At 37.2% G+C, this 45,096-nt stretch carries 47 protein-coding genes, 1 tRNA gene and 2 other annotated features (1 of these 50 only partly in view); of the genes, 43 read left to right on the top strand and 5 right to left on the bottom strand.

The window, feature by feature from the left end:
* The first annotated feature begins 195 nt into the window (after positions 1-195).
* The 10 genes from dnaX (at position 196) to dinB (ending at position 8,283) form a co-directional block, all read left to right on the top strand.
* Positions 196-1,947 (top strand): DNA polymerase III subunit gamma/tau, encoded by a 1,752-nt coding sequence (dnaX, locus tag JOD14_RS01830; RefSeq protein WP_204652985.1) that lies wholly within the window; start codon positions 196-198, stop codon positions 1,945-1,947.
* 24 nt (positions 1,948-1,971) lie between these two features.
* On the top strand, positions 1,972-2,286 hold the full coding sequence (locus JOD14_RS01825) for a YbaB/EbfC family nucleoid-associated protein (RefSeq protein WP_204652984.1): 315 nt from the start codon (positions 1,972-1,974) through the stop codon (positions 2,284-2,286).
* Positions 2,287-2,309: 23 nt separating this feature from the next.
* Positions 2,310-2,906, top strand: a complete 597-nt coding sequence (gene recR / locus JOD14_RS01820; protein ID WP_204652983.1) for a recombination mediator RecR — start codon at positions 2,310-2,312, stop codon at positions 2,904-2,906.
* Positions 2,907-2,944: 38 nt separating this feature from the next.
* Positions 2,945-3,601 (top strand): dTMP kinase, encoded by a 657-nt coding sequence (gene tmk, locus JOD14_RS01815; RefSeq protein ID WP_204652982.1) that lies wholly within the window; start codon positions 2,945-2,947, stop codon positions 3,599-3,601.
* The gene (locus JOD14_RS01810) at positions 3,598-3,927 is read left to right on the top strand and encodes a cyclic-di-AMP receptor (protein WP_204652981.1); all 330 of its coding nucleotides are present in this window, start codon (positions 3,598-3,600) and stop codon (positions 3,925-3,927) included. Before tmk ends, JOD14_RS01810 begins: the two co-directional genes overlap by 4 nt.
* Positions 3,928-3,942: 15 nt before the next feature.
* Entirely contained in the window at positions 3,943-4,878 is a 936-nt protein-coding gene (holB, locus tag JOD14_RS01805; protein WP_204652980.1) for a DNA polymerase III subunit delta', read from the top strand.
* Between the two features lie 19 nt (positions 4,879-4,897).
* Positions 4,898-5,728: a PSP1 domain-containing protein gene (locus JOD14_RS01800; RefSeq protein ID WP_204652979.1), complete on the top strand. Its 831-nt coding sequence runs from the start codon at positions 4,898-4,900 to the stop codon at positions 5,726-5,728.
* Positions 5,721-6,074, top strand: a complete 354-nt coding sequence (locus JOD14_RS01795) for a DNA replication initiation control protein YabA (protein ID WP_204652978.1) — start codon at positions 5,721-5,723, stop codon at positions 6,072-6,074. The genes JOD14_RS01800 and JOD14_RS01795 overlap by 8 nt, the downstream gene beginning before the upstream one ends.
* A gap of 89 nt (positions 6,075-6,163) precedes the next feature.
* On the top strand, positions 6,164-7,042 hold the full coding sequence (rsmI, locus tag JOD14_RS01790) for a 16S rRNA (cytidine(1402)-2'-O)-methyltransferase (protein WP_204652977.1): 879 nt from the start codon (positions 6,164-6,166) through the stop codon (positions 7,040-7,042).
* Positions 7,043-7,167: 125 nt separating this feature from the next.
* The gene (gene dinB, locus JOD14_RS01785; RefSeq protein WP_204652976.1) at positions 7,168-8,283 is read left to right on the top strand and encodes a DNA polymerase IV; all 1,116 of its coding nucleotides are present in this window, start codon (positions 7,168-7,170) and stop codon (positions 8,281-8,283) included.
* 55 nt (positions 8,284-8,338) lie between these two features.
* On the opposite strand, the gene nrdG is transcribed toward dinB, so the two are convergent.
* A complete protein-coding gene (nrdG, locus tag JOD14_RS01780) occupies positions 8,339-8,941 on the bottom strand; it encodes an anaerobic ribonucleoside-triphosphate reductase activating protein (RefSeq protein WP_204652975.1) in 603 nt (200 codons plus the stop codon).
* 27 nt (positions 8,942-8,968) lie between these two features.
* Entirely contained in the window at positions 8,969-11,161 is a 2,193-nt protein-coding gene (gene nrdD / locus JOD14_RS01775) for an anaerobic ribonucleoside-triphosphate reductase (protein WP_204652974.1), read from the bottom strand.
* 334 nt (positions 11,162-11,495) lie between these two features.
* Here nrdD and JOD14_RS01770 point away from each other — a divergent pair, with 334 nt between their 5' ends.
* From JOD14_RS01770 to JOD14_RS01760, 3 genes are all read left to right on the top strand, one after another.
* Positions 11,496-12,581: a M42 family metallopeptidase gene (locus JOD14_RS01770; RefSeq protein WP_204652973.1), complete on the top strand. Its 1,086-nt coding sequence runs from the start codon at positions 11,496-11,498 to the stop codon at positions 12,579-12,581.
* A gap of 154 nt (positions 12,582-12,735) precedes the next feature.
* Positions 12,736-13,476, top strand: coding sequence for an MBL fold metallo-hydrolase (locus JOD14_RS01765; protein WP_204652972.1), 741 nt, complete (start codon positions 12,736-12,738; stop codon positions 13,474-13,476).
* A 12-nt stretch (positions 13,477-13,488) separates the two neighbouring features.
* Entirely contained in the window at positions 13,489-14,493 is a 1,005-nt protein-coding gene (locus tag JOD14_RS01760; RefSeq protein ID WP_204652971.1) for a lipoate--protein ligase, read from the top strand.
* A gap of 45 nt (positions 14,494-14,538) precedes the next feature.
* Here JOD14_RS01760 and proS read toward each other — a convergent pair whose 3' ends face one another.
* A complete protein-coding gene (proS, locus tag JOD14_RS01755) occupies positions 14,539-15,975 on the bottom strand; it encodes a proline--tRNA ligase (RefSeq protein ID WP_204652970.1) in 1,437 nt (478 codons plus the stop codon).
* A gap of 52 nt (positions 15,976-16,027) precedes the next feature.
* Positions 16,028-16,247, bottom strand: a binding site (T-box leader).
* Positions 16,248-16,350: 103 nt separating this feature from the next.
* Here proS and JOD14_RS01750 point away from each other — a divergent pair.
* The 27 genes from JOD14_RS01750 (at position 16,351) to recN (ending at position 42,491) form a co-directional block, all read left to right on the top strand.
* The gene (locus tag JOD14_RS01750) at positions 16,351-17,046 is read left to right on the top strand and encodes an O-methyltransferase (RefSeq protein ID WP_204652969.1); all 696 of its coding nucleotides are present in this window, start codon (positions 16,351-16,353) and stop codon (positions 17,044-17,046) included.
* Positions 17,047-17,119: 73 nt separating this feature from the next.
* Positions 17,120-17,193: transfer RNA gene (locus tag JOD14_RS01745), tRNA-Arg, on the top strand.
* Positions 17,194-17,582: 389 nt separating this feature from the next.
* Complete coding sequence (locus JOD14_RS01740) at positions 17,583-18,749, top strand: hypothetical protein (RefSeq protein WP_204652968.1); 1,167 nt, start codon at positions 17,583-17,585, stop codon at positions 18,747-18,749.
* A gap of 850 nt (positions 18,750-19,599) precedes the next feature.
* Positions 19,600-20,511 (top strand): phosphogluconate dehydrogenase (NAD(+)-dependent, decarboxylating), encoded by a 912-nt coding sequence (gene gnd / locus JOD14_RS01735; protein WP_204652967.1) that lies wholly within the window; start codon positions 19,600-19,602, stop codon positions 20,509-20,511.
* 420 nt (positions 20,512-20,931) lie between these two features.
* A complete protein-coding gene (locus JOD14_RS01730) occupies positions 20,932-22,455 on the top strand; it encodes a 2-isopropylmalate synthase (protein WP_204652966.1) in 1,524 nt (507 codons plus the stop codon).
* Positions 22,452-23,516, top strand: a complete 1,065-nt coding sequence (gene leuB, locus JOD14_RS01725; RefSeq protein ID WP_204652965.1) for a 3-isopropylmalate dehydrogenase — start codon at positions 22,452-22,454, stop codon at positions 23,514-23,516. The genes JOD14_RS01730 and leuB overlap by 4 nt, the downstream gene beginning before the upstream one ends.
* Positions 23,509-24,891 (top strand): 3-isopropylmalate dehydratase large subunit, encoded by a 1,383-nt coding sequence (leuC, locus tag JOD14_RS01720; protein WP_204652964.1) that lies wholly within the window; start codon positions 23,509-23,511, stop codon positions 24,889-24,891. The genes leuB and leuC overlap by 8 nt, the downstream gene beginning before the upstream one ends.
* Positions 24,892-25,479, top strand: coding sequence for a 3-isopropylmalate dehydratase small subunit (gene leuD / locus JOD14_RS01715; protein WP_204652963.1), 588 nt, complete (start codon positions 24,892-24,894; stop codon positions 25,477-25,479). It abuts the gene before it with no gap.
* A 220-nt stretch (positions 25,480-25,699) separates the two neighbouring features.
* Positions 25,700-25,771, top strand: a sequence feature (ribosomal protein L21 leader region).
* 21 nt (positions 25,772-25,792) lie between these two features.
* Positions 25,793-26,101, top strand: coding sequence for a 50S ribosomal protein L21 (rplU, locus tag JOD14_RS01710; RefSeq protein WP_204652962.1), 309 nt, complete (start codon positions 25,793-25,795; stop codon positions 26,099-26,101).
* A gap of 22 nt (positions 26,102-26,123) precedes the next feature.
* Positions 26,124-26,468 (top strand): ribosomal-processing cysteine protease Prp, encoded by a 345-nt coding sequence (locus tag JOD14_RS01705; RefSeq protein WP_204652988.1) that lies wholly within the window; start codon positions 26,124-26,126, stop codon positions 26,466-26,468.
* A gap of 12 nt (positions 26,469-26,480) precedes the next feature.
* On the top strand, positions 26,481-26,774 hold the full coding sequence (rpmA, locus tag JOD14_RS01700) for a 50S ribosomal protein L27 (protein ID WP_204652961.1): 294 nt from the start codon (positions 26,481-26,483) through the stop codon (positions 26,772-26,774).
* 359 nt (positions 26,775-27,133) lie between these two features.
* Positions 27,134-29,935, top strand: a complete 2,802-nt coding sequence (locus tag JOD14_RS01695) for a sigma-54-dependent transcriptional regulator (protein WP_204652987.1) — start codon at positions 27,134-27,136, stop codon at positions 29,933-29,935.
* Between the two features lie 119 nt (positions 29,936-30,054).
* Positions 30,055-30,561: a mannose/fructose/sorbose PTS transporter subunit IIB gene (locus JOD14_RS01690; RefSeq protein ID WP_204652960.1), complete on the top strand. Its 507-nt coding sequence runs from the start codon at positions 30,055-30,057 to the stop codon at positions 30,559-30,561.
* 25 nt (positions 30,562-30,586) lie between these two features.
* Positions 30,587-31,570 carry a PTS sugar transporter subunit IIB gene (locus JOD14_RS01685; protein WP_204652959.1) on the top strand — a complete coding sequence of 328 codons (984 nt, stop codon included), beginning with the start codon at positions 30,587-30,589 and terminating at the stop codon, positions 31,568-31,570.
* An 18-nt stretch (positions 31,571-31,588) separates the two neighbouring features.
* Positions 31,589-32,398 carry a PTS mannose/fructose/sorbose transporter subunit IIC gene (locus JOD14_RS01680; RefSeq protein ID WP_204652958.1) on the top strand — a complete coding sequence of 270 codons (810 nt, stop codon included), beginning with the start codon at positions 31,589-31,591 and terminating at the stop codon, positions 32,396-32,398.
* Positions 32,399-32,421: 23 nt separating this feature from the next.
* Positions 32,422-33,336, top strand: coding sequence for a PTS system mannose/fructose/sorbose family transporter subunit IID (locus JOD14_RS01675; RefSeq protein ID WP_204652957.1), 915 nt, complete (start codon positions 32,422-32,424; stop codon positions 33,334-33,336).
* A 21-nt stretch (positions 33,337-33,357) separates the two neighbouring features.
* Complete coding sequence (locus tag JOD14_RS01670) at positions 33,358-33,735, top strand: DUF956 family protein (protein ID WP_204652956.1); 378 nt, start codon at positions 33,358-33,360, stop codon at positions 33,733-33,735.
* A 102-nt stretch (positions 33,736-33,837) separates the two neighbouring features.
* Positions 33,838-34,902, top strand: coding sequence for a M24 family metallopeptidase (locus tag JOD14_RS01665; protein WP_204652955.1), 1,065 nt, complete (start codon positions 33,838-33,840; stop codon positions 34,900-34,902).
* Between the two features lie 113 nt (positions 34,903-35,015).
* Positions 35,016-35,444: an Asp23/Gls24 family envelope stress response protein gene (locus tag JOD14_RS01660; protein ID WP_204652954.1), complete on the top strand. Its 429-nt coding sequence runs from the start codon at positions 35,016-35,018 to the stop codon at positions 35,442-35,444.
* Positions 35,437-35,886 (top strand): transcription antitermination factor NusB, encoded by a 450-nt coding sequence (gene nusB, locus JOD14_RS01655; protein WP_204652953.1) that lies wholly within the window; start codon positions 35,437-35,439, stop codon positions 35,884-35,886. The genes JOD14_RS01660 and nusB overlap by 8 nt, the downstream gene beginning before the upstream one ends.
* Positions 35,887-35,962: 76 nt before the next feature.
* Positions 35,963-36,817 (top strand): bifunctional methylenetetrahydrofolate dehydrogenase/methenyltetrahydrofolate cyclohydrolase, encoded by an 855-nt coding sequence (locus JOD14_RS01650; RefSeq protein ID WP_204652952.1) that lies wholly within the window; start codon positions 35,963-35,965, stop codon positions 36,815-36,817.
* A complete protein-coding gene (gene xseA, locus JOD14_RS01645) occupies positions 36,818-38,161 on the top strand; it encodes an exodeoxyribonuclease VII large subunit (RefSeq protein ID WP_204652951.1) in 1,344 nt (447 codons plus the stop codon).
* Complete coding sequence (locus tag JOD14_RS01640) at positions 38,154-38,372, top strand: exodeoxyribonuclease VII small subunit (RefSeq protein WP_204652950.1); 219 nt, start codon at positions 38,154-38,156, stop codon at positions 38,370-38,372. Before xseA ends, JOD14_RS01640 begins: the two co-directional genes overlap by 8 nt.
* Positions 38,372-39,265, top strand: coding sequence for a polyprenyl synthetase family protein (locus JOD14_RS01635; RefSeq protein WP_204652949.1), 894 nt, complete (start codon positions 38,372-38,374; stop codon positions 39,263-39,265). The genes JOD14_RS01640 and JOD14_RS01635 overlap by 1 nt, the downstream gene beginning before the upstream one ends.
* Position 39,266: 1 nt before the next feature.
* Positions 39,267-40,082, top strand: coding sequence for a TlyA family RNA methyltransferase (locus JOD14_RS01630; protein WP_204652948.1), 816 nt, complete (start codon positions 39,267-39,269; stop codon positions 40,080-40,082).
* 249 nt (positions 40,083-40,331) lie between these two features.
* Positions 40,332-40,784: an arginine repressor gene (locus JOD14_RS01625; RefSeq protein WP_204652947.1), complete on the top strand. Its 453-nt coding sequence runs from the start codon at positions 40,332-40,334 to the stop codon at positions 40,782-40,784.
* A gap of 12 nt (positions 40,785-40,796) precedes the next feature.
* Positions 40,797-42,491 carry a DNA repair protein RecN gene (recN, locus tag JOD14_RS01620; RefSeq protein WP_204652946.1) on the top strand — a complete coding sequence of 565 codons (1,695 nt, stop codon included), beginning with the start codon at positions 40,797-40,799 and terminating at the stop codon, positions 42,489-42,491.
* An 83-nt stretch (positions 42,492-42,574) separates the two neighbouring features.
* Here the strand turns inward: recN and JOD14_RS01615 are convergent, their stop codons facing one another.
* Together JOD14_RS01615 and JOD14_RS01610 are read right to left on the bottom strand one after the other, a co-directional pair.
* Positions 42,575-42,691, bottom strand: coding sequence for a DUF4044 domain-containing protein (locus JOD14_RS01615; protein WP_204652945.1), 117 nt, complete (start codon positions 42,689-42,691; stop codon positions 42,575-42,577).
* A 76-nt stretch (positions 42,692-42,767) separates the two neighbouring features.
* Entirely contained in the window at positions 42,768-43,724 is a 957-nt protein-coding gene (locus JOD14_RS01610; protein ID WP_204652944.1) for a magnesium transporter CorA family protein, read from the bottom strand.
* 138 nt (positions 43,725-43,862) lie between these two features.
* On the opposite strand from JOD14_RS01610, the gene JOD14_RS01605 reads away from it, so the two are divergent.
* The 3 genes from JOD14_RS01605 to rsmH all read left to right on the top strand — a co-directional run.
* Positions 43,863-44,237 carry a DUF3397 domain-containing protein gene (locus JOD14_RS01605; protein ID WP_204652943.1) on the top strand — a complete coding sequence of 125 codons (375 nt, stop codon included), beginning with the start codon at positions 43,863-43,865 and terminating at the stop codon, positions 44,235-44,237.
* Positions 44,238-44,386: 149 nt separating this feature from the next.
* Positions 44,387-44,818 (top strand): division/cell wall cluster transcriptional repressor MraZ, encoded by a 432-nt coding sequence (gene mraZ, locus JOD14_RS01600; RefSeq protein ID WP_204652942.1) that lies wholly within the window; start codon positions 44,387-44,389, stop codon positions 44,816-44,818.
* 25 nt (positions 44,819-44,843) lie between these two features.
* A protein-coding gene (gene rsmH, locus JOD14_RS01595) for a 16S rRNA (cytosine(1402)-N(4))-methyltransferase RsmH (RefSeq protein WP_204652941.1) crosses the window boundary here: on the top strand, positions 44,844-45,096 show its 5' end (the start). Its footprint extends 698 nt past the window's final position; only the first 253 of its 951 coding nucleotides appear in the window; the start codon lies at positions 44,844-44,846; its stop codon lies beyond the right edge, outside the window.

Below are 45,096 nucleotides of genomic sequence, written 5' to 3'. Positions count from 1 at the left end.
TCCTCTTTTTGTTATTGGCCGCTAAACCTAACATTAAGAATAATGGTCTTCTTTCTTTTTTTCTAGTCCTACCGCAATATATTTTACACTTAGCGAAAGTTGTAACTTCCTTTTAAAACCTTCAGGGAAATTGTAGTTTTTTTATGTCAAATTGCGTATAATAATAGATAGTGACTAAAAAGAAGGGGGATTTTTATGGTCTACCAAGCCCTATATCGCGTTTGGCGTTCACAGCGCTTTGACGAAATTGTTGGCCAAAAAGCAGTGACACAGACATTAAAAAATGCCATCATTCAAGAACAGATTTCTCACGCGTATTTGTTTACCGGACCACGTGGGACGGGTAAGACGAGTGCAGCGAAAATCTTCGCTAAAGCAATTAACTGCCCGAATCGTCAAGACGGTGAACCGTGTAATGAATGCGCGATTTGTACGGCGATTACAGCAGGTAATTTAGACGATGTTGTCGAAATTGATGCTGCAAGCAATAACGGTGTGGACGAAATTCGCTTCATTCGAGAACGGGCGAATTATGCCCCAACGCAAGCAAAATATAAAATTTATATTATTGATGAAGTCCATATGCTTTCAACCGGTGCGTTTAATGCGTTACTAAAAACGTTAGAGGAGCCAAAGCAAAAGGTCATCTTTATTTTAGCTACGACGGAACCGCACAAAATTCCAGCAACAATTATTTCTAGAACACAGCGTTTTGATTTTAAAAGAATCCAAACAGCAGACATTGTTGCGCACTTAACGCATATTTTACAGACGAATGACCTTTTATTTGAAGCGGGGACACTTGAAATTATTGCCCAAGCAGCTGAAGGTGGGATGCGGGATGCACTCAGTATTTTAGACCAGGCGATTTCTTATAGTGAAGGGCAATTAAAGATTGTCGATGCACTAGAAGTTACCGGAGGACTAACGGCTGAAAAGATGGATTCGTTAGTAGAAGCTTGGCAGAAACAACAAACGGCACTCGCCTTAGAACAACTAAATGAAGTTTTAGCAGATGGAAAAGAAGCACGCCGCTTACTTGAAAACCTGTTAACTTATTGTCGTGATCTATTAATTTACCAGCAAGCACCCCAAATGTTGGTTGAAAAAAGTGTGACTTTAACAGATGATTTTAAACAACTTGCGCAAGTAGTCACTCCGAGTCAAGTTTATGAATGGATTCAGATTTTAAATGATACTCAAAATGAAGTTCGTTTAACGACGAATCCTAAAATCTATTTAGAAGTCGCGATGGTTAAATTAACAAGTTCGACACCGCAAGGAGCAAGTGTGCAAAATGCGCCGCTTACTTCTGCTCAAATACCTGAATTTGAGCAGTTAAAAGTTACGATCCAACAGTTACAAAAAGAAATTCAAGCTTTAAAAGCGCAACAATCAACACAGACACCCGTTGCCAAAGAAACACCAACTACTCGAAAAGCGAAAACAACAGGGATTAGCTATCGATTACCAAAAGAAAAAGTTTATCGCGTATTAAAAGGTGCAACCAAAAACCATTTAGTTCAAGTTCGACAAGTTTGGGAAGAATTACTCACTTATTTTACGCCAACGCATCGAGCAATGCTAAAATCAAGTGAGGTGAAAGCAGCTAGTCCGGATGGGATTGTGATAGCCTTTGAATACGAGATTATTTGCCAAAGAGCTGCCAATGATGAAGAATTAAAGTTAATGGTGCACAATCAGTTTAGTCGTTTAATTACCGACTATGCCCCGGAAGTTGTTTTTATACCTAAAGAAAATTGGGGACAATTACGTCAAGAATATTTAGAAAGTTACCATACGACCAGTGATGAATCGGCCCCGGCTGAATTAGATGGCTTAGAAGAACAACAAGCGCCAATTGATACGAAAAAAACGGACTTAGTTGTCGAAAAAGCCCAAGAATTATTTGGAGAACTAGCAACAATTATTGAAAATGAAGAATAATATTAGAAATGGAGCGATTTTTAAATGATGCGTGGAATGGGAAATATGCAAGGTATGATGAAACAAGTACAAAAAATGCAAAAAGAAATGGTAGCGGCGCAAGCGTCACTAAATGAAAAAGAATTTATGGGTGAAGCAACCAATGGCTATGTCAAAGTTGTTGCTACTGGAGATAGAAAAATTAAAGAAATTACAATTGATCCAGCGATTATTGATCCAGAAGATGCCGAAATGTTACAAGACTTAACAGCAATGGCAATGAATGATGTTTTAGCAAAAATTGAAAAAGAAACAGAAGCTGTCATGGGTAAATATACGAAAGGTTTACCAGGCTTCTAAGTTTCATTAAGGAGCGTTTATTAGTGCAATATCCAGAACCAATCGCAAGATTAATTGCAAGTTATATGAATTTACCCGGGATTGGCCAAAAGACGGCCACTCGTTTAGCTTTTTATACAATTGAAATGAAAGATGAAGTGGTTAGTGAATTTGCCAAGTCTTTACTTAGTGCCAAACGTGATTTGAGGTATTGTCATATTTGTGGTAATTTAACAGAAGAAGATCCTTGCGAAATTTGCCAAGATCCGACGCGTGATAAAAGCACGATTTTAGTTGTTGAAGAGTCAAAAGATGTGATGTCTTTAGAGAAAGTTCGAGAATATCGTGGTTTGTATCATGTTTTACATGGGGTATTGTCGCCAATGGAAGGGACAGGACCAGAAGATATTAACTTAGGTAGCTTGATTAGTCGGCTTCATAATGAAGAAGTAAAAGAAGTAATTATTGCGACCAATGCAACGACCGAAGGCGAAGCGACGGCGATGTATTTGTCACGTTTGATTAAACCAGCAGGAATCAAAGTGACGCGTTTGGCACATGGTTTATCTGTTGGCAGCGACATTGAGTATGCGGATGAAGTAACGTTATTAAAAGCAGTCGAAGGTCGACGTGAATTATAAAAATGAGTGAAGTGTAAAAGATAGATGGAGGAATCATAGTGAGCGGAATTTTCATTACAATTGAAGGTCCAGATGGGGCAGGAAAAACGAGCGTCATTCAAGAGTTGTATCCAAGACTTCAAATGATTGCCAAAAAAGGAATCATTAAAACAAGAGAACCAGGCGGCGTAAAGATTTCTGAAAAAATTCGTCAAATTATTTTAGATCCAAGAAACAAAGAGATGGACGAACGTACAGAAGCTTTACTTTATGCGGCAGCTAGAAGACAACACTTAGTTGAAGTAATTTTGCCTGCTTTAAATGAAGGGAAAATTGTTATCTGTGATCGATTTGTGGATAGTTCGCTTGCTTATCAAGGGGCAGGGCGTCGAATTGGTTTATCTGAAATTGAAAAAATTAACGAATTTGCAACAGAGGGGACAAAACCTTCTTTTACTCTTTATCTAGATGTAGATTCTGATACGGGGTTACGTCGGATTCAACAAAATCGAACGCACCAAATTGACCGCTTGGATTCTGAAGGGTTAGAATTTCACCAACGAGTTCGACATGCGTATTTAAAATTAGCAGAAAATAACCCACAGCGTATTCATCGAATCGATGCGCGCATGGGCTTGCAACAAGTGGTTGATGCGAGTTTTACTGCAATTGTGAATCATTACCCGGAATATTTTAAAGGAGATGAAGGAAAATGAAATTAGTCATGGCAATCGTCCAAGATAAAGATAGTAATCGTTTAGCGAATGAGTTTATTGATGCCAATATTCGTGCAACTAAACTTTCTTCAACCGGTGGTTTTTTAAAAGCTGGGAATAGCACATTTATTATTGGTGTGGAAGAAGAGCGCGTACAAGAAACCTTAGAGTTAATTAAACAAACGTGTCAATCAAGAAAGCAATACCTCTCCAGTTCGATGTCTTTGGATGTTACTTTAGATGGCCAAGTTCCTTATCCCGTTGAGGTTGAAGTAGGGGGCGCAACCGTCTTCGTATTGCCAATTGAAGGATTTCATCAGTACTAATTGAGGGAGGCGCCTATGAGTGAGCAAGATTTTTTAAGCAATCACCAGCCCCTCGTTTTCTCTCAAATGAAAAAAAATGTGGAGCATGGGCGAATCGCTCATGCTTATCTTTTTGAAGGGGAGCAAGGAACGGGCAAGCATCAACTGAGTTTGTGGTTAGCTAAGCGTTTGTTTTGTCAACAAGTTCGTGAGAATAATCCTTGCGAAAAATGTGCCAATTGTCGTCGAATTGCAGAAGGTGAACACCCTAACATTCGAGTGATTCGCCCTGATGGTCAAAGTATTAAAGTCGATCAGATTCGCCAATTACAGCAAGAATTTACCAAAAAAGGGTTTGAAAAAGGGCGACAAATTTTTGTTTTACAAGAGGCAGAAAAATTAAATACGAGTGCGGCGAATAGTTTATTGAAATTTTTAGAAGAACCCGATGGCGATGTCTTATTTATTTTAGAGACACAAAATTTAGGTAAAATTATTCCAACCATTCAATCGCGTTGCCAAATTATTCATTTTTATCCTTTAAGTTCAGAAAAGATCAAACAACAATTAGAAGAAAATGGTTTTTCAAAAGAAAACGCCAAACTCTTGGTCAGCTTGACAAATAGTTATCAAAAAGCAGTTGAAATCTCACAAGATGAATGGTTTAATTGTGCTAAGGATGTTGTTTTAAAGTGGTTTAACTATTTAAATAAAAAAGATTCCCAAGCTTTTGTTTATGTTCAAAAAAATCTTTTAGCGATTGGAAAAGAAAAAGAACAGCAACAAAGAATATTACTGTTCTTACTGACTTTATTCCAAGAACGAAGAGACGAACAGTTACAAGCGCAATTAAGTGTTTTATCATCAAATCAAGCGATGGAACTTATTTTGCAAGCACAAAAGAAATTAGCTGCAAATGTTTCGTTTCAAAATGTTGTCGAACAATTAAGTTTACGCATCCTTTTTGACTAATGATATAGGAGGGAATTCAATGGTCGAAGTAATCGGAGTACGCTATCGTCAAGCGGGACACATTTATTATTTTTCTCCTGGCAAGCACCAATTTTCATATAATGATTACGTTTTAGTTGAATCTCAACAAGCGAAGTATATGGCAAAAGTAGCCATTGCCAATAAAGAAATGTCTGCAGAGGATTTACCAGGTGAGTTGCAACCTATTTTACACGCTGCTTCTGAAAAAGAAATCGCCCGTCACGAAGAGAATCTTTTAGCTGCAAAAGAAGCGGTAGCGATTGGCAAACAAAAAATCCGCGAACATGGCTTAAAAATGAAGCTTGTCGATGTGGAGTATACCTTTGATCGTTCCAAAATGGTTTTTCAATTTACTGCCGATGGACGGATTGATTTTCGTGAGCTCGTGAAAGATCTAGCTGCTATTTTTAAAACACGCATCGAGCTTCGTCAAATTGGTGTGCGCGATGAAGCGAAGATTTTAGGTGGTATTGGCCCTTGTGGTCGCCAGCTTTGTTGTTCAACTTTCTTAGGGGATTTCGTTCCTGTTTCAATAAAAATGGCCAAAGACCAAGGATTATCATTAAACCCGATAAAAATTTCAGGGTTATGTGGTCGGTTAATGTGTTGTCTAAAATACGAAAATGATGAATACGAGTTAGCTAAAAAAGAATTACCAGATTATGGTAGTGAAGTTCTAACCCCGGATGGACCAGGGAAAGTCGTCGGTTTGAATTTATTAAGTCGAATCGTAAAAGTTCGCCTTTATGGCAAAGAAGTTCCTGTCGAATACGACGATGAGGAAATTAAAAAAGTAGCAAAAGCAGGTGGGAAAAATGTCAATGGATAAGCGTTCTTTGTATGATGGACTAGATGATTTTGAATTAGAATTACAAGGACTAATCAAAAAACTAGCAAATATGAAGACTTCTTTACAAGAGCTAGTTGAAAAGAATACGACTTTAGAGCTAGAAAATCAACGTTTACGCGCGCATATCCGTGAAATTGACCAGCACCCTCTTGATGCTTCCAGCGATAAAAATAAACAAGGCTTATCCAAATCACGTTTAAATTTAGAAAAAATCTATGAAGAAGGCTTTCATGTTTGTTATGATTTATATGGTTCTCGTCGTGAAAATGATGAACCATGTGCTTTTTGTTTAGAAGTCATTTATCGTGAAAGTGGTTTGTCCTAAAAAATAAAAGAAATAAATAATACCAATACGCCTTGTGAAATGATAAAATTTCGTAAATAAGCGTATTGGTATTTTTACGAGGTGAAAAAATGCAAGTTCAAATGAGTTTTAAAGGAGAACCAAGCGGTATCTTATATTTAGTTCCAACCCCAATTGGAAATTTAGAAGATATGACATTTCGCAGCATTCAAATTTTAAAAGAAGTCCAATTCATTGCCAGTGAAGATACTCGGAACACCCAAAAATTATTAAATCACTTTGAAATTTCCACACCACAAAAAAGTTTTCACGAACATAACTATCGTGAGCGGATTCCTCAGATGATTGAACGATTAGAAAAAGGAGAATCGATTGCTCAAGTCAGTGATGCAGGAATGCCATCAATTAGTGACCCTGGCCATGAATTAGTTTCGGCTTGTATCGAAGCAGGAATAAAAGTGGTTTCTTTACCAGGACCTACAGCAGGATTGACCGCTTTAATTGCTTCTGGTTTAATGCCGCAACCCCATTATTTTCATGGTTTTTTACCCCGTAAGAAAAAAGAACAACAAGCTGCTTTAGAAAGTCTAAAAAATCAAGCGGCGACCTTAATTTTTTATGAATCGCCTTTTCGCATTCATAAAACAATTCAAATGATGAGTACCGTATTCGGAAGTGAGCGTCAAGCGGTGATTTGTCGCGAGTTAACTAAAATTCATGAAGAATATTTGCGTGGGACACTTCAAGAACTAGCGGCGTATTTGGCCGAGCAACCGATTAAAGGGGAATGTTGCTTAATGGTTGCTGGGGCAAGTGAGATAGAAGAAGTGGCGGAAGTTGATGCGGGGAGTTTAAAAGAGCAAGTCGAAGAATTAATCAAAGCCGGAAAAAAACCGAGTGAAGCAATTAAAGAAATAGCCAAACGTCATCAACTAAAAAAACAAGTTGTCTATAATCAATACCATGAGATCGAAACAATCGGAGAATAAAATTTTTTTGGCAGTCGCTAGTGATAAAAAACAGGCGATTGCTTTTTTTGTCTATAATTTGAAATTCGTTTAAACATTTGCTTTCGAACGCACGTTTGCCTTATAATGAGATAGGGGTGAGCGATTTGTCTGAGTTAGTTTTTCCATTAAAAAATGATTTATCACGTAAAATTATTCATATTGATATGGATGCTTTTTTTGCAGCAGTCGAAGAGCGCGACCAGCCAGCGTTAGCGAGTCAGCCACTGGTGATTGCTCGCCATCCGAATGAAACAAAGGGAAAAGGCGTTGTGACAACCGCGAATTATATTGCTCGAAAATACGGGATTCACTCCGCAATGAGTGCCCAAAAAGCTTATGAATTATGCCCGAATGCTGTTTTTATTCCAGGAAATTATGAAAAATACCGCACTGTTTCGCAACAAGTTCGCCAAATTTTTCATCGTTATACAGATATCGTGGAGCCTGTATCTATTGATGAAGCCTATCTAGATGTGACCGAAAATAAAATTGGTAGTAAGTCAGCCATCAAAATTGCCAAACTTATTCAATATGATATTTGGCAAGAGTTACATTTAACTTGTTCAGCAGGGGTTTCTTATAATAAATTTTTAGCTAAATTAGCGTCTGATTTTCAAAAACCACGTGGATTGACGGTTGTGACACCAGAAAATGCTCAAACTTTTTTGCATCAATTGCCAATTGAAAAGTTCCATGGTGTCGGGAAGAAAACGACACCAAAAATGCATGAAATCGGTATTTTTACGGGTGCAGATTTAGCTGAAAGGTCAGAGATGGAATTAATTCAACGCTTCGGTAAAATGGGCTATTCTCTTTACCGAAAGGTGCGCGGGGTTCATAATGCGCCAGTTTGCGTGACCCGCGAACGCAAATCAATTGGTAAAGAACAAACGTATCGCACGCCTTTAATGACAGAAACAGAAGTCTTACGTCATTTACGACAACTTGCTGAAGAAGTGAGTATGGCCTTAGCTAAGCACCAAAAACATGGCCAAACGATTGTCCTAAAAGTTCGTTATGAAGATTTTACGACATTTACAAGACGAATGACTTTGTTAGAATACATTAAAGAAAAAGAAGCTATTTTTTCTCAAGCAAGTTTGATTTGGGAGGAAACGGTGGGGATTGAAAAAGGCATCCGTTTACTGGGCATTACTTTGACGAATTTAGTTCCATTAAGTTATGAAAATATTGTCTTACCTTTATGGGAGAAAAAATAACGAACACAAAAGCCACCCGATTGGGGGTTCTTTGTGTTCGTTATTTTTTTAACGCTTAAATTAAAGCACTTTTATTTATTTGTTCATAAGACTGAGTTGCATCGAGGCATTTTTCCCAAATCACCGCAGAATTTGCAGCTAAAGATTTCGGGACATCTAAAATGCGTTGGTTACTACTACCGCGAAATTGTAAATTTAAGTCTTTTTTAGTTAATTCAAAACGGCCGTCGACAAGTACATCTAAAGAAGCGAGCAATTCTAATTTATCTGGCGTTTCTAGTAATAACTCTTCAAAAGTATAGCCTGACCAACTCCAAATATCTTTTGTATGGCCATAAACTTCGCGTACGCGGCGAACAACGGCTAAACAAACTTGTGTATTTAAGAAAGGTTCGCCTCCTAGTAAAGTTAAACCTTGGACATAAGAAGGGGCTAGGTCTGCAATGATTTGATCTTCCAATTCTTTTGTAAAAGGGGTACCGTAACGAAAGTTTTGTACGGCTTTGTTAAAACAACCCTCACAAGCAAAGAGGCAACCACTGACATACAGACTATTGCGAACGCCCTCACCATCGACAAAATTATATGTTTTGTAATCGGCGATATATTGTTGACTTAGTTCTTGCGCCAACCATTCTTGTGGTTTTGGATTTCTCACAAAAATTAGACTCCTTCCTATTTAGTATTATTTCATATGTTTTACGCGAGCAGAAATTTCTTTGTGGCGACCATGGACCATTGGACGTGCTTGGGGATTCCCTAAGTAGCCACAAGTTCTTTTTACAACGTCACAAGTTTTTGGATCTCGGTTACCACATTGCGGGCATTCAAAGCCGCGTTCAGTTGGATGAAAGTCACCTTCATAACCACATTCATAGCAGTGATCAATTGGGGTATTTGTCCCTAAATAACCAATACGATCGTAAGAGTAGTCCCAGACCGCTTCTAAAGCTTTCGGATTTTGTTGTAAAACAGGGTATTCACAGTAATGAATAAATCCGCCACCTGTATATTGGGGGTAATCTTTTTCGAAATCAAGTTTCTCAAACGGTGAAGGATTTTTACGTACATCGTAATGGAAACTATTTGTATAGTAGTCTTTGTCAGTGATATTTTCTACTTCACCAAATTTTTCGGTGTCTAAACGGCAAAAACGATCGGTTAAGCTTTCACTTGGTGTCGAATAAACGCTAAAGTGGTAGCCATATTCATTTGCCCAGTCATCGGCATGCGCTTTTAATGTTTTTAAGATGGCTAAAGTAAAGTCTTTGGCTGTTTGATCGTTTTCCCAAGCCCCACCATAAAAGGCGGCAGCCACTTCATAAAGGCCGATATAACCTAAAGAAACAGTAGCGCGGCGATTTTTAAACAAGGCATCGACGGATTCGTTTCGTTTTAGACGGTTACCAAAAGCGCCATACATATATAAAATCGGAGCGTTCGCTGGGGAAGCTTCTTTACAACGATTAATTCGGAAAACGAGCGCATCTTTCATAATGCCTAAACGTTCTTCTAAAATACTCCAAAACTTATCAAAGTCACCATTTGCTTCTAGAGCAATTCTTGGTAGGTTTAAAGTTACAACGCCTAAGTTCATTCGTCCAACGTTAACTTCTTCGCCATTTTCATCTTTCCAACCTTGTAAGAAAGAGCGACAACCCATTGGTACTTTAAAGCTACCAGTGATTTCAACCGTTTTATCGTAGTTCAAAATATCTGGATACATCCGTTTCGTGGCACATTCTAATGCTAGTTGTTTGATGTCGTAGTTTGGATCTTCTGGATTGGCATTGACACCGCGTTTCATTGAGAAAATCAGTTTAGGGAAAATCGCTGTCCGGCCTTCTTTACCTAACCCTTTAATGCGATTTTTTAAAATGGCCCGTTGAATTTCTCGCTCAAACCAATTTGTACCTAAACCAAAACCTAAAGAAGTAAATGGGGTTTGGCCATTTGAAGTAAAGAGTGTATTGATTTCATATTCTAAGCTTTGCATCGCATCATAAATATCTTTTTGTGTTTTCATTTTTGCGTAAGCTTCTTGGCGGTCTTCCCCGTCAATCCATTCTTTGGCATCTTCTAAATGTTTTTCATAATTTAATTTGGCAAAAGGAGCTAATAATTCATCAATCCGATCAGCCGAGCAACCGCCATATTGACTAGAAGCAACGTTTGCGATAATCTGTGAAATTTGAGCAGTTGCTGTTTGAATCGATTTTGGTGACTCGACTTCAGCGTTCCCAATCTTAAAGCCATGGTTTAACATGCTATTAAAATCAATCAAGCAGCAATTCGTCATTGGCGCATAAGGATGGTAATCCAAGTCGTGGTAGTGGATATCACCTTTTTGATGCGCGTTGGCAACGTGTGGTGGTAATAATTTTAAACCAATTGATTTTCCGACAATCCCTGCCGTTAAATCGCGCTGTGTGTTAAAAACATCACTGTCTTTATTGGCGTTCTCGTTAATCACTTGTTGGTCTTTGTTCATTAATTTATTAATGGTAAAGTTAATATCGGTCGCTTTACTACGTTCAAAATCGCGACGAGTCCGATAGTTAATGTATTGTTCAGCAAGTGCATACTCACTGTTTTCTAGTAAAATATGTTCGACAATATTTTGAATCTCGTAAATTTTAATATTGCTATGGAAGCGTTCGGCAATTTCTGAATCAACTTTTTCAACAATATTTAAAATATGTTCGTGATCAAGGGGAGAAAGTTCGCCACTGACTTGTTTTTTAGCTTTCACTAAAGCGTCATAGATCTTTTGATCATCAAAATCGACTAAACGACCATCACGTTTGATAATTTTCATACTTTCTAAACTAGGTTGTAGAGAAACGAACTGTTCACCTTTTCTCTTAACATACATCATTTCGATCACTCCTTTAATTTCTACTTCTATATCATAATAGAAAATAAGATGGGATTCAACCTATATATTGTGTTTGTAATCAAAATATAATTGTTTGAAACACTATATGTAGTGTTTATTCATTTTGTGAAAAACGAAGAAAACAAGTGGAATAAAGGTTTATCCTTTGTTTTAAGGTGCACAAGTTGCATAAAAAATATTTTTTTGTATATATATTTTTTTATATCGTTTGTTTTTTGGTCGAGGATTGAAATAGATTTCAAAAAAGCATTCTAATTAAGATTAGTCATGTTATAATTAAAACGGATTCAAAAACTAAAGGAGTGTAAACGATATGTTAGATAAAAAAGAAGAACAACTTCTCATCGACTTAACTTCAGCTCGAGGCGTTCCAGGAAATGAAGAAGAAGTTCGTGAAGTTTTTAAAAATTATGCCAAAGAATACGCCGAAGATATTTTCTTTGATGGCTTAGGTAGTGTCATTGCCAAACATTCAGGTTCAGGTGGCGGACCTAAAATCTTTATTTGTGGGCACATGGATGAAGTGGGCTTTATGGTCACTAAAATTACTGAAAAAGGCTTTATTGAATTTCAAACTTTAGGCGGCTGGTGGGGCCAAGTGATGTTAGCTCAACAAGTTGAAATTAAAACGCAAGCGGGTAAAATCATTCATGGTGTGATTGGTTCAAAACCACCCCATGTTTTAACCCAAGAAGCACGTAATAAACCTTATGATGTGAAAGAGATGTTTATTGATATTGGTGCGACAAGTGAAGAAGAAGCAAAAGGCTGGGGCATTCGTCCAGGCGATATGATCACGCCTTATATTGAATACAAACGCATGAATGATAGCAAATTCCTTTTAGCGAAAGCTTGGGATAACCGTGTCGGGACTGCTGTTTCTTTACGTGTCTTAGAAAACTTAGCCAAAGAAGGCCATGATAACTGTTTATTTGCTGGTAGTGATGTGATGGAAGAAGTTGGCTTACGTGGGGCAAGAACAAGCACGCACTTAGTGAATCCTGATATCGCGATTGCTTTAGATACGGGTACTGCTGGCGATACACCAGGCATGACACCTAAAGAAGCAGATTCTGTTTTAGGCAAAGGGCCACAAGTTTTAATTTTTGATGCGTCAATGATTCCACACAAAAAATTATTAAATTTTGTCACAAATGTCGCCGAAGAATTAGAAATTCCTTTCCAATACACCGTTATCGCAGGTGGTGGGACGGATGCAGGGATGATGCACTTAACTCGTAATGGAGTGCCTTCAATTGCCATTACGGTGCCTGTTCGCTATTTACACTCTCATACGTCAGTGATTCATGAAGATGACTATTTGAATACCGTAAAATTAGTAACAGAAGTCGTTCGTCGTTTAGATGCAGAGGCGGTAAAAGAGTTACTGAGCTACTAATTTTAATTTGCGCATACTTTTACTTGCACCTGTTTTACTCTTATAGTAAAACAGGTGCTTTTTTTATTCTGTTTTTTATCTGGATAACAGGGGTTTTATATACGCATATTTTCAAAAATATGATACCATTAAAAACAGATGAGGAGGATAACAGATGAAAATTACAACTTTAGGCTGTCTTGGGGCGTATCCTTATAAAGGCCAAGGGACCACGAGTTTTTTAATTGAAGCACAAGGGTTTCACTTATTATTAGATGCCGGCAGTGCGACTTTGATTCAACTTGAAAAAGTTCTAGACCCGCTTGCTTTAGATGCGGTAATCATTAGTCATTACCATCATGACCATATTGCCGACTTGGGTGTGTTGCAATATTATTGGCAATTATATCCTAAAACGCAGGAACGAAATATTTTGCCGATTTATGGCCACGGGCAAGACCAAGCAGCGTTTGCGAAATTAACCTTGCCGAATGTTTCACAGGGGTATGACTACTTGACAGAAGAAACGCTTGAAATCGGCCCGTTTTCGATATCGTTTATGAAAACAATTCATCCTGTTATTTGTTATGCGATGCGTTTTGTGGAAAAGTCGACGGGGAAAGTTTTTGTTTTTACGGGAGATTCGGGTTATTTAGCTGATTTTAAAACTTTTGCCAAAGAGGCAGATTTGTTTTTAGCAGACACCTATTTATTTGCGGGCAATGAACGCCATTTTGCTCACTTTACTTCAAAAGAAGCAGGCGAACTAGCAAAAGAAGCACAAGTGAAACATTTAGTCTTGACCCACTTGCCACAACAAGGGAGTTTAGCTCAATTACAAGAAGAAGCACAACTTGCAGCAGGGGAGCAGATTAAAGTCAGTTTAGCGCAAGTTGGCAAAGAATTTATCGTTTAGGGGGAAAATTAGATGTTGTATGTAGCAAATGAAATGAATGATCCACGAATGAACTTAGCATTAGAAACTTTTTTATTGCAAGAATTAAAAGTCGAAGAACCGATTTTACTTTTTTATATTAACGAACCGTCGATTATTATTGGGCGCAATCAAAATACGATTGAAGAAATTAATCAAGAGTATGTAGACAAAAATAAAATTCACGTTGTTCGCCGTTTAAGCGGGGGTGGCGCCGTTTATCATGATTTTGGCAATTTAAATTTTAGTTTTATTATGCCAGATGATGGTAATTCCTTCCGTGATTTTGCCCGTTTTACACAACCAGTTATTCAAGCACTCCATGAGCTTGGGGCAACCGGAGCAACCTTAAAAGGGCGCAATGACTTAGTGATTGACGACAAGAAATTTTCTGGTAATGCGATGTATGCGACGAATGGACGAATGTTTGCTCATGGTACGATTTTATTTGATTCAAAAATGGATGAAGTCGTGAACGCTTTAAAAGTTCGAGCGGATAAAATTGAGTCAAAGGGAATTAAGTCGATTCGCTCACGCGTAACGAATATCAAACCTTACTTAGCACCAGATTATCAAGCAATGGATACAAAAGCTTTCCGTGAAGCCATTTTGTTAAAAATTGCCAATGTTGCAAATGTTGCGGATATTCGCACCTATGAATTAAGTGATACCGATTGGCAAAAAGTCAAAGAAATTTCAGCTAAAACTTACGGCAACTGGGATTGGAATTATGGCAAATCACCCAAATTTGCTTTAGAACGTCGTAAACGTTTCCCAATCGGTTCAATTGAAATGAAATTAAATGTAGAAGATGGCCTGATTACGGACTTGAAAATTTTCGGTGATTTCTTTGGTTTAGGGGAAATCAAAGTAGTAGAAGATCAATTAATTGGGGTGCGTTATGAAAAAGAAAGTATTCGCAAAGTTGTTGAGCAACTTGATTTGAAGAAATATTTTGGGAATATTACAGTGGAAGATTTCTTAGAATTGATTGAATAAAGAAAAATCGGTTGAAACAAACGCGTTTCAACCGATTTTTTAATTTTAATAAGCACGAGCGATCCATAAAGTATGTTTAGCTGGTTTACCGCTAACTAGGTCAGTGGCTTTTTCCATCGGTACTTCAAAAGGAATATTCCGCGTTGTGAAACCTGTTTCTTCCTTGATTTTACTTTCGGTTTCTTCGGTACCATCCCAACCGATTAAAACGAAGCCCGTTGGTTTGTTTTCTGCTTTACATGTTTCAATATGTGCTTTTAATTCGTCCAGTGTATTGATGTCGAAGTGCTCATTTTCTTTATTGCGAGCTTTAGCAGAAGCAAGTAAGCGTGGTGTCATTTCGGCTAATTGTTCTTCAATATAAGCAACCAGGCCTTCAAAATCAACTTTTTCTTTTTCAGCTAAATCACGCACTTTGACCATTGCATGACCATTTTCTAAATCACGGGGGCCACACTCGACGCGGACACAGGCGCCTTTTAATTCCCATTCATTAAATTTATAGCCTGGTGAATTATCTGAATCATCGAGACGCACGCGGATGTTACGCGCTTTTAATTCCGCAAAAATTTCTTCTAATTTTTCTAAAATTGCAGGGTTCTTTTTCCAAGGACCAACCGGCATTAAGACCACTTGGGTCGCTGCAACAGTTGGTGGTAATACAAGTCCTTGTTCATCGCCGTGGGTCATAATTAATGAACCAAGCAGACGAGTAGAGACACCCCAAGAAGTGGTGTGAACCAAAGTGTGTTTGTTTTCTTTGTTTAAGTAAGTAATATCAAAAGCTTCCGCAAATTTAGTCCCCATATAATGAGAAGTTCCTGCTTGAACGGCCTTTCCATCTTTCATCATCGCTTCGATTGAATACGTATCAACCGCCCCAGCAAAACGTTCAGAAGGTGTTTTTTGTCCTTTGTAGACAGGAATTGCTAAAAACTCTTCACAAAGACGTGCATATTCATCTAAAACACGCATGGTGCGCTGGCGAGCGTCGGTTTCATCGGCATGTGCGGTATGACCTTCTTGCCATAAAAATTCAGAGGTACGTAAAAACGGTAAAGTTTTCTTTTCCCAACGAAACACGTTTGCCCATTGGTTAATTTCATACGGTAAGTCACGGTACGAATTGATCCAATCAGAAAAAGCGGCCCCAATCATCGTTTCAGAAGTTGGACGTAAAGCTAAAGGTTCTTCTAATTTTTCATTCCCAACTTCAGTAACCCAAGGAAGTTCAGGCGCAAAACCTTCAATATGATCGGCTTCTTTCATAAAGAAGTGTTGAGGAATTAACATTGGAAAATACGCATTACGAATGCCTTCGCTACGTAAAAATTTGTTGAATTCTTCTTGAATGTGCTCCCATAACTCAAAGCCATCGGGTCTGAAAATGATTGAGCCACGAACTGGGGAATAAGACATTAATTCCGCTTGTTGGACTGTTTGCAAATACCACTGGGTAAAATCGTTTGTTTGTTCACTCATTTTATAAAAATCCTCCTTTAAAAAATAAAAAAACATTTCATCCTTTTACTGAAAAAAGGACGAAATGTTTGAATTTCGCGGTACCACCTTGTTTGAGTGCGCACTGTTTTTGGCGGCACACTCCACTTGAAAAGCGCTAAGGGCCTTCACCCGATTGTTTTTGACAATCATTACCATTGGTAGGTTCACAAAAAAAGAGGTTATTAAACTTGCAGCCAAGGTTTAACTTTCTGGAAACATTTTTTTGTTACTAGTCCAAATCCTTCTTTAATAGTAATCACAATCGAGTAAAAAAGCAAGTAGAAGTTTTTGATTGCATGAAACAAATGGTTTAACGTATAATAACAAGCAGTGAAGATAAGTGGAGGGAACAAATTGCGTAACGAAATGATGCATCGCCCGATTGTGAAACAAGAAATCGTGGATTACTTAAGAACGAGTCAAAAACAAATTCCAGGAGAGCTAGGAAAAATCCAAAAAGAAGCCAATGAAAAAGGCGTGCCAATTATTCCGCATGAAACGGTGGTTTTTTTACAATTTTTAATGGGGCAATTGAAACCAAAACAAATTTTAGAAATTGGGACCGCCATTGGTTTTTCTTCAAGCTTGATGGCGAAATATGCGGGGCAAGACGCACACGTGACAACCATTGACCGTTTTGACGTGATGATTCGTCAAGCGAAAGAAACGTACCAACGATTAGGGAATGAAGAGCAAGTCACTTTATTGGAAGGACAAGCAGCCGATATTTTTCCAACATTGACCGGCCCTTACGATTTTATCTTTATGGATAGTGCGAAATCAAAATATATTGAATTTTTACCAGAATGTCTACGTTTGCTAAGAAAAGGCGGCGTTTTAATGGTCGATGATATTTTTCAAGCCGGAACCGTCTTAGATCCAATCGAGACAATCCCACGAAGCCAACGAACGATTCATCGAAAATTAAAGTTATTTTTAGATACGATTAATACGCATCCAGACTTAACAACGAGCTTACTACCATTAGGTGACGGGGTCGCTTTAATTACGAAAGAGGCTGACGTTATTACATTTGCACCCAGGGATTAATTTTTAAGAAAAAGCCCAAAAACAATTGACAACAAGAATGAAATTGCTTATAATAATTTTTGTTGTTAAATTTGTACCAGTAGCTCAGCTGGATAGAGCATTCGCCTTCTAAGCGAACGGTCGGGGGTTCGAATCCCTCCTGGTACGTGAATAACCCCATTGGAACATTGGTTTCAATGGGGTTTTTGTGCCGAAATTGTGCCAAATTACCTTGTATCTTGTATTAAGGGAAGTCTAAATTATTATCTACTGAAATAATTGACAAATATTCATAACGTGCCCAATTTTCGAATATTGACTTAAAGTGATTAAAAATAAAAAAATATACATCCTATTAAATAACCACTACTTAAAAACTGTCTCAAATATTGACATTGGTCCATTTCTATGCAAACAATGGATTTGATAGAATCTTTACCGTCATTGGAAATACGTGACTAAGTCAGAATTCTTCTATACAATAAAATTTTTTGGTTAAACTTTTTATTGTATAGAAGAATATAGAGGTTTTATTAACATTAAAATAGGAGGAACTTATGAACGGATTGTTTGGAAATAATATATTTTTTCTGTTTTTATTTGCATGTATTACAATAATGAATTATTCAAGAATGGTTGAGAGTCAAAAAATAATTTTGTTTTATTTGCTGACTTTTGGACTGGCAATTTTAAAAGTAATTAGTGTTATGGATAGTATATTGTATTTAACCATTGTATCATTCTTTTATTTAGAGTTTCTGACAGAGGATGTAATGAAAATAAAATTTGTTAAAAAATTGAAGTACAAAATTACAGATTTTATATTTTTAATGATTGTACAATATAAATTTTTTCTTTTCTTAATAACTTTAATTTTAACAAGTACAAGGGTTCAAACAGGGATAAGTAATTATTTTCCCTATGACAATTGGAATATCAATTTGATAATGGATATATTTTCAATACTTGTATTTTTTATTACAATATTTAAAGTTTCAAAAGAACAATTTAAGATTAGAAGTTTTACCAGTTTATTATCAGATGTTTTTATTCCCCCAATTAATGAAAGTGATTTAATCCCTTATAAACCCTATTTTGAGATATTGATACGAATGGAAGATAAAACATTTTATTTGAGAGAAAACAGCTATAATATTCTTTCATTTGATTTTATATGGATAAAAATAAAGCAATATTGGAATCAAACACAAGAATTGGGCTTTGAGCACAGGGTAAAGGAATATTTTCGTGTTTCTCAAGTGGCAAGGGGATACTCTACACTAGAGATGCAATTATTAAGGACTGTAGCTCTAGAATCAGGATATTATAAGACAATAACTAGAAAAATATTTGAAATTCTTTATACAAATATTATTTTTAAAAGTATGAAGGAATATTATGAGAACAATAATTATGTTAATAACGATAAATTTAAAGACTATCTATTGAGCATATATATTAGTAATGTTAGAACAAAAATAGATGGAGTAGTGTTTACAAAAATGACCAAATATTTAGGAGATAAACCAGAATTTTGGGAAAAAGAAAAATTTTATCTTTCCTGTCTAGGTCTAACATTCCAACCATCTTTTTCTGAGTTTTATGTTTATGAATTGTATAACGACTTAATAGATGATTCTATGTTTGACACTGACAAAATTAGATTAGAGCTGGAAAAATTATCTACATCTGATAGAAATTATTACGGAGGAGATAAAAAGTGAATGAAAAATATGCTCGATAGCATGGAAGACCAACTAAAAATTTAAAGATTATTTTGTAAAATGAAGAGAGTAGCAACTGAAATGGGCCCATAGATAAGGACAGTTTGAAAAAAACATCTTAGCTAGTGAGTCTGTTTTTGTGTACACTAAATATAACAAGAGAAAGGAAAGGCAGGTTAATCAATGACTACTAAGCATTTTACACCAAGCCAGCTCAAAGCTTTACTAGCGAATCCAAATGTCGTTAAAGCAAGTTAAAAAGCAATTACCTATTCCGTTGATTTCAAAATAAAATTCATTGAAGAATATGAACTTGGAAAATTACTAACAAAAATTTTTGAAGAGGCAGGCTTTGATGTTGAAGTAATCGGTACGGATCGAATTAAAAATGCGGTTTTTAGCTGGAAAAAATCGGTGAAACAATCACGAATATCTTCCGTGATTTTCGTTGTTTTCAGAAAGGGTGAAGAAAATTCCGGAAACTATTTCATTGTTTTTTAATTTTGTTTTCATTAATCAAGAACTGAAGTAATTATTGAGTAAAAAATACCTTAAAATAAAAAATAAGATAATTAAATTTATGTAATTTTTACCGAAAAAGGTCAAACGATTGTGGGGTATGGCTTTGTTTGATTTTACAAAAAAGGGTCAAGCTAAGTTGATGAAAAAGGTTAAAAAAACCTAAAATGACAAGCTTTTTTGCTTAAATTAGAATTGTGAAATCCTATTGATTCGCCTATTGACGCTCAAAAATCGCTATGCTAGATTTAAAGACGTTAAACGCCAGGACGTTTTGTAAAATAACAAACCGTACAAGAGTGTGAAGAGAAATCAAGGGGGATATATCATCGTGGAAATGCATCTAATTGGATTAGGGAAAATGGGATTGAACATCGCAGAAAACTTGCTAGAAGGGGGTCATTTGGTCAAAGCTTTTGATACGAATACCGCTTTAGCGACAAAATTGCAAGAAAAGGGCGGCATTTTTTTTCAATCAGTCAATGAGCTATTGACGAGTGCAAAGGCGAATAATGAGCCAAGAATAGTATGGTTAATGTTACCAGCAGGAGAGATTACAAATCGCGTAATGAACGAGTGTTTAACACTGCTTAATCCAAATGATATTTTAATTGATGGTGGAAATTCTAAATATACCGAAAGCAAAATCAATAATCAAAAATTTACTGAAAAAGGGATTCACTTCTTTGATGTCGGTACTTCAGGTGGTGTATCGGGTGCTCGTAATGGCGCGTGTATGATGATTGGCGGCAACAAAGCCGTTTTCCAAACGATTGAGCCAATTTTTGAAAGTTTATGTGTTGAAAATGGTTATCTGTTTTGCGGAGAAGCAGGGAGTGGCCATTATTTAAAAATGATCCACAATGGAATAGAATACGGGATGATGCAAGCAATTGGTGAAGGATTTAATATTTTACATCATTCTGAGTATGATTATGATTTAGAAGGTGTCGCAAAAGTTTTCAATAATGGTTCAGTTATTCGTAGTTGGTTAATGGAATTGACCGAAAATCTACTTTCTGAAGATGCCGCATTAACGGATATCGAAGGGGTGGTGGCTTCATCAGGCGAAGGGAAATGGACCGTTGAAGAAGTTTTACGTCTAGAATTATCAGCTCCAGTTATTACTCAATCACTATTAACGAGATATTCAAGCAAAGATGAAGAAAAATATGGCGAAAAAATCATTGCATCATTGAGAAACCAATTTGGCGGCCATGCGATGACTAAAAAAGGTGAGTAATAAAAGTAAATAAGTTTAAATAATGTCTACCGATTAAATAAAAAACATTAAAAAGCACTTGTAGGAAAAAAATCCTATTGGTGCTTTTTTGAATGATTAAAGTGAGAAAATCAATTAATTATTAAAATAAAATTACAATCAGTGAATATTCAGAAAATTTAAACAAAAGTGTTGACTTCTAGTTCTTATTTCTGTATCTTCTTACTTAAGAAAACTTTGGTTAGGTGATGAAAATGAGAAAAGAAAAGGTTACTGTTAACGTCCAAGTAGAACAATCATTTTTATTATTATTACTTTAGAGAACTCTTTTTTCTGGTTAAAGGAAGAGTTCTGTTCGCATTGCATAAAGAAAATTTCTTTATGGGATGCTTTTTTTATACTTATTTACGAAAAAGGTTATTTAAAAAGGAGTGTTTGATAATGAGTCATATTCAAATTTTTGATACTACTTTAAGAGACGGTGAACAGACACCGGGAGTTAATTTTAATACAAGAGAAAAAGTCCAGTTGGCTTTACAATTAGAAAAATGGGGCGTAGATGCGATTGAAGCGGGTTTTCCAATCACTTCGCCCGGTGATTTTGAAGCGGTAACGGAAATTGCTAAAGTGATTGAAAAAGCATGGGTCGTTGGGTTGGCTCGTTGTCAAAAAAAAGACATCGACCGAGCTTACGAAGCATTACGTTTAGCCAAATATCCGCAAATTCATGTGTTTCTAGCAACGAGTGACATTCATATGCGTGATAAGTTGAAAATGTCGCCGGAAGAAGTTTTAGCTTCAATTAAAGAACACGTTAGCTATGCCCGAACGCTCTTTGAAAAAGTCCAATTTTCACCTGAAGATGCGACACGTACACGTAAGGAATTCTTACTGGAAGCTGTTCAAACAGCCATTGATGCTGGGGCAACGATTATTAATGTGCCAGATACAGTCGGTTTTTCAAATCCAACAGAATACGGGGCGTTGTTTGCTTATTTAACCCAAAATATTCGTAGTGATCAAGAAATTATTTTTTCTTCACATTGTCATGATGATTTGGGAATGGCAACGGCGAATGCGCTAGCCGCAATTGAAAACGGGGCACGCCGAGTCGAAGGGGCTGTCAATGGGATTGGTGAACGAGCAGGGAATACTGCTTTAGAAGAAGTCGCGGTTGCTTTACATATTCGTAAAGATTTTTATCCTGCGCAAACAAAAATTGTTTTAAAAGAAACGAAAAAAACTAGCGATATGGTTGCGCGTTTGTCAGGAATGAATGTACCAAAAAATAAAGCCGTAATTGGTGGCAATGCCTATGCTCATGAATCAGGTATTCACCAAGATGGTGTTTTAAAAAATCCAGAGACTTATGAAATTATTACGCCACAATTAGTTGGGGTTAAAACGAATGCTTTACCTTTAGGCAAGTTATCTGGTCGCCATGCTTTTGCGACAAAAATGCAAGAATTGGGTTATCAGTTGAGTAATGAAGAAATAAAAGAATTGTTTGCGACTTTTAAACAATTAGCAGATAAGAAAAAGCAAGTGACAGATGCCGATTTAATTGCGATTGTTGCTGATCAATTGCGTCAAGAATCGATCGAATGTCAGCTGAAAACTTTGCAATTACAATATGTTTCAAATGGCTTGCAAGGTGCGATTGTTTCGATTGAAGATGAACAAGGTCAAGTGCATACAGCTTCTGCGATTGGACCAGGAAGTATCCAAGGGATTTACAATGCCATTGACCAAATTTATCAGCAAAAGCCACTCTTAACGAGTTATGAAATTTCAGCGATTACCAGTGGTGAAGATGCTCAAGCCGAAGTCTATGTGACTTTGGAAACCGAGAATCAAGCAGAACAAGCAAGTGGGGTTGGTATTGATTTTGATGTCTTGCAAGCTTCAGCCAAAGCTTATATTCAAGCAAGCACCCAATTAAAGAAAAGCGAGGGAAATAAATGAAAAAGAAAATTGTTGTTTTAGCAGGAGATGGCATTGGACCAGAAATTAGCGCTAGTGCACTAAAGGTAATGGAAGCAGCTTTAGGACAAGCAGCTAAGGATTTTGAATGGACGAATTATGCTTTTGGGGGCGCAGGGATTGATGAAAAAGGGGCACCGTTGCCAGAAGAAACCTTGACTGCCTGTCACCAAGCAGATGCCATTTTACTAGGTGCAATTGGCGGACCGAAGTGGGAAAAAGCTGAACAAACACCAGAAATGGGACTGCTCGCGCTACGTAAAGCTTTGAATTTATTTGCCAATATTCGACCAATCCAAGTTCCGGAAGTATTACTGCCACTTTCACCTGTAAAAGAAACGATTGTCCGTGGTACTGACTTCATTATTGTCCGCGAATTAACGAGCGGTATTTACTTTGGGGAACCGAGACATTTAGGTGAAAAAGAGGCCTATGATACGAATCGTTACCATGTTGATGAGATCAAACGAATTGTTCGGCAAGCATTTAAAATTGCACAAACGAGAAAGAAAAAAGTTTTATCCGTTGATAAAGCCAACGTTTTGGCAACAAGCAAGTTATGGCGTCAAGTCGCAGAAGAAGTTGCTTTGGAATTTCCAGATTGTACCTTAGCGCATCAATACGTCGATTCAGCAGCGATGAAAATCATTCAAAATCCAACCGATTTCGATGTCATTGTGACCGAAAATTTATTTGGCGATATTTTAAGTGATGAAGCATCGGTCTTGCCAGGAACTTTGGGGGTCTTGCCAAGTGCTAGTTATGGGGTTTCTGGTGTCGCATTATACGAACCAATTCACGGTTCAGCGCCAGATATCGCTGGTAAAAATATTGCCAACCCAGTTTCGATGATTTTGTCGGTAGCGATGATGTTACGAGAATCTTTTGAGCAAATTGAAATAGCGGCTGCGATTGAAACAGCTTGTTTTAAAGTGATGGAAGCCGGTGTTTTAACAACGGATTTGGGCGGCCAAGCGACAACAACCGAATTTACCGATAAAGTGATTGACTATCTAAAAAAAGGAGAGGGTACCAATGAGTAAAACATTATTTGATAAAGTTTGGGAACGCCATGTCGTTACTGGCGATGAAGGCGAAGCGCAATTGTTATATATCGATTTACAAATGATTCATGAAGTAACTTCTCCCCAAGCCTTTGAAGGGCTACGAATGGCTGGTCGGAGTGTTCGTCGGCCAGATAAAACGTTTGGAACGATGGACCATAACGTTCCTACCCAAGATATTTTTACGATTACTGATTTAGTTTCGAAAAAGCAAATGGATACGTTGAGAGCAAATTGTGAAGAATTTGGAATTGAACTTTGCGATAATGGCTCAGACCGCCAAGGAATTGTCCATATGGTTGGTCCTGAAGTTGGTCTTACTCAACCAGGCAAGACGATTGTTTGTGGGGACTCTCACACCGCAACACATGGTGCATTTGGCGCAATTGCTTTTGGGATTGGAACAAGTGAAGTGGAACATGTTTTGGCAACGCAATGTTTATGGCAAAAAAAACCAAAACGTATGGGGGTTAAAGTTACTGGAACTTTGAAACCTGGTGTTTATGCAAAAGATATTATTTTAGCCTTAATTGCGACGTATGGGGTAGACTTTGGTGTTGGTTATGCGGTTGAATTTTATGGCGAGACGGTCTCTGCTTTATCGATGGAAGAGCGGATGACGATTTGTAATATGTCAATTGAAGGGGGCGCCAAAATAGGGATGATGGCACCTGATGAAAAGACATTTGCATATGTGAAAGGTCGCGAATACGCACCAAAAGATTTTGATGCGGCATTACAAGATTGGCAAAGCCTTTATACGGATGATGAAAGTGCTTTTGATAAAATTTTGACGCTCGATGCCAATCAACTGGCTCCGTATGTTACTTGGGGAACGAACCCAGAAATGGGCATTTCAATTGAAGATGTTTTCCCAGAAATTAAAGACCATAATGACCGCCAAGCTTATGAGTACATGGATTTACATCCAGGGCAAAAGGCAGCTGATATTCCAATTGAATATGTCTTTATCGGTTCGTGTACCAACGGACGCTTATCTGACTTAGAAGAAGCCGCTCGTTTCATTCACGGAAAAAAAGTGAAAGAAGGCGTAACTGCAATTGTCGTTCCAGGCTCACGACCTGTTCGTCACGCTGCTGAAAAAATTGGTTTAGATCAAGTCTTTATTGAAGCAGGGTTTGAATGGCGTGAACCAGGTTGCTCCATGTGTTTAGGGATGAACCCGGATAAAGTTCCTGAATTTGTTCATTGTGCGTCAACGTCAAACCGAAATTTTGTTGGTCGTCAAGGGAAAAATGCACGTACACACTTATGTAGTCCTGCAATGGCGGCTTTGGCTGCGATTCATGGACAATTTGTGGATGTCCGTGAAGTCATTAAGGAGGGAATTTAAATGGAAGCTTTTACGATTCACCAAGGAAAATCGGTTCCTTTTATGAATGATAACGTGGATACGGATCAAATTATTCCTAAGACCTATTTAAAACGAATTGAAAAAACGGGGTTTGGCGAATTTTTATTTGACGATTGGCGTTATTTAAGAGACCGTAGCTTGAACCCGGATTTTATTTTAAATGAAGAACAATACCAAGGCGCAACGATTTTAGTTAGTGGCGAAAACTTTGGTTCCGGTTCTTCGCGTGAGCATGCGGCGTGGGCTTTAATGGACTATGGATTTAAAACGGTTATTGCCGAAAGTTTTAGTGATATCTTTTATATGAACGCAGTGAAGAATGGACTTTTACCAATCGTTTTAGAAAAAGCTGAAATTGCTGCCCTTGCAAAAATTACGGCAGACACCCCTGTGACGGTAGACTTGCCAAATCAAGTAGTCAAAGTTTTAAATCACACATTCTCTTTTGAAATTGATAGCAGTTGGAAACACCGACTAGTAAATGGTTTGGATGAAATTGGTGAAACGCTTTTTGTAGCTGATCAAATTACAGCTTATGAAGAGACGATTCCTTCTTATCGAGCATAAAAAATAAAGTAGTGACCGACAGACAAAGGTCACTACTTTATTTTTAATAACTTTAAATCAATATTCGAAAATTGGTCACGTTATGAATACTTGGTAATTATTCAGCAGGCATTAATTAAGCATAGTACTGAAAAGAAAATGATAAATTCCTGAAAATACAACTTTCTTATTGACGAAGAAATAACTTTTTGCTAAAATAGGATTGTTGTAATTGTGGACTCCACAGCTACAACCGCACAGAATAAGTTTTTAAGTACGAAAGTCACTTAGGATGGCGAGTCTAAGTCTATATTATAAGGAGGTGCTTGATAGCATGTACGCAATTATCAAAACTGGTGGTAAACAAGTGAAAGTTGAGGTAGGTCAAGCAATTTACGTTGAAAAATTAAACGTAGAAGCTGGCGAAACAGTAACTTTTGACGAAGTAATCTTAGTTGGTGGCGAAACAACAAAAGTTGGCGCTCCGACTGTTGCAGGTGCAACTGTTGAAGGAACAGTTGAGAAACACGGTAAACAAAAGAAAGTTGTTACTTTCAAATACAAACCGAAAAAAGATTCTCACCGTAAACAAGGTCATCGTCAACCATACACTAAAGTAGTTATTAATGCCATTAACGCATAATAAATTACAGATAGGAAAAACGATGATTAAAGGAACATTTAAACGCAATGAGTCTGGTCGTATTAAATCTTTTGAATTAAGTGGCCATGCAAATGCAGGTGAATATGGGAGCGATATTGTTTGTGCAGCGGTTTCTGCATTAGCAATTAATACTGTAAATGGTATTGATGCTTTAGCAGGAGTAACGCCGATGATTGAAGCCGATGAAGTCAATGGAGGTCAACTTTTTGTTGAAATTCCAAGTCATCTGACACAAGAACAGACAAACATTACTCAAATTTTACTTGAAAATTTGTTATTAGGACTTCAAGACGTTCAAAAAGAAAACAATCAATTTATCGAAATTCAAACTTTAACGAAACAATAGGAGGTGCATCTGATGTTGATGAAAATGAATTTACAATTCTTCGCTCACAAAAAAGGTGGAGGTTCGACTTCTAACGGTCGTGACTCTCAATCAAAACGTTTAGGCGCTAAACGTGCTGACGGTCAAACAGTTACAGGTGGTTCAATCCTTTACCGCCAACGTGGAACTAAAATCCATCCAGGATTAAACGTTGGAATCGGTGGCGACGATACTTTATATGCAAAAGTTGACGGTGTGGTACGTTTCGAACGTAAAGGCCGCGACAGAAAACAAGTATCCGTTTATCCTGTAGCAGTAGAAGCTTAAGAAATGATAGCTCAAAACCCTTGATATGATTGGGTTTTGAGCTTTTTTATGTTTTAAGATAAATTATTGAATACGTTAATCTAAAAAATAATAGAATTAATTCACTTTTCAATTGTCTTTGCTTTTTTCATCCTGGATGTATCAGGGAGTCAGAAATTTTTATGGTTGCTTTGTGTGTTGCTATTTATTTTATGGCTATTTTTATGAGAAACTTAGTGTTACCAAAATTACTGGGAGCGTTTCTGATTTTGGACGAGGCTTAGGCTAGTTATTTTTTTCTTCTGCTTAAATTAATGCTATTATTGGAAAAAAATTAAAATATCGTTATACTTAAAGAAAAGGGGGGGAGCAAAGTGGGGATGACTAAACGCCAACAATCAATATATGACTTTATACTCGAACAAATTCGTTTGAATAGTGAAAACCAATTGTTTACAACGCAAGAAATTGCGGAAGAACTTTCTTTACAACGTTCCAATGTAAGTAAAGACTTAAACGAATTTGTTCGAAAAGGGCTGATGATTAAATTAGTCGGACGCCCCGTACGGTATCAATTACAAAATACTCCTTCTTCCGTTGAAGCAGAAGTTTTGCATCAACATTCTGCCAGTCCTCAGCTACCATCTAAACAAAGCGATGTACCAATCGCGAAATCAGATGTTTTTTCACAATTAATTGGGAATCAAAGTAGTTTAAAAAATGCTGTTGAACAAGCCAAAGCGGCTGTTTTGTATCCGCCTAAAGGGTTAGATTGCTTGATCACAGGGCCAACTGGTTCGGGGAAAACACATTTTGCGCATAGTATGTTTCAGTACGCACAAGAAAGACAAATTATTGGACTTGATAAAAAATTAATTGTTTTTAATTGCGCGGATTACGCGAATAGTCCAGAGTTATTGATGAGTCATTTATTTGGTTATGTGCAAGGTGCTTTTACTGGAGCAGATAGTGAAAGAAAAGGTTTGATTGATGAGGCAGATCATAGCATTTTGTTTTTAGATGAAATTCATCGCCTGCCACCAGAAGGGCAAGAGATGATTTTTTATTTAATGGACTATGGAACTTATGGCCGTTTAGGAGAACTAGGAAAAAATCGACAAGCAAACGTTCGAATTGTTGGAGCGACAACTGAAAATACGAATTCAGTTTTACTTGATACTTTTTTGCGTCGGATTCCTATTCATATTCAGTTGCCTGCTTTTGAACAACGAACGACGGAAGAGAAAATCGATTTTATTCAATTGATGATTGCCCAAGAAGCGACTCGAATTAATCGTCGGATTTCTTTAACAGAAGAAGTGGTGAAGGCGTTAATTGGTAGTGTCGGTTTTGGAAATATTGGTCAATTAAAATCAAGTGTCCAATTAGCTTGTGCTCGCGGATTTTTAAATCATTTAAATCAAAGTCAAATCGATTTAACGCTAGCAGATTTACCAGATGGTATTCAAAATGGCTTGCCATCTTTTTCAAACAATCGGGAAGAAGCACTTGAATTTTCGCATTATTTATCGTCTGGCTTAGTCGTTGATCCAGGTGAAGAATTTTCAGTTCGTTATTCCGATAGCTATGAGCTCCCATATAATTTATATGAAATAATTGGCGACAAGGCGACATTATTAAAAGAAGAAGGAGTTAGTCAAAAGGAAATTAATGACTTTATTACACGCGATATTCATATTCATTTGCAATCTTTTTATAAAAATCACGGTTTTTCATTCTCAGCAGAGAGTAAATTAAGTGAATTTGTTGACCCAAAGGTTGTTGAATTGACACGCATGATTTATGAACAAATTAAAGAACACTTATCTGAAGGGATGGCCCGTAATTTTTTATATGCGATGAGCTTACATATAAGTTCTTTTTTGAAAAAACATGCAATCAATGAAGAACGGCATCTCAATCCTAATATTCGCCGAATGGTAGCGGACTATCCGCTTGAGTTTGAGTTGGCTACATCGATGAAAAAACAAATTTCGAGTTATTTTTCAATTACAGTGCCTGAAGAAGAAATCTATTATTTAGCGGCACTTTTAATTTCGCTCAGTCGTAATTTAGTGAAAGGTCGCGTTGGGCTAGTGGTGGCGGCTCATGGAAAAAGTACGGCTTCAAGTATGGCCGAAGTTGCTCGCCAATTGCTAGGGACTGACCACCCATTAGCCGTAGATATGCCACTAGAGATGTCGCCGAAAACGGCTTATGAAAAAATCAAGGAAGCTGTTTGTCAATCAGATCAAGGTTACGGGGTCTTATTATTAGTTGATATGGGCTCTTTAACAAGTTTTGGCGAAAGGTTGTATCAAGAAACCGGCATTTATGTTGAGACCCTTGATATGGTAACAACACCGATTGTACTTGAAGGAACAAGGAAAGCGGAAACCCTCGGGACGACATTGACTGATTTAGTTGATTCTTTAAAAGAATTTCAAGGATACCATGCTTTTCAAGTAGAAGAAGAAAAAACAGGATCAGAGAAACCGCAAGCGATTTTAGCAATTTGTGCTTCCGGTCAAGGGACAGCGCAAAGAATTAAAGAAATGATTGAAGCGACATTGCATAAAAAGAATTTTAATCATCTTGTTGTGGTTGCAGAATCGGTTGTTGAAATTGAAAAAAAACTACCGCTGTTGCAAAAAAAATACAACTTTTTGGCGACAACAGGTATTGTAGATCCAAAAATCCAAGCGCCGCACATCTCGCTAGAAAGATTGCTTCATTCGGATTTAGATTGTTTATTAGAGCAAATTATGTTAGGCGAAATTACTGAAAACGAAAGTGAGCTTGAGTTTGAAGATTTCAAAAACATTTGCCAGACGGAAATGGAGAAAACGGTGATGTTTTTAAACCCTGCCAAAGCGTTTGAACCGTTGTGGCAAATAAGCAGTGATTTGCTGGAAGAGTGGTGTCATGGAAAGACGACGCCTGCCTTTCATATGAATTTTGTCTTGCACTTAAGTGGTGTGATTGAAAGAAATATCTTGAATCAGTCTTTAGAAGGTTCCTTGGAGCAAGTAGATTTTGTAAAAAAACATCCGCAAAAAGAAAAGCTCGATCGGCATTTACTCGTTTTAGAAGAAACATTCCATTTAACGATTTCGATGATTGAACGTTATTATTTATTAATGATGCTAGAACAACAAGAAAATACACATGAAATACACTAGAAGAACTGTATTCTGCTAGTGTATTTTATTTTTGGTTCAAAAGATTGAGAAAAGCTTAATAGTGTATCGAAATACTTGGCATACTTTTTGCTTGTATAGACATGAGAGGAGGAGTATTTATGTGTAGGGGTGAGAAATTAAATCTTCAATTGGCGCGGATTGACGATCGTTTGATTCACGGACAAGTTGCGACGGCTTGGACAAAAGCTACTAATGTTGCTCGAATTATTGTCATTAGTGAAGAAGTTGCCAAGGACCCTCTACGTAAGTTTTTATTGCAAGAAGCTGCCCCGCCAGGAGTGAAAGCGAATGTCGTAACGGTCGAAAAATTTGTTTCAGTTTATCAAAGTCAATTATTTCAAGATCAAAAGATTATGCTCTTATTCACGCAGCCACAAGAAGTGGTCGCACTTATTCAACAAGGAATCGCGATTAAAAGCGTCAATATCGGCGGCATGCGGTTTCAAGTTGGTAAAAAAATGGTTACGAATTTTATATCAGTTGATGAAGAAGACGTTGCTGCATTTCGATTTTTGGCAGAGCACGGGGTGGAACTTGAAGTGCGAAAAGTTCCAAATGATCGGAAAATTTATTTGAATGAATTATTAGAAAAATCATTCAAGTAAGAATGAAAAAAGAGGAGGTAAAACGATGGTAGGAATTATCCTAGCAAGTCATGGAGAATTTGCAAACGGTTTGATGCAATCAGGGAGTATGATTTTTGGCGAACAAGCAAATGTGGCTGCCTGTATTTTAAATCCAAGCGAAGGCCCAGATGATGTCAGACGAAAGATGGAAGAAGCGATTGCGACTTTTGAAGACCAAACGCAAGTCTTATTTTTAGTTGATTTATGGGGAGGAACGCCTTTTAACCAAGCCAACAACTTGTTTGAAGCACACAAAGATACGTGGGCGATTGTAGCAGGTATGAATTTACCAATGTTAATTGAAGCCTATGCGGCAAGACTTTCAATGAATACTGCTCATGAAGTAGCCGCTGCAATTATTAGTACAGCCAAAGAAGGCGTGAAAGTGAAACCAGAAGAATTGGAACCAGCAGATGCAGTGTCAGTTACTGCGGCACCAAGTCCTGTTCAAGGCGCGATTCCAGAGGGGACGGTTTTGGGCGATGGCAAAATTAAGTTTGTCTTAACTCGGGTTGACTCTCGCTTGTTACACGGACAAGTGGCTACTGCTTGGACAAAAGCGACCAATCCAAGTCGGATTATTGTTGTATCTGACGCGGTATCAAAAGATGATTTACGTAAAAAACTAATTGAGCAAGCAGCCCCACCAGGAGTAAAAGCAAACGTCATTCCAGTTGATAAAATGATTCAAATTGCAAAAGATCCACGTTTTGGTGATACAAAGGCCTTATTATTATTTGAAAATCCACAAGACGTTGTTCGCGTAATTGAAGGTGGCGTTGATATTAAAGAAGTCAACGTGGGTTCAATGGCTCACTCAACAGGAAAAGTAGTTGTTAATAAAGTGTTATCTATGGGCAATGACGACGTGGCGGCATTTGAAAAATTAAAATCACAAGGCGTGGTTTTTGACGTGCGTAAAGTACCGAATGATTCAAAAGATAACATGGATGAACTAATTAAAAAAGCAAAAAGAGAGCTTGCTTAAAATCAGAGGAGGTTTATTATGTCGGACTTAAATGTAATTCAAATCGTTTTAGTTGTATTTGTTGCCTTTTTAGCCGGGATGGAAGGGATTTTAGATGAATTTCAATTCCATCAACCGCTTGTGGCTTGTACTTTAATCGGTCTTGTAACTGGAAATTTAGAGATAGGTATTATGTTAGGCGGGTCTTTACAAATGATTGCTCTTGGTTGGGCGAATATTGGAGCCGCAGTTGCACCGGATGCGGCACTTGCGTCGGTTGCGGCAGCTATTATTTTAGTTTTAGGTGGTCAAGGGAAAGCTGGTATTCCAGCGGCGATTGCGATTGCGATTCCTTTGGCGGTGGCTGGTTTATTCTTAACAATGGTTGTTCGAACTTTAGCGGTACCGATTGTGCATTTAATGGATAAAGCAGCAGAAGAGGGAAATTATCGTAAAATTGAAGTTTTACAAGTCGTAGCGATTTGTATGCAAGGGGTTCGAATTGCAATCCCAGCAGGCGCCCTTTTATTTATCCCAGCAGAAGTGGTACAAAAATCTTTAGAATCCATGCCAGCTTGGTTAACGGATGGGATGGCAATTGGTGGTGGTATGGTTGTTGCGGTTGGGTATGCTCTTGTTATTAATATGATGGCAACGAAAGAAGTTTGGCCGTTCTTTGTTTTAGGTTTTGTGGTTGCAGCGTTATCAGAATTGACTTTAATTGCCATTGGTGCGATTGGTGTCGCGTTGGCTTTAATTTACTTAAATTTATCAAAAATGGGTGGTTCTTCTTCCGGTGGCGGTAGCAGCTCTGGAGACCCTCTTGGCGATATTTTAAATGATTATTAAACGATAAAGGAGGAAAAATCACAATGGCAGAAGAAAAAATTCAATTAAGTAAGAAAGACCGCTTAGCTGTTGCTTGGCGTTCCACTTTTATTCAAGGATCATGGAACTATGAACGGATGCAAAATGGCGGATTCGCGTTTTCGATGATTCCCGCAATTAAAAAGTTGTATCAAACAAAAGAAGAGCGTTCGGCGGCTTTAAAACGCCACTTAGAATTCTTTAACACCCATCCTTATATTGCTTCACCGATTATTGGTGTGACCTTAGCGTTGGAAGAAGAACGTGCGAATGGTGCGCCAGTTGATGATGTCGCAATTCAAGGGGTTAAAGTAGGGATGATGGGTCCGCTAGCTGGGATTGGTGATCCAGTCTTTTGGTTTACGGTTCGTCCGATGTTAGGTGCTTTAGGTGCTTCCCTTGCGATGTCGGGGAATATTTTAGGTCCAATTATTTTCTTTTTAGCTTGGAATATTATTCGTTGGGGCTTTATGTGGTACACGCAAGAATTTGGCTACAAAGCAGGATCTGCGATTACTGATGATTTATCTGGTGGTCTCTTGCAAGATGTGACAAAAGGCGCCTCAATTTTAGGGATGTTTGTATTAGCCTCACTTGTTCAACGATGGGTAAATATTTCTTTTGTCCCAATTGTTTCAAAAGTTACTTTATCAGATGGTGCCTATATTGAATGGGATAAAATTCCGTTTTCAAGTGAGGGATTGCAACAAATTTTTGGTGAAATAGCTTCAGGAAAAGCCTTATCTGATGTAAAAATTACAACGCTCCAAGATAACCTTGATCAACTAATTCCTGGTTTAGCTGGCTTATTAATCACGTTACTTTGTATGTGGTTATTGAAGAAAAAGGTTTCACCGATTATTATTATTTTAGGCTTATTTGTAGTAGGGATTTTGGGTCATGTTGTAGGCTTATTATAAGAAATTAAAGGGGGAAGCAAGATGGTTCAATCGCTAAATACGAAAGTGGATTTGACAATTGACGGGACTTCATTTTTAGGGTTAACGGATTATGGAAAGATTATGATTGGCGATCAAGGCTTCGAGTTCTATCATAACCGCGATGTCCGGAAATTTATTCAAATTCCTTGGGAGGAAGTTGATTACGTTCTTGCTTCTGTTTTCTTTAAAGGGAAATGGATTCCGCGTTATGCCATTCAGACGAAGAAAAATGGAACGTATACCTTTTCTTCAAAGGAGCCAAAGAAAGTTTTACGGGCGATTCGAGTTTACGTTGACCCAAACCGAATGGTACATTCTTTAAGTTTCTTTGATGTCTTAAAGAGAAGCCTGTTTTCTTTTCGGAAAAAAACTTTATAATAAGGAAAACAAGCAAGAAAAAAACTTGCTTGTTTTTCTTTGTTTTCCAAAGAAGTTTGTTATAATTACTTGAGAAGAAGAAAAAGAAAGAAGGCCGATTGTATGTTGCGTGTAGACAAACTAAGAGTAGCAATGAAAAAAGAAGGAGTAGCAGGATTTTTGGTCACTAGTCCTTATAATTTACGTTATTTAACAAATTTTACAGGTACAACAGGTTTAGCAGTGATTACTTTAGACAAAGCATTTTTTGTCACTGATTTTCGTTATACCGAGCAAGCCGCTGTCCAAGCAAAAGGTTATGAGATTGTTCAAAATACTGGACCAATTTTTGAAGAAGTTGCTAAAATTTGTCAACAAGAAGAGTTAGCATCGCTTGCTTTTGAAGAAAGTTTTGTTAGTTTTGCCGATTATGCTTTGTTAGAAGACTTAATCGAAGAGACACCGCTTGTACCAATTAGCGGCATGATTGAAGCTTTACGTGAAGTGAAAGATGAAAATGAACTTGTTTTAATAAAAAAAGCTTGTCAAATTGCGGACCAAGGATTTGCATACATTTTGAATCAAATTAAACCAGGAATGACAGAAATTGAAGTAGCCAACCAATTAGACTTTTACATGCGTTCTCTAGGAGCAACAGGTGTTTCGTTTGATACAATTGTCGCAAGTGGCGTTCGTTCGGCGATGCCACATGGAGTAGCTAGTCAAAAAGTAATTGAAAAAGGCGATATGATTACACTAGACTTTGGATGTTATTATGAAGGCTATGTTTCAGATATGACGAGAACTTTTGCAATTGGTGATCCTGGTGAAAAACTTAAAGAAATTCATCAAATTGTGTTAGACGCACAATTAAAAGTAATTGAAGCCGCTAAACCAGGTATGTCTGGCATTGAATTAGACGCGGTTGCTCGTGATTACATTGCTTCTTTTGGTTATGGTGAAGCATTTGGGCATTCAACAGGTCATGGGATTGGTTTAGAAATTCATGAAGGACCGAACGTTTCTTTTAAAGCACCAAAAATATTTGTGCCAGGTAACGTGATTACGGATGAACCAGGAATTTATTTACCAGGAATTGGTGGCGTAAGAATTGAAGATGATTTACTGATTACGTCTAGTGGGAATGAAGTTTTAACGCATTCATCCAAAGAATTGATTATTTTATAGTTTTTCGCTTCGTAAAACGGTTTCGACTATAATAATTGTAAAACATCATGTATAATAAAAACATTGAACGAGTTTTTATTTAATGAAACCGCAAGTAAATGGAGGAATGAAAGATGGTAGATGAAACCAACTTCGTAATAGAGACAAACCATGAATTAGGTGAAATTGTCATTGCCCCAGAAGTCATTGAAGTAATTATTGGCATTGCAGCTTCAAAAGTTGAAGGTGTTTACCGAATGCAAGCAAGTTTTGCAAATAATGTAACAGAATTGCTTGGCCGCTCGGTGCATGGCAAAGGTGTTTTTTTAACAATGGACGAAGAAAATGGGATTAAAGTCGATTTATATGTCAATCTAAAATACGGTGTATCCGTACCAAGCGTTGCGATGGAAATTCAAAGCCGGGTTAAACAACAAGTTTTGTTTATGACGGATATTGAATTAGTCGAAGTAAACGTGCATATTGTATCGCTCGTCCCAGAAAAAACTGAGCAATTAGATTTTGAAGAATTATTTGAAAATGAAGAGGCTGAACATGAATAAAGAGTTAACTCGTCGTGAAATTAGACAAATGGCCATCCAAGCTTTGTTTCCTTTGGATTTTAACCAAGAATTAACGAAGCAAGATGCAATTATGCATGCAATCGAACTCGAATACGAAGAGATGATTGATGAAGAAAAAGAACATTTTGTACCAACTTATTTAGATTTACTTGTCACAGGTGTTTGCGAGCACAAAACAGAGCTTGATGCAATCATTCAAAAGTATTTACGTCCAGGTTGGACTTTAATGCGTTTACCTAAAATGGATGTGACCATTTTACGCTTAGCTTTGTTTGAAATGTTATATGTTGATAATGTTCCAAATAAAGTTGTGTTAAATGAAGCGATTGAATTAACCAAAACATTTAGTGATGATCAATCAAGAAAGTTCGTGAATGGCATCTTATCGAATGCAAATAATGAAATAGAAGCTAGCGAGTAAGCTAGCTTCTTTATGTTTGATGGTGTTTTGTGCTAAAATGGTCGGGTAACGAATAAATGAAAAGAGGTTAGCGAAAATGACAACAATTATTAACGGAAAAGAATTAGCGGATAAGATGCAAGGTGCACTTAAAATAGAAGTTGAATCCTTGAAAGAACAGGGCACTCAGCCGGGACTCGTTGTTTTATTAGTTGGCGAAAACCCAGCCAGTCAAACTTATGTAAAAAATAAAGAATTGGCTGCTCAAAAAATGGGCCTACATTCAAAGGTTGCTCGTTATCCAGAAACAATTACAGAAACTGAATTGTTAGCTGAAATTGAAAAATATAATCAAGATGCCGCTTTTCATGGTATTTTAGTTCAATTGCCATTACCAAAACAAATTGATGCAGAAAAAGTCCTTTTAGCGATCGATCCTAAAAAAGATGTCGATGGTTTTCACCCGATGAACCTTGGGAAATTATTTGCTGGCTCGCCAGAAATGATTCCTTGTACACCATATGGCATTATGAAAATGTTCGAAGAGTATAAAATTGATTTAGCTGGAAAAAATGCGGTGGTAATTGGCCGTAGTAACATTGTAGGTAAGCCAATGGCGCACTTATTATTGGCTGAAAATGCAACGGTGACAATGACCCATTCACAAACAAAAAATTTACCAGCCGTTGCTAAAGCCGCCGATATCTTAGTCGTAGCAATTGGTCGAGGCCATTTTGTGACAAAAGACTTTGTAAAAGAAGGCGCCGTTGTGATTGATGTGGGCATGAACCGTGACGAAAATGGCAAATTAATCGGAGACGTGGCTTTTGATGAAGTTGCACCACTAGCAAGTTATATCACTCCTGTGCCAAAAGGTGTCGGACCAATGACGATAACAATGTTGCTTGCTCAAACGGTTGAAGCCGCGAAAAGAGAAGAAGGAAAAAAATAAATGACACAAAAGTATTTATCGGTCACTGCTTTAACCAAATACTTGAAATACAAATTTGATGCAGATCCTCATTTAGGTCGAGTGTATTTAACTGGAGAAATTTCAAATTTTAATTTAAGATCGGCACATAAATATTTTAGTTTGAAAGATGAAAATGCTAAGATTTCGGCAGTCATGTTTAAAACAAACTTCGATAAATTAAAATTTACACCAGAAGAAGGAATGAAGGTACTCGTTGTCGGGCGCGTTTCTTTATATGAAGCTTATGGAACGTATCAGATTACGATTGAACAAATGGAACCAGATGGGGTGGGGGCGCGTTATTTAGCTTTTGAGCAATTAAAACAAAAATTAGCCCAAGAAGGTCTTTTTCAAGCACCGAAAAAACCTATTGTGAAATACCCTAAAAAAATCGCAGTTATCACCAGTCAAAGTGGTGCCGTGATTCGAGATATTATTACAACGGTTCAAAGACGTTATCCGATTGCTCAGATTGTGTTATTTCCAACGGTCGTTCAAGGAGAGAAGTCCGCTCCTGATATTGTTCGTAATATTAAACGTGTCGAGGCGTTGGGTGATTTTGATACGTTAATTATTGGTCGTGGTGGTGGTTCCATTGAAGATTTATGGCCGTTTAACGAAGAAAGTGTTGCCCGTGCTATTTTTGCTGCTAAGACGCCAATTATTTCTTCGGTTGGTCATGAGACCGATACGACCATTGCGGATTTTGTTGCTGATGTTCGTGCAGCGACACCAACGGCTGCAGCAGAACTTGCGGTGCCCGTTTTGGTGGATGAAATTTTGCGGATAGAAGAGCGCAAAGAGCGGCTTAAGCAAGCGTTGAACTATCAAATTCAATATAAAAAAGAGCGACACCAACGTCTAATGAATTCTTATTTATTTAGACAGCCTGAACGACTTTATGAAGGACAATCGGTGCGCTTGGACCGCTTAACGCAACGTTTGCAACAACAAATGCAAACCTTGTACTATGAAAAAGAAAAACAAACCCGTCAACTTCGTCATCGCCTAGAGCAGCAAATACCGCTTAGTAAAGTACGAGAAGCACAAGTGCGGTTAAATTATAATCACCAAAATTTACAACAGCAAATGGCCAACGTATTACAACGAAAATGGCAACAGTTTGACAAAGAAATTCAAGCCTTGAATTTGTTAAGTCCGTTAAATATTATGGGCCGAGGGTACAGTTATACCGTTGATAAAAAAGGTGCCGTTGTTTCATCGGTTCAACAATTAACGTTAGGTGAAGAAGTGACGATTCGTTATCAAGATGGTCAAGCGCAAATGAAAATACTGACACTGGAGGAAAAAAGTCATGAGTAATCCAACTTTTGAAGAATCATTGCAAGAACTTGAAGAAATTGTCAACCGTTTGGAAAAAGGGGAAGTGCCTTTAGAAGAAGCCTTAACCATTTTTAAACGTGGCATTGAATTAAGTGGTCAATGTGAAAATACTTTAAAAAAAGCGGAACAAACATTAACCCAGATGATGACTGATAATGACGAAGTCGTCTTGTTTGATGGTGAGAAGTAATGAGTCAACTTGCTATTTTTCAAAAATGGGCCCTTGAAAAAACAGAAAAAGAAATGTTACGTTTTATTAGTGAGCAAACGGGACAAAAAGACTTAGCAAGCAGCATGCTTTATTCTGTAGAAGCAGGCGGCAAGCGAGTACGACCGTTGTTGTTATTGGCAACGGTGGCATCGTTTAATCAAGAAGTGACTTTTTCTTGTATACAAGTGGCAGCGGCGTTAGAAATGTTGCACACTTATTCTTTGATTCATGATGATTTACCTGCGATGGATGATGATGATTTGAGACGAGGGAAGCCAACCAATCATAAAGTTTATGGTGAAGGCATGGCTATATTAGCTGGTGATGGCTTATTGACGCTTAGTTTTCAGTTGTTGAGTCAAGCGCAATTACCATTTGATCAAAAAATCTTACTCATTCAACAATTTGCGCAAGCAGCAGGACCAAAAGGAATGATTGCTGGTCAAGCAGCGGATATTTTAGGTGAGGGACAAACATTAGATTTAGTTGCGTTAAAACAAATTCACGCGCATAAAACAGGTGATTTAATTCGTTTTGCTTTTAAAGCAGGGGGAATTTTAGCAAAACAAACCGAAGAAACTGTCGCGACCTTAGATGAAATTGCGCAACACTTAGGCCTAGCCTTTCAAATTCGTGATGATCTTTTAGATATCGTGAGTACCACAGAGGCTCTAGGCAAACAGACGCAAAAAGATCACTTGCTAGAAAAAAATACTTACCCCGCTTTATTGGGGTTAGACGGAGCAAAACAGGCTTTAGAAAATGAATTAACAGCTGCTAAAAAGCAATTAGAGCAATTAAAAACAAATGAATTCGATTTTCATTTGTTAGAAGAAGTGATTCAACTTTTTTCTTTAGCAAAGGGAGTATAACATGAAAAAAGAACGCGTGGACGTATTAGCCGTTCAACAAGGATTATTTGAAACAAGAGAAAAAGCCAAACGTGGCATTATGGCCGGATTAGTTTACACGGACAAACATGAACGTTTAGATAAGCCTGGAGAAAAAATTGCAGGCGAAACGATTTTAGAAATAAAAGGGCAAAAACTACCTTACGTTTCTAGAGGTGGATTAAAATTAGCAAAAGCCATTGAACTTTTTGGTTTAGATTTCCGCGATAAAACGGTTTTAGACATTGGTTCTTCAACGGGAGGCTTTACCGATGTCGCTTTGCAAAATGGGGCAAAATTAAGTTATGCCTTAGATGTTGGTTATAACCAACTTGCCTGGAAAATTCGACAAGACGAGCGGGTTGTCGTGATGGAGCGTACGAATTTTCGCTATAGTAAACCAGAAGATTTTACCCAAGGCTTGCCAGAGATGGCTACGATTGATGTATCTTTTATTTCCTTAAGATTAATGTTACCGCCACTACACGCTATTTTAGTTGAAGAAGGCGAAGTGATGGCTTTGATTAAACCGCAATTTGAAGCTGGTCGCGAATTTGTGGGAAAAAATGGTATTGTTCGTGAGGCCAAAGTTCATCAAAAAGTTATTGAAGAAATTATGGCTTTTGCCTGTCGCGAGCAATATAATGTCAAAAATTTAAGTTTCTCGCCGATTACCGGTGGTGAAGGGAATATGGAGTTTTTAATTCATTTGCAAAAGACAAATGAATTTGGACAAGTTGATGCAAGCGTTGATCCACAAAAAACGGTCCAAGCCGCTCATGAAACTTTTCACGCATAAATGAAATGAAAAAGATAACAGCCTCTCGTTTAAAAAGGAGGCTGTTTTTTTTGCATGCAAAAACCGTTATTGGAAATGATTGTTTAGACGTGTTTAAAAACAAGCGCAAAATGAATGGGAAAATAGCTGGCAAGTCTCGTTATTTGAGGAGAAACGAAAGTGAAAATGTATAAAAATAACTTTTAAATATCTTTGCATATTGCGCGAAATGAGCTATGATAAATAAGACTTTAACGAGGAGTGAGAACGATGAATAAAAAAGAACGGCAACGGATTTTGACGCGTTTACTAAATGATCAAGATATTCAAAAACAAGAAGAATTTGTCGCGTATTTACAAGAAAAAGGCGTGAAAGTGACACAAGCAACGATTTCACGTGATATTAAAGAATTAAAGCTTATTAAAGTCCCTTCCTCAACAGGAGGGTATCGCTATAGTTTACCGAATGAATCAAAAGAGGATATTGGTGAAAAATTAACAAAATTATTAAAAACAGCCTTTGTTTCTGCTGAACAAATGGAGAAATATGTTATTTTACGAACATTACCTGGCAATGCTTCAGCTGTGGCGAATTTAATGGATAAATACTACCAAACGACTTTATTTGCCATTTTAAATGATGATGACAAGGTTTTAATTATTACCCGAACACAAGAGCAAGCCGAAGAGTTGGTCCAAACACTTCAAACTTACCAAAGATAGGAGAGACTTGCGATGTTACTAGAATTAACAATCAAAAATTTGGCCATTATCCCTTACTTAAAACTAGATTTCCATGAAGGAATGACGGCGCTGACTGGTGAAACCGGTGCGGGGAAATCGATTATTATTGATGCGGTTGGTCTTTTGGCAGGCGGGCGTGGTTCAAGTGATTATATTCGTCATGGAGCCGACAAATGTGTGATTGAAGGGCTATTTGAATGGCCTGAGCAAGACTCTTTTCAAGAATTAGTGCAAGAAATAGGCATTGATGCTTCGGAACGCTTGTTAATTATTCAACGAGATATGTCGCGTTCAGGAAAAAACATTTGTCGAGTAAATAACCGGATTGTAACTCTTGCTAATTTGAGAAAAATCGGCAGCTATTTAGTTGATATTCAAGGACAAAACGAACATCAAGAGCTTTTGCAACCAGAAAAGCACTTGGCACTCCTAGACTACTATGGCTTTACGCCCTTTCAAAAAGCGCGTGCAAACTATCGCCAAGTGTATGGTGAATTTCGTCAACTAGAAAAGCGCGTGCACAAAATTCAACAAAATGAGCAATCATTTGTGCAAAGAATGGATATGTTGCGTTTCCAACAAGAAGAAATTGCCCAAGCAAATGTCGCGATTGGTGAAGAAGAAGCCTTATTAGAAGAACGAGAAAAGTTAATGAATTTCCAAAAAATTGTTGATGCTTTTAATAAAGTCTATGAACTTTTATTGTCTGATTCTGATAATTTAACAGATGGTGTGAGTCTCGCTTTGAGTGAAGTACAGGGGATTGAACAATTTGATGAACAATATCAACAAATTAGCGAGAACCTTCAAAGTGCCTATTATTTATTGCAAGATGTTGCCAGAGAGAGTTCACGACAATTAGACTATTTGGAGATGGATGAGGAACGTCTAGAAGAAGTTCAACAGCGCTTGGAATTGATTCGTCAGTTAAAACGAAAGTATGGGGAAAGTATCACGCAAGTTTTGACTTATTATGAACAAATTGTACAAGAGCTTGAAGAAGTAGGCGATTCTGAAAATGAATTAGAATTTTTAGAAAAAGAATTGGAAAGAAAAAAAGCAGAGTTGTTACAATTAGCAGAAGCAATTCACTGTGAACGAAAAAAAATCGCCAAGAAACTTGAAGCAGAAATTACACAAGAGTTGGCTGAATTATACATGGAACACGCTCATTTTGAAATTCGTTTTGTAACAGATTATCACCAGTTAAATGAAGACGGAGCCGATCAAGTTGAATTTTACTTAAGTACGAACTTAGGCGAAGCGTTAAAGCCACTGGTAAAAGTTGCTTCAGGTGGGGAAGTTTCTCGGATTTTACTGGCCTTAAAAACTATTTTTTCAAAAGCCCAAGGGTTAACCAGTATTGTTTTTGATGAAGTTGACACAGGTGTTAGTGGGCGGGTCGCTCAAGCAATTGCTGAAAAAATAGCACAAATTGCTCGTGATTCTCAAGTGTTATGTATTACGCATTTGCCACAAGTTGCTGCTCAAGCAGATTACCAATATTTTATTGCAAAAGAAGTCGTTGAAGAAAGAACGCAGACAACCGTTAACCAACTAAACGAAAAAGAGCGAATAAAAGAAGTTGCGCGAATGTTAGCAGGAACAGAGATTACCGATTTAACCTTAAAACATGCGCAAGAATTACTTGATCTAGCACATAAGAATCAAAGTACAACGAGCTAACGTTTGTTTTTATGTTTTTTTACCTGAAAATAAAAGAGTTGTGCCACGAAAAAACGTGCACAACTCCCTTTTGTTTTTTTATATTAGCGAATGGCAGAATAGGCACTTAAAATAGTTGTGCCAATCGTTAGAATTAACATTAACCAAATAACAAATTTTGTGACTTTTGCAAAAGTGCTGGTTGTTTTTTTATCTTGCATAATCCTCATCCTTTTTTTCTTGATAGACAAAGTGTACAACCAAAACCTTTGGAACTCAAGAGAAAAAGAAGAATCTTTATAAAAGATTCTTCTTTTTTAAATAACCAATTGCAATGATGCAAAGTAAAAGGGTTAGCAAGCTAATAATTAAAAAAGCGGACTCATGATTGGCGAAAGGTAAAGCGACATTCATCCCGAAAATCCCACCAATAATAGTCGGGATTGTAAGAACGATGGTAAGAGAAGTTAAGATTTTCATGACGTTATTCAAATTATTTGAAACAATCGCTGAAAAAGTCTCGTTCATCTGATTTACGAATTTTAGTTGAATGGAAACAGAAGTAATTGCTTGTTGTACTTCAACTAAAATATCGTGAAGGTGGTTTTTATAAGCGTGGTGCTTTTGAAATGTTTGTGTTTTAGCTAAAGCGGTCAATGTTTCTAAGTTTCCTTTTGTCGCCGCATCAAATAAGACGAGGCTTTTTTGGATGTTAAGAACTTGGTATAATTGTTTGTTTTCAGTAGAAACTTGAATTTGTTTTTCGATTCCTTCAATATGTAGTTTGATTTTTTTTAAAGCGTGATTGTATGACAGGACAAGCCGCCATAAGACTTGCAAGAAAATATTCAATTCTGGTCGAATATCGTTTTCAGGGAAAAGATGTTCTTTGATGAAACTAAAAAATAATGGTGGTTGATTAGATACGGTAATAATTTTCAAGTCTGGAGTCAAAATTAGCGATAGTGGATACGTTTCGTACGTTAAAAAACCGTTTGCGCTCAATGTTTCGTGTGGAAATTGAAGTAAAAGTAAAATCGCTTTTTTGAAATGTTCTTGTTGTAACCCCTCTTCTCTAGAGTTTTCAGCGTCATCCCAAATCGACGTTAAGTAGTCTTGGGGTAAGTTGTATTTTTTAGCTAATTGGTGCGTTTGTTGCTCAGTTGGTTTTTCAATATGCGTCCAAAGTGTGCTTTCATCTTGTTGTTCTTGAATAATAAGTTGTTGATTTTTTAAAGTAAAATAAGTATACATAATTTGTTTACCTCCTTTAAGTTAACAATCGAACGTTTCTTCTATTATAATACAAATTCGTTAACCCAATGACATAAATGTGTAAAGAAAATAAAGTATAGTGAATATAGTAGTGTGAGTACGGAAAGGAATTTTTATATGCAGTCAATGTTTCCTAGTTTAATTTTTTGGTATGTTTTTCCGCTAGTGGTTATTTTTTTAATGCGATTATTGGTGTCACTCTCTTCTTTGGATCGCCGTTTTTCAATAAAGACCCCCGATTTAGCTGTCCCATTTCTTCTATTTGGTATTCATCGATTATCATTTTTGATTTTTAAAGAATCTTTGTTTCCTTATTTAGTGATAACACTTTCTTTATTAGGTATAGGGATTGCTTTTTTCCAAGCTTATTTTTATGAAGAAATTGAATTTCCACGTTTTTTTAAAATGTATTGGCGTTCTGTTTTTTTGTTTGCTTTAGTGGTCCATGTGTCCTTAATTGTTTTAAGCTTAATTTTACTCTCGGTAAGCTAAAAAGTTTTTTAAAAGTGCTTTTTGAAAAAAGATTATTTTTTATTGGTTAAAATTAATCAAATTAAATGATTAATTTTACATAAAAAGTGGTAGAAAGTGGGGGGATGTGGTAGACTGTAAGCATCAGGTGGTGATTGGGGGAGCAATCGATGTTTATGGGCGAATTTCAACATACAATCGATGCAAAAGGCCGACTAATTATGCCATCCAAACTACGAGAAAAACTCGGTGAAAAGTTTGTGGTGACAAGAGGATTAGACGGCTGTTTATTTGGCTACCCTCTACCAGAATGGGAAAAATTAGAAGAAAAACTAAATCAGATGCCTTTAGCAAAAAAAGACGCCCGTACTTTTGTTCGTTTTTTTTACTCTGCCGCAACCGAATGTGAGATTGATAAGCAAGGACGAATTAATATTCCCGTGTCTTTGAGAACACATGCAGATTTAACAAAAAACTGTGTTGTTGTGGGCGTTTCAAATCGAATTGAAATTTGGGATGAAGCGCGTTGGCAAGCATTTTCGATAGAGGCAGAAGAAGCCTTTGATGGAATTGCTGAAACAATGATTGATTTTGGATTATAAAGTGAAGAGGAAGAGGACATAAGTGATGACAGAATTTCAACATTATACGGTAATGAAAACAGAAACGGTTGATGGGTTAAATATTCGGCCGGATGGTATTTATGTTGATTGTACACTAGGAGGCGCAGGTCATAGCGAGTATTTATTGCAACAACTCAATACAAAAGGACATTTATATGCCTTTGATCAAGATCAAACAGCTATCGATCATGCGACAAAACGTCTAGCACCTTTTGTTGATAAAGGCCAAGTGACCTTTATTAAAAGTAATTTTCGTT

This window comes from Enterococcus lemanii (assembly GCF_016909125.1).
In the GTDB taxonomy this organism is placed as follows: Bacteria; Bacillota; Bacilli; order Lactobacillales; family Enterococcaceae; genus Enterococcus_I; species Enterococcus_I lemanii.
The sequence above is the reverse complement of the archived record's forward strand: the minus strand, read 5'-3'. Positions and strand labels throughout refer to the sequence as shown.

Coding starts and splice junctions, on each gene's coding strand:
- dnaX (WP_204652985.1), top strand. CDS start 196: ATGGTCTACCAAGCCCTATATCGCGTTTGGCGTTCACAGCGCTTTGAC.
- JOD14_RS01825 (WP_204652984.1), top strand. CDS start 1,972: ATGATGCGTGGAATGGGAAATATGCAAGGTATGATGAAACAAGTACAA.
- JOD14_RS01810 (WP_204652981.1), top strand. CDS start 3,598: ATGAAATTAGTCATGGCAATCGTCCAAGATAAAGATAGTAATCGTTTA.
- holB (WP_204652980.1), top strand. CDS start 3,943: ATGAGTGAGCAAGATTTTTTAAGCAATCACCAGCCCCTCGTTTTCTCT.
- JOD14_RS01800 (WP_204652979.1), top strand. CDS start 4,898: ATGGTCGAAGTAATCGGAGTACGCTATCGTCAAGCGGGACACATTTAT.
- JOD14_RS01795 (WP_204652978.1), top strand. CDS start 5,721: ATGGATAAGCGTTCTTTGTATGATGGACTAGATGATTTTGAATTAGAA.
- rsmI (WP_204652977.1), top strand. CDS start 6,164: ATGCAAGTTCAAATGAGTTTTAAAGGAGAACCAAGCGGTATCTTATAT.
- nrdD (WP_204652974.1), bottom strand. CDS start 11,161: ATGATGTATGTTAAGAGAAAAGGTGAACAGTTCGTTTCTCTACAACCT.
- JOD14_RS01770 (WP_204652973.1), top strand. CDS start 11,496: ATGTTAGATAAAAAAGAAGAACAACTTCTCATCGACTTAACTTCAGCT.
- JOD14_RS01765 (WP_204652972.1), top strand. CDS start 12,736: ATGAAAATTACAACTTTAGGCTGTCTTGGGGCGTATCCTTATAAAGGC.
- JOD14_RS01760 (WP_204652971.1), top strand. CDS start 13,489: ATGTTGTATGTAGCAAATGAAATGAATGATCCACGAATGAACTTAGCA.
- proS (WP_204652970.1), bottom strand. CDS start 15,975: ATGAGTGAACAAACAAACGATTTTACCCAGTGGTATTTGCAAACAGTC.
- JOD14_RS01740 (WP_204652968.1), top strand. CDS start 17,583: ATGAACGGATTGTTTGGAAATAATATATTTTTTCTGTTTTTATTTGCA.
- JOD14_RS01730 (WP_204652966.1), top strand. CDS start 20,932: ATGAGTCATATTCAAATTTTTGATACTACTTTAAGAGACGGTGAACAG.
- leuB (WP_204652965.1), top strand. CDS start 22,452: ATGAAAAAGAAAATTGTTGTTTTAGCAGGAGATGGCATTGGACCAGAA.
- leuC (WP_204652964.1), top strand. CDS start 23,509: ATGAGTAAAACATTATTTGATAAAGTTTGGGAACGCCATGTCGTTACT.
- leuD (WP_204652963.1), top strand. CDS start 24,892: ATGGAAGCTTTTACGATTCACCAAGGAAAATCGGTTCCTTTTATGAAT.
- rplU (WP_204652962.1), top strand. CDS start 25,793: ATGTACGCAATTATCAAAACTGGTGGTAAACAAGTGAAAGTTGAGGTA.
- JOD14_RS01705 (WP_204652988.1), top strand. CDS start 26,124: ATGATTAAAGGAACATTTAAACGCAATGAGTCTGGTCGTATTAAATCT.
- rpmA (WP_204652961.1), top strand. CDS start 26,481: ATGTTGATGAAAATGAATTTACAATTCTTCGCTCACAAAAAAGGTGGA.
- JOD14_RS01695 (WP_204652987.1), top strand. CDS start 27,134: ATGACTAAACGCCAACAATCAATATATGACTTTATACTCGAACAAATT.
- JOD14_RS01690 (WP_204652960.1), top strand. CDS start 30,055: ATGTGTAGGGGTGAGAAATTAAATCTTCAATTGGCGCGGATTGACGAT.
- JOD14_RS01685 (WP_204652959.1), top strand. CDS start 30,587: ATGGTAGGAATTATCCTAGCAAGTCATGGAGAATTTGCAAACGGTTTG.
- JOD14_RS01680 (WP_204652958.1), top strand. CDS start 31,589: ATGTCGGACTTAAATGTAATTCAAATCGTTTTAGTTGTATTTGTTGCC.
- JOD14_RS01675 (WP_204652957.1), top strand. CDS start 32,422: ATGGCAGAAGAAAAAATTCAATTAAGTAAGAAAGACCGCTTAGCTGTT.
- JOD14_RS01670 (WP_204652956.1), top strand. CDS start 33,358: ATGGTTCAATCGCTAAATACGAAAGTGGATTTGACAATTGACGGGACT.
- JOD14_RS01665 (WP_204652955.1), top strand. CDS start 33,838: ATGTTGCGTGTAGACAAACTAAGAGTAGCAATGAAAAAAGAAGGAGTA.
- JOD14_RS01660 (WP_204652954.1), top strand. CDS start 35,016: ATGGTAGATGAAACCAACTTCGTAATAGAGACAAACCATGAATTAGGT.
- nusB (WP_204652953.1), top strand. CDS start 35,437: ATGAATAAAGAGTTAACTCGTCGTGAAATTAGACAAATGGCCATCCAA.
- JOD14_RS01650 (WP_204652952.1), top strand. CDS start 35,963: ATGACAACAATTATTAACGGAAAAGAATTAGCGGATAAGATGCAAGGT.
- xseA (WP_204652951.1), top strand. CDS start 36,818: ATGACACAAAAGTATTTATCGGTCACTGCTTTAACCAAATACTTGAAA.
- JOD14_RS01640 (WP_204652950.1), top strand. CDS start 38,154: ATGAGTAATCCAACTTTTGAAGAATCATTGCAAGAACTTGAAGAAATT.
- JOD14_RS01635 (WP_204652949.1), top strand. CDS start 38,372: ATGAGTCAACTTGCTATTTTTCAAAAATGGGCCCTTGAAAAAACAGAA.
- JOD14_RS01630 (WP_204652948.1), top strand. CDS start 39,267: ATGAAAAAAGAACGCGTGGACGTATTAGCCGTTCAACAAGGATTATTT.
- JOD14_RS01625 (WP_204652947.1), top strand. CDS start 40,332: ATGAATAAAAAAGAACGGCAACGGATTTTGACGCGTTTACTAAATGAT.
- recN (WP_204652946.1), top strand. CDS start 40,797: ATGTTACTAGAATTAACAATCAAAAATTTGGCCATTATCCCTTACTTA.
- JOD14_RS01615 (WP_204652945.1), bottom strand. CDS start 42,691: ATGCAAGATAAAAAAACAACCAGCACTTTTGCAAAAGTCACAAAATTT.
- JOD14_RS01610 (WP_204652944.1), bottom strand. CDS start 43,724: ATGTATACTTATTTTACTTTAAAAAATCAACAACTTATTATTCAAGAA.
- JOD14_RS01605 (WP_204652943.1), top strand. CDS start 43,863: ATGCAGTCAATGTTTCCTAGTTTAATTTTTTGGTATGTTTTTCCGCTA.
- mraZ (WP_204652942.1), top strand. CDS start 44,387: ATGTTTATGGGCGAATTTCAACATACAATCGATGCAAAAGGCCGACTA.